Below are 48,911 nucleotides of genomic sequence, written 5' to 3'. Positions count from 1 at the left end.
TACTGCAACCGGGAGGTTGTGGGAGAGTAAGTCACCGCCGACACCAAACAACAAAACACAACAAAATACAGAAACAAAAAAGAAGGAGACGGTAAACCACCGTCTCCTTCATTTCACGTTTTACGGGTAGTAGCCTATACGCGGCGGAACTCGTGGCGAGCTGCATGCCCCGTTCTTTCTTCGTCGCGGAAGTTTATAGGCATTAGGCGCCCTAGGAGAACACTTCAGGTGGATGGTTTTGTCCCCGCAAATAGCTATGCTTATTGCCAGGGATCTACGAACTAGGAATGGCTCGGTGATTTTCCCTTGTTCACTCGCAGATAGCCCGCTTTGGTTCTAGGTTTCGCCACGTGACATTATCACGGTCTACACAATTAGACGGCTAGGTGTGATCGATTAGGCGGTGCGTGTAGAGAGGAAGGGCGGACTCGAATTCTCGGTATTTTCCGCTAAGCGGGTCAGTGAATTCGATGTGAGTAGCTGTTAGATGCATTGGGATTCGCATATCCTCCGCGTCTTCTGGGAAGATTTCTGGATAGACAGGATCACCCAAGATTGGTATTCCAGCTTGCCACATGTGGAGACGCAATTGATGGGTCTTTCCCGTGGTGGGTTTAAGCGTGTATTTGCCTAATTGTGGCAGTTCACCGTGGATTTTTTCATACGGGGCGTTATCTATTAGTTCTACTGCAGCCAGAGTAGTAAATGCGTTGGGGCTGCCATCGCCTACGCGGCCCTGGATTTCGCCGGGGGTTTTGGTGAGGTGGGAGGCCCACTGTAGGGGCGTCGGAAAGCGGCGGTATTCGGCGATCGCCTGATAGGTCTTTTGTACCTGCTTTTCCGCAAAGAGGGTTTGGTAGGCGCCGCGAACATCGCGATGTTTGGTGAATAACAAAATGCCAGAGGTAAGCCTGTCTAGGCGGTGCGCCGGTGCGAGCTCGTCGTTTCCTGTCATTCGTCGGAGCTGGACTGTAGCTGTCTGTACGATGTGGCGTGCGCGTGGCATGGTTGCCATAAACGGCGGCTTATCGGCGACGAGGATATGTTCATCCTCGAAGAGAATGGGGACGTCGTAAGGCACCGGTGTTTCGGGTGCCGGAATGCGGTAGAAAAAGACGTCCTCGTCCTGGCTCAATATCGAGTCCGGTCGGAGCTTGGTTTGATTGCGTAGGACAACCTCGCCAGAGTCGAAGCGCGCCTGGAGCGCCGAGGCGTCGTCGTCGGGGTGTCGATGGCGTTGTGCCGAAATTACTGCACTAAGAAAATCCCAGGCCGTTATGCCTGCCTCGGAGGTGCGCACGCGGGTTGGATTCAAGCCGTCTTTAATCGGCAAAGGCGTGAAACCTTTTCGGCGATGTATTAATGTTTTGTCCATGGATTTTAACTCTCTCATTGAACCGGTTGTTGCCTTTTTCTCTGAAGGTATTGGTGCCGTAATTCGCACCGTCCTGGAGTTTGTGTACACCGTTATGTTCCCGTCGAATTCCGAGGCTGCAACCGTCAACCCTCAAGCCTAATCCGTACTACAATTAAGGTATAACCACCGAAAGGACACATCATGGCTAAGGAAGACATCGTAGTCGTTGCCGTTGACGGTTCGGATGCATCGAAGAATGCAGTTCGTTGGGCCGCAAATACGGCTATGAAGCGCGGGATTCCACTGCGAATCGCATCTAGCTACACCATGCCACAGTTCCTGTACGCAGAAGGCATGGTTCCGCCTAAGGAGCTTTTCGACGACTTGCAGGCCGAGACCCTCGAGAAGATCGAGGAAGCTCGCGCCATCGCTCATGAGGTAGCCCCAGAATTGAAGATTGGCCACACCGTGGCCGAGGGCTCCCCGATCGACATGCTGCTGGAAATGTCGCATGATGTCACCATGATTGTCATGGGCTCCCGTGGCATGGGTGGCCTATCCGGCATGGTGATGGGTTCCGTCTCCGCTTCGGTTGTATCCCACGCCTCTTGCCCGGTGGTCGTCGTTCGCGAGGATAATCATGTTACGGACTCCACCAAGTACGGCCCGGTCGTTGTTGGCGTGGATGGTTCCGAAGTGTCGCAGAAGGCCACGGCTTACGCCTTCCGCGAGGCACAGGCCCGCGGTGCTGCTTTGATTGCCGTGCATACTTGGATGGATATGCAGGTGCAGGCTTCCTTGGCGGGTCTGTCGGCCGCCCAGTCCGAGTGGGCTGATATTGAAAAGGAACAGAGCGAGCTTCTGACTGAGAATCTGAAGGAGCCACGCGAGGAGTATCCGGAGGTTGAGGTAAAGAAGCTCATCACCCGCGATCGTCCAGTAAGCGCTTTGACCGAGGCTGCAGAAGGCGCGCAGCTTTTGGTTGTTGGTTCGCACGGCCGCGGTGGCTTTAAAGGTATGCTCCTGGGCTCGACCTCTCGCGCACTGTTGCAGTCCGCACCGTGCCCGATGATGGTTGTCCGTCCGGATGAGGAAAGCTAAAAGCTGCTGTTCATAGAGCGCTTCGCCCACAAGGGCGGGGCGCTCTTGTTGTTGTGGAGCCGCCTTAGGTAGTGTGCGCTCGTGTACGCTAAGGTATACCCGCTATTTTAGGAGGATTGCATGAATTTGGGACTGGGGCTTTTTAGCTCGATTGTTATTGGTATTATTGCCGGCTGGCTGGCAGAGAAGATTATGAAGCGCGACCACGGCCTGCTGACCAACCTTATTGTTGGTGTGCTGGGTGGCATCATCGGTGGCATGATTATCCACTTCCTGAACATTGAGGAAGGTGGATGGATCTTCTCCTTGATTGCCGCTACGGGTGGTGCTTGTATCCTGTTGTGGATCGTGGGGCTCATTAAGAAGTAGCCCGAATTTAATTCGCGTACAAACCGGTTTGTCTATAAAGTATAGATGAACCGGCTTTGTCGTTTTAGAGAGGAACCCATGGCAGAGAAGAAGTCGCGCCGTAATCGGCCCAGCCCGCGCAGCCGGCTGCTGGAATCGGCGACCAAGCTTTTTACCACCGAAGGCATTCGTGTCATCGGAATCGACCGCATCCTGCGTGAGGCGGATGTAGCTAAGGCTTCTTTGTACTCCTTATTTGGTTCCAAGGATGCACTCGTTATCGCCTATGTGGAAGCTTTGGACGAGAATTTCCGCCAAGATTGGGAGCAGCGCACTGCGGAGATGGCGGATCCGGATCAAAAGATCCTGGCCTTTTTTGATAAAGCGATTGAGGAAGAACCCAAACAGGATTTCCGCGGATCCCACTTTTTGAACGCTGCCGGAGAGTATCCTCGTCCGGAAACTGAGGCAGAACATGGCATCGTGGCCGCCTGCGTCGAACACCGCAACTGGGTGCATTCCACCTTGACGGCCTTGCTAACCGAGCGCAATGGTTACCCATCGTCCTCGCAGGCGAGCCAGCTGTTGATTTTCTTGGATGGCGGCCGTGCGGGTGCTCGGCTCACCAAGGAGATTGGGCCGCTGCAGACGGCCCGCGACCTAGCTACTCAGATGCTCTCTGCTCCCCCTGCTGATTATTCGATTTAAGGTACTTTCGCGCCTCCATACGTAGCTGGCTGACCCGCTTCTTCTCTTCCTTGGAGAGGGCGGGTTCTTTTTCGCGCTTGCGCCAGCGGCGAATGCTTTCGCGGCGCATAGCGTGGACATCCTCAGTAAGCGGGTAGTCGCGGTGCAAAATGATCTCAAAGATAGCGGTTTGGATCAGCATGAAGAGATATGCGCATCCCCAGTAAAGGATGATTGCTACCGGGATAGGTCCGGTTTGGGCCAGGTGCCACAGGAAGAAGGGGATTACCAGTAGCAAAAAGCCCATGAGAATGAAGACGCGGCGGTTGACCTTCTGATCAAATTGGGTGGTACGGAAACTGCGTACCAAGGAAATGACGGAATTAGCCATGGTAAAGGCAATAGCGGCAATGAGGATGGGATTGATGAGGTCGCCGTGTTCGCGGGCGAAATCCGTCAGCGGAGCGCCGTAGAAGGTGGTTTCGCGGAAGGCCGAGACATCGGAAGCATTCAGCATGCCCACGGTGGTGGAGCCGCGCTCAATATTGGACATGCGCAGGAGTACTTGATAGAGGCCGATGAAGGCCGGAATCATGATGAGCGGGGGAACACAACCAGCTGCGGGGTTGTAGTTATAGCTCTTCATGAGGTTCTTTTCCTCTTGCATGAGCTCCGCCATCTCCTCGGTGGTGGTGGCGTTATTCATCTGCTTTTTGATGCGGTTATTCTCCGGGCGGATGAGTGCGCCGATGCGGGCGGAGCGTACGGATATCCAGTTCAGGGGAACAACGACGCCGCGCACGGTGATAACCAGCAGGATGATGGAAATCAGCCAGGCCGTAGATTCACCGACGAAGCTGCTGATGAGCCAGTGCCAGAATTTCATGATTCCGGAAACTGGGTACATGAAGACTTCGTACATGCTTAACCTTTCATGGGCAGTATGGTTTAAGGCATGACTAAAGTTCTTGGGGAACTCATGCTAACCATTGGCGTGGTTCTTTTACTCTTTGCATTCTATGAAGCCTATTGGACAAATGTAGAATCCGGTCAGCTGCAGGAGGAGGCGAGCGCCCACCTCGAAGAGCAATGGCGCAATCCGCGGCAGAAGTTGGAGCCGGAGTTGGGTGAGGCGTTCGCGCAGCTCTACATACCCACGTTCGGTTCTGACTACCGCTTCGCCATCATTGAGGGCACCAATGAAGATGACCTGCTGCGCGGCCCGGGCCGCTACGTGGATTCCCAGATGCCGGGAGAGATGGGCAACTTTGCGGTTGCGGGCCACCGCGTGGGCAAGGGGGCTCCCTTTAATGACTTGGGCAAGCTAGAGACCTGCGATGACATCGTGGTGGAGACGCAGAAGGAGCGAATTACCTATCGCGTATTGCCCATCGATGGCGAGCAGGCGGACTGTTTCAATGGAATTCCGCCGGAGTATTCCCATGTGGCTGGGCGGCATATTACGACGCCTGGCGACGTCTCGGTGACCAACCCCGTGCCAGAGTCGGACGCCGATCCGAGCCGCGAGATCTTGACCTTGACCACGTGTCACCCGCAGTTTTCCAACGCGGAGCGCATGATTGTGCACGCTATGGAAGTAGAAAAAGAGGAGAAATAATGTATCGCGCTTTGTGGAATCTCTTGCCAGGGCCGACGCCGGTGAAGGCCATCTTGGCCATTGCTATTGCGGTGGGAGTCTTCTTCTTACTTATGGAGGTTGTATTCCCGTGGCTGTCGCCGATGATGCCGTATAACGACGTCGCGGTTTAAAGTCCCAAATTGGCAATCGCTTCGTGGGCGATTTGCTCTGACTTAACGGTTTGTTGCTGGTTGCTCCACACCAGCACCGCGTGCGTGTCCTTTTGTACCGCGTACACGGCGTGCTCATCGACTACGCCCCGGCCGCCTTCCCAGCCGTCGAAGGAGGCGGGTTCGGTGGCGTCGATAGGCGCGGCCCAATCCACTGCGGCGCGGGCGTCCTCGACCGTGGGCATATCGCGCACGATGACGGTGGCCTGTGGCTCGTCTTGGTAGGACCAAAAGACGCAGGCCGGGGTGGGAAAGTGCGTGTCGATGCCCTGCTTGGTCAGGCGCTGGCCGTTGGTTTCTTCGAGCCAGCCGGGGCCGATGTAGGGGCAATCGCTCCAGTCATTGACTTCCGCGGTTTGGGCGACGTTAACCTCCGGTGCTTCCGAAGCCTCCGGAGTCACCGTGGTGGTGGGCGCAGGGGTGGGTGCGGATGAATCGCAGCCGGCGATCCCAAAGGTGGCTAGGGCGAGTAGGGGAAGTAGGCTTTTGCGCATGAGCTCCACAATAGACCGGGATACCGACGCGCTGCGCACCGGCATCCATATCCTGACCGCTGGCCTGCTGGTGGTGGGCATTTTTACCTCCGCGCGGATGCCGCTTTCGCAAGCGATCATCAACCTGTTGCTTTTGGTGGGCTTTGCGGCCGTGTATTTCGCTGGCTCGGTATACGGGGAATATTGGGCAAGGCCGGTGCGCTACCTGTGGCTGTGCATCCTCTCGGTGCTGTGGGTGGCGGATCTGTTCGTGGCCCCAGCGGCAATCTATTTGGTTTTCGCGATGTTCTTTTTGTACCTCACGGTGCTGGACATGGCGGCGGGCATCGCGTGCGTCATCGTTGCCTCGATCATCACCGTGGTGGTGCAGATTCCGCAGGGTCTGACGTTTGGCGGTGTCATGGGACCGGCGGTCTCGGCGCTGGTGACGATAGCGATCACCTACGCCTTCCGGTCGCTGTCGCGGATGAATAAAGAGTTGATTGAAACCCGTTCGCAGCTGGCAGCCACGGAGCGCGATGCCGGCATGGTGGCTGAACGTCAGCGCATTGCGCACGAGATTCATGACACCCTTGCCCAGGGACTGTCTTCCATTCAAATGCTCCTGCATTCGGCGGACCGTGATCTGGATAAGCAGGACGCGAGCAAAGCGCGAGAGCGCATCGAGCTGGCCCGCAGGACGGCCGCGGATAACTTGCACGAAGCACGGGCAATGATTGCCGCTTTGCAGCCGCCGACGCTCAATGAGGCATCCCTTGAGGCCGCGTTGACCCGTATGGCGGAAAATTTCGGCACTACCGGAGATATCCACGTCGAGGTGGAATCCGAAGGAGAGGTACAGCAGCTGCCCATGAAGATAGAAGCGGCGCTGCTGCGGATTGCGCAGGGCGCTGTGGGGAACGTCGTTAAGCATGCAGAGGCAAGCCGCGCCCGGATCACGGTGACCTATGAGGGCGATGAGGTGCGCCTGGATGTGGTGGATAACGGCAAGGGCTTTGATCCGGCCGCGGTGGAAAGTACCCCGGCTGGACTGGGGCATATTGGGCTGGCCGCAATTAGGCGCCGCGCACAAGAGCTAGGTGGGGAGGTCATTATTGAATCCGCGCCGGGGGAGGGCACTGCCGTGTCAGCTAGTATGCCCTTAGGCAACCGGGTAGATTAAACTTTTGGTTGACAATGACATCGATAGGAGGAATGTCGTGATTCGGGTCCTATTGGCAGATGACCACGAAATCGTCCGGCTAGGCCTGCGGTCCGTGCTCGAGGGCGCAGAGGATATCGACGTCGTAGGGGAGGTCGCTACGGCCGAAGCTGCGGTGTCGGCAGCGCAGGCGGGCGGCATCGATGTCATTTTGATGGACCTGCGTTTCGGCGCGGGTGTGGAAGGGACCCGCGTTATGGGCGGCGCGGAGGCAACCGCGCAGATTCGCTCCGCGATGGTCACCCCGCCCAAGGTCCTCGTGGTTACTAACTATGACACTGATGCGGATATCCTCGGCGCGATCGAAGCCGGTGCCGTGGGGTATTTGCTCAAGGATGCTCCTCCGCAGGAGCTGCTTGCCGCAGTGCGCTCGACTGCGGAGGGTGATTCGGCGCTATCTCCCATCGTGGCCGATAGGCTGATGACTCGCGTGCGTACGCCACGCACCTCGCTCACGCCGCGTGAGCTCGAGGTCTTGCAGCTGGTAGCAGCGGGGGCGTCGAACCGGCAGATTGGCCAGGACCTCATGCTGTCTGAGGCCACGGTAAAGTCCCACCTTGTGCACATTTATGACAAATTGGGCGTGCGCTCGCGCACCTCTGCTGTGGCGGCAGCGCGCGAGCAGGGCGTGCTTTAATTAGCGGCGTTATACGCCTCGATAACGTCCTGCGGGATCTTTCCGCGGTGCGCCACTGGCAGGCCTTGGGTGCGGGCCCATTCGCGGATGTGGCTGGGGCTTGCCCGCTGCGCATCGAGCGCGGGGGCTATGCGGGCGGCGTCCACGTAGGGGGGGCGAGCAGATTATGGAAATGCCGCGCGTTATCCGTGAAGAGATCGATAAGGTAATTTTGACCGTTTACGCTGAAGCGAACGACTTCTAGCTGGTCTTCAGGGATTAGGGTGTGGTCCAAATCGTCGTAAAATTGGGTCACTTCACGGCGGGACGTATTTCCTCCAATTTTAAAAATTGCACCAAGTACAGAGAGCATAAACGGTGTTAAAGGGGTAGGGCGGTGAGAAGATTATCAGCAACTTTTTCTGGCCGAAAATACTTTTCCCGAAAAATCCCGGATCTTTATAGAAAAAATTAAACGCCACCACCGAATAGGAGGCGGTGGCGGCGTGTATCTCTTTTACTGGGCCAGGCGCTGCTGAATTTCCGCAGTAATGGAGTCAATTTCCGAGCTAATGGTCTTGTGAGCGCGGCGGCGCTGCTGTTCGGTCATGAACTCGGCATTATCGATGGCGGAGTCTACTTCTTGCAGACGGTCACGCACATCGCGTTTGAAGCCAGCCGGAACGTCCGTGTTATCGAGGGAGTTGCGGATGCCGGCGGTGCGGGCCTTGAGCGGCGCACCGTAGCCGGAGAAGGAAGCCATCTGATCCGAGCTCACGCCCGCCTTAGCGGCCTTGCGCTTTTCGCCCTCGGTCTTCAGGCCCACGTAACCGCGGTAGAGGAGCGGCAGCAGCAGGGGTGCGGCGGTGCGCAGTGCACCGGCATAGCGCTTGATGTTATCGGAGTTAAAGCGGCCGGCTTTGAGCTTGGCTAGCTCATTCTTGGCCATCTTCTCCTCGTGCTTGCGGCGTTTCTTAAGGCCCTTTTCCTCCGACTTAATGAGGTGCTTTTCCTGCTTGGCCAGGAGCTTTTGCTGGCGGCGGCGGTCCTTAGACTGGGCCTTTACCTCTGCCTTGGCGCGGGTCTTGGCGGCCTTTGCCTGTGCGCGTGCTTCTTGGCGGGCCTTTTTAACTTTCTTCAGAATGCTCATTAAATTTCCCTCACGTTTGATCGAGTCTGGATTCAACTTTACCTTGCCGTTCTATTAAGCTCACCCGGTGTGGAGGATGTGGTTGTTGCTTCGGATCTTGTGGGGTGCCGCTACCGCTTAGTGCAGCGGCGCGCGCACCCCGAGATGCCGCGTACCCATGCCTCGATTGCCCGGGCGGAACGCCACGCGGCCGCAGCGGAGGCCGTCATGCAGATGTTTCCCCGCAAGGGCTCTGGCAGGTTTCGCCGCATAGATCTGGAAGGTGATGAGTGGGAGCGCTCCATGCGCACCCTTGAGGCCTTAGCTTCCGGGTATACGCACATCACCAACGCGGTCTTCGCCACCGAGGAGTGGATGGTGCGCATAGATTTGCTGCTGCGCGAGGGTGATAAGTACACCCCAATTATCGTGTCTAATCACCGTGTGGCCCGCAAGAATGACACCAAGACGACACCGGCGGTGCCTACCCATCGCTTGGGCCTGAGTGAGCCGCTTGAGGCGCCGTATAAGCTGCGCCATCATGCGGTAGATGGTTACCGCTTAGCGTTTGCCGCCCGTGCTTTGCGGGATCTCGGACTCGATTCCGGCCGGGGCGGGGCCATCGGGCAGGACCGCACGCGGGCATTTTTTACGGAAACAGCGAAGTTTGATCTGGAACGCGCCTGGAATCAGCCGCTTCCTACCGCGCCGGTGCGGGTTAAGGAGTGCGCGAGCTGCCGCTTTTGGTCTTTGTGCGAGCAGGAGCTGGTGGCAGCGGATGATATTTCGCTTTTCCTATCCGGCGATCGTGCTAAGCCTTACCGCGAGCGCGGGATTACTACCGTGCAGGCGCTTATCGACGCCGACCTGGGCGAACCTTCCCGCCTTGCTGCTGCCTGGCGCGCCGGGGAGGTGTTGCTGCGCCGCGGCGACGTGCACGCTCCGCGCGCAGACGTGGAGGTGGACGTGGATATGGAAGCTTACCTGGACCAGGGCGCGTACCTATGGGGAGCCTGGCACGACGGTAACTACGTCCCGTTCGTTACGTGGGAGCCGTTGGGCGGGCGCGCCGAGGCAGAGAACTTTGCGGCGTTCTGGCGCTGGTTGATGGATGTGCGTGCTAAGGCCCATGCGGAGGGCAAAACATTTGCTGCATATTGCTACTCGTCTCACGGTGAGAACCATTGGATGCGCATGTCCGCGCAGCGTTTCCGCGAGGTGGATGAGCGGGAAGTAGAAGAGTTTATCTCCTCACCGGAGTGGGTGGATATGTTCGCCCACGTCAAAAGATCCTTCGCCGGTCCCTTCGGCCTAGGCCTAAAGGTAGTCGCCCCAGAAGCGGGGTTTACCTGGCCAGAAGAAGACTTCGACGGCGAAGAATCCGTGAACGCGCGTCGCGAGGCGCTAGCCGGTGACCTCGTGGCGCGGCAGCGCTTGCTGGACTATAACTCCGGCGATGTCCAGGCCACCCGCGCGGTTCGCGAGTGGATGGATGCCGGCGCGCCGGGTACTACAGCGCTGTAAATATGGCGTAGATGACCGCGAGGATCGCTATGCCCGCATAGACCTGGTTCCATTCTGGCCCCGGCTTCGGATCCGGACCCTCCGCCTTCTTCATCAAGACCTGCTTTTGGGCCTTGACCGCCCGGGCGATGAGCACGGGGTAGACCGCCAGGGACAGGATGCATAAGAGGGAGGCGACCACCTTAAGCAGGGAAATATCGGTGCCGATCCAGATGAGCAGCCCGCCGTTGACGAAGGTGGCGCGCAGGAGGCCGAGTTTGTCCAGTTGCTGCAAGCCCGCCCGGACGGCAGCGGGGCCGCCACCCATGGTGCTGGGCAAGAGGTAGCTCATCACGCCGATGAGCAGTTGACCGGCAAACCCCACCAGCAAGGCGAGGGTGGGCAGCGCCGGCTCGGGCATAAAGAAATGCTGCACCGTGTAATACACCAAAGACAGCACCAGCCATAGCGAGGCCATGAGCACGGAGACCGAGGCAAAGGTGATGCGATCGCGCGGGTCCTTAGCCACCGTCAGCACATTAGCGAGCCACTGCTGCAAGCTCAGCGCCCAACCGCAGCAGTAGGCGATAAGTCCCAACTCGGGGAAGCCGAGGAAAGCGCCCCCGATGGTGGCAACCACACCGACTGCGAGCAGTGCAAAGGAGGAGTGCATGTGGCGATTAATACCTTGGGTCCGCCAGATGGAGGGGAAAAGGATGGTGAGAGAACCGGCCGCGGCCAAGCCGATGAATCCTCCGATATTGGCAGCTATATGGGCAAGCAGGAGTGTGGGATGTCCGGGATAAACGGCCAGCAGCCCGCCAAAGATGGCACCCACCGGCAGGCACAGGGCGGAAAGTACATAGGCGCCCACTACGGGGCGGAAGCGCTTATCTTTGGCACCGCGCCATTGCTGGAAGAGCGATACCGCATGCCAGAGCATTATCAGTGCAATGAGCGTGGCGCCCACCTGGGTGACAATCCAGTGTTGGGACCAGAACTCCATGAGGATTTGGCCGATTAACACGAGGATGATTCCGGCATTGAGGCCGTAGATGCGGGCTAATTGGGTAGGGCGGGCAGACTCGGGGAGGCGCTGTTGGGTGAATTTCTCCGTGAGGTGCTGGGACCACACGATGATGCTATTGCTTACCAGTCCGAGGGTGAAGAGGTGGATGAGTACCCACCGGTAGTTCGGGACCAAGGTATGCGTTGCACCCACGAGGATGAAAACCATCATCCATAGGGATACGGGACGGGAGGCCTTGCGGTGCCATGTCCGCGCCGACCACTTATTCTCAGGCATAAAACCGATTTTAGCCGGATTTAATCTTGGTCCAAGTCAGCGCAGTAAGGGCGAGGGCTACGGCGGTGAAGAAGGCAATGAAAAGGGGCCACGATAGGGCGTCGAAAAGCAAGCCGGCACACGCGCCCACCACAGAAGAGCCAAAGTAATAGCAGAACACGTACATCGAGGAGGCCTCCGCGCGGTCATGGGTGGCGATCTGGCCCACCCACCCGGAGGCGGTGGAGTGTACGGCGAAAAAGCCCACGGTAAAGGCGATCATTCCGAGAAGCGTCAGCGGAAGGTTACCGGCGCAGAACGCGATGCCCACAGTAAAAAGTGCAGCCGAGCCGCACAGGGTTTTCCCGTGGCCGATTCGCGCCACCAGCGCTCCAGCCCGAGCCGAGGACCAGGTGCCAGAAAGGTAGAACAGGAAAGCCAAGCCGGCTAGCGAAGGGGCCAGACCAAAATCATCGATGAGCCGGAAGGTTAAGAAGTTATACATGGAGACAAACGTGCCCATGGACAGGAATGCGGTGAGAAAGAGCAAGGTCAAATCCCGGTTGGCCCAATGGCCCAAGAGCGCCCGGCTTTCGGTCTTGAGATGGATGGATTTAGACCGGAAATTGCGTTGGGCGGGAAGCAGTAACCAAGACGTAATGGCGAAGGCGAGTGAAACCAGCGCCGAGCCGAAGAGCGCCCAGCGCCAGGTGGAAATCTCCACCAGCCCGGTGGGAATGAGGCGGCCGGTAAGGCCACCGACGGAGGTGCCTGCAATGTAGAGGCCCATTGCGCGCGGCAGGGCTTTGTCATCGAGTTCTTCAGAAAGCCATGCCATTGCCGTGGCGGGGGCGCCGGACAGCAGCGCACCCTGCAGGCCGCGTACCACGATGAGCTGCCACCCCTCTTGGGCGGAGGGAACAATGAGCCCCACGCCGGTCGCGGCAACGGCCGAAATGAGCAGGATACGTCCGCGACCGAAACGCTCGGAGAGGATGGATGCGGGCACCACGCATAGGGCCAGCGCGCCCGTGGCGGCCGATACGGTCATGGCCGCCTCGGTGGAAGAAAGGCCCATGTTGTCTACCAGCGTGGGAAGAATGGCTTGGGTGGAATACAGGCTGGAGAAAATAGCCAAGCCCACCAGGAGCATGGCTACCGTAGCGCGCCGCGTTCGAGTCATGCTATTTAGCCTGCCTGGCCATGCAGCATGTGTAAAATGTGGAAAATTACGCTAATCGATGCGGAGTATGCATGAATGTGGAGGATGTTCGCGGCTTCCTCGCCGTGGTGGATCATGGTCGCGTGGGTGCTGCGGCCGATGAACTGGGGATCTCCCAATCCGCGCTGACCCGCCGCGTACAGCGCGTAGAAGCTAGTCTTGGCGCCCGCCTTTTCGAGCGCACTGGGCGCACCCTACACGTGAATTCGCGTGGGAGGGCTTTCGCTGCGGCTGGGCGGGAAATGCTCCGCGCCTACCAAGTAGGGCGGGACGATGTTGCCCGCCTCATGGATCCAGAACGCGGCACCGTGCGCCTAGATTTCATGCACTCGCTGGGAACCTGGTTGGTTCCGGACCTGCTCAAGAGCTATCGCGCGCAGCACCCGCACGTGGATATTCGCCTGCATCAAGGCGCGGCGCAGGAGCTGGTGAGCAGGGTGGAAAACGGCGAATCTGACCTTGCCCTCGTGGGCCCGCGGCCTGATGCAGCTCTGGGCTGGCACCAAATTAAGGTACAGCGACTAGGCCTTGCGGTGCCGGAGGGTCACTGGGCAGCGAACCGGCGGGAGGTGGAACTAGCGGAATTCGCTGCAGAACCGTTCATCGGCATGCTCCCAGGCTATGGCACGCGCATGCTTCTCGATGCCCTCGCGGACGACGCTGGCTTTAGCCCCCACCTCGTCTTCGAGTCGATGGAACTTACTACCGTTGCGGGGCTGGTAGCGGCAGGACTCGGGGTGGCACTTTTGCCGCTGGATGACCCTTATCTACAGGTGGGGAGCTTGATTCCCCTCACGCCGCCAGCGTACCGCGAGCTCGGTTTAGTGTGGCGCGCCGGGGACGACGCACCCCCAGTGCAGCAATTCCGGGAGTTTATCCGGGCATAGAAAAAGCCGCCCCGAAGGGGCGGCCGAAGTAACTAAAAGGAGTTACTTGGTGGCTGCAGCGAAGCGCTCAGCAACGTCATCCCAGTTGAAGACGTTCCATACGGCCTTAACGTAGTCAGCCTTAACGTTCTTGTACTGCAGGTAGAAAGCGTGCTCCCACATATCCAGCATCAGCAGCGGGGTGAAGTTGATGGAGGTATTACCCTGCTGGTCAGTCAGCTGCTCGATGATGAGGCGGCCAGCAATGTGGTCGTAGCCCAGAACGGCCCAGCCGGAGCCCTGCAGCGAGGTAGCAGCAGCGGAGAAGTGAGCCTTGAACTTCTCAAAGGAGCCGAAGTCGCGGTTGATGGCCTCTGCCAGCTCGCCGGTTGGCTCGCCGCCACCGTTCGGGGACAGGTTCTTCCAGAAGATGGAGTGGTTGGTGTGGCCACCCAGGTTAAATGCCAAGTTCTTGGAGAGGGCGCGGATGCGATCCGGGTTAGCCTCACCGTTGCGCTCTTCCTCGAGTGCCTCGAGTGCAGCGTTAGCGCCAGCAACGTAGGTTGCGTGGTGCTTATCGTGGTGGAGCTCCATGATCTCTGCGGAGATGTGTGGCTCCAGTGCGTCGAATGCGTATGGGAGGTCAGGAAGTTCGTAAACAGCCATTTGTTAAATCCTTTCTTCGGGTACGTGTCCGATGATAGGCACGGTGGAAAGATTTCGCCATGATTAATTCGAATTGTGGAACTAGCGCGAATATTAACTGGCCGCGGAATCGCTTTTCGCAGTACAAAGTTGGGAAGAAGGAATAAGGAAGGAGCTATACCTCATGTGGATGTTTAAGCCGGAGCCCAAGCTCGTGACTGCAGACGAGGCTCTGCCGGGTCGATCCGAGCCAATCCTAGCCCCCGCCCCGCACGCCGTTCTAGGAACACCGATTACCGGACCGTGGAAGGACGGGCAGCGGTCCATTCTTATTGCGTTGGGATGTTTCTGGGGCGCGGAGAAGATGTTTTGGGAGACCGAAGGCGTGGAGTCCACCTCGGTGGGCTATGCAGGCGGTACCACTCCGAATCCCACGTATTACGAGGTGTGCCGTGGGTTGACCAACCATGCCGAGGCGGTGGAGGTGGTCTATGACCCGCAGCGCATCAGCCTGCGCGATCTTGTCGTACAGGCCTTAGAAGCGCACGATCCCACTCAGGGTTTTCGCCAAGGCAATGATGTAGGAACGCAATACCGCTCTGCTTTCTACCCACGCACGGAGGAAGAGCGCGCAGAAATCCAGGGCATCGTGGATTCCTATGCAGAGAAACTCAAGGAATTCGGATTCGGGGATACCACCACGGAGGTCAAACTCCTCTCCGAAACTGATTCTGGGGAGTACTACCTGGCTGAGGATGAGCATCAGCAGTACCTATATAAGGTTCCTAATGGGTACTGTCCGCACCACAGTACTGGGGTGAAATGCGACTAAGCGTCGCGCCGGATAAAGCGGGCAATTTTCTTGGCCAACTTCGGCGTGAGCGATTGGCGGGATTGGGATCCTAAGACCTCATCCCAATACCAGAGCATTTCCTCAAAATAGTTGTGTCCGTGCCCGCCAGGGACGTTGAGGGAATTGATCTGGTCCAAGCCAATTTGCCACCAGGTAATGAACGGAACCCAATGCAGCTGCCGGAAGGTATCCGCGTGCAGCGATTCCGGCTGCGGTTCATGAATCCAGGTGGGCCTGCGCACGAGAAGGTTGAGATCCCACCACACGATGGCGTCGGAAGCGTGCTGGGCAATGAGCATGCGGGGGCGGCGCCAGGTGTGGGCGTAGTCATTGCCAAAGGCGTCGTGCAGCGTATGGTCAGGGGCCGCCGCGTAGCGCACATGCTTGCCGCCATCGATAACGGGCAGGCGTTCTAGGGAACCAATATCCCGGCGCAGGCGCTGGGTAAAGTGTGTCATGCGCGGAGGCCCAGAAAAGACCGCGCCATTGCACGCAGAAAGTAGGTCTTCCGCATTATGGTAGTTATCCATAATGGCGTAGGCGCCAAGCGATTCACCTGCGAAATAAAGCCGCGGACGGTTTTCTTTAGGCAGCCTATCTATTTCTTCTTGTACCACCCGAATCAATTCGCGGGCCGCTTGCTTCGGGGCATTCTTATCCACGAGGTAGGAAAAAACCGAAGGCAGGTAGGAATACTGCATTGTGACGGTGACGCAATCACCGCCGGTCAAAAACTCATAGGAGCACGCACCCCAGTTATTGATCCATCCCGAGCCGGCGGGCATTTGGATGACGATAGTTTCGCGCCGCAGGGCACCGGTGCGTTCGAGTTCGGCGCGGATCTTTTCCGCGGATTGTTGGAAAGAGCGCCCTGGTATGTATCCGGCGTAGATACGGATGGGTTCCTTTGCATCGGTTCCCGTCACTGTGCGGATATCGCGGGCGCGCGGGCCGTTGGAGACAAAGCGGCGTCCCTGTTGTCCCAACGCCGACCACGGCTCGAGCGACCATGGGCTGCCGGAGCGCTCCGGCTCCCAGGGTATGGAGGTGCCAGGGAAAATCTGCTTGTTTATTCGCTGCGCTTGGTGCGATAGCGAGCGTAGCCAACGTCGAAAGACCACGCGGTCAGAAAGTGCAAACGTCGTGAGGCTCAGTCCCGCGGTAACCACCGGCCAAGCAACGAGTGCAGGCACCCACCGGCCTAGCTGGCGTGACAGTTTAGTGACGGCAAGCTGCGTGGCCTCCCCGATGAGTAGGAGAGTGCCGTAGCCCGCGGTGCCCGCGGCCAAGCCGATGGCCGCCGTGGCGGGACCGCGCACGAGCTGCTTATTGACCAACTCCGCCTGCTTTTTCTGGTTGCGCAGCGAAAGCACGGCATTAAATGCAGTCCCGGCGCCAATAGCAAGGTGCATAATTTGTCGATGTTGTGGGCCGAGGCGGTCCTGCGGGCGCTTGCCAATGCTATTGAGCACGAAGCTTGTTGACGCCGCACCTAGATGCCCAATGCCCTGCCCGATTGCCACGTTGGCAGCGGTCACCCACCACGGGCGGGGAAGTAAGGAGGGCGAAACAGCAGCCCACGTAGCTAATTCCGCACCCAAAATTCCAGCCGACATATTGGGTGGTAAGGTTTGCCGGCTGGTCATACGGACGATGGGCGTGAGATCCGCGGCTACGCCAAGAGCGATTAGTGCAGCGCGGCGGAGTGCGCGTTTCATAATGCCCGATTATCCCAGATTTCGGTGGGATTTTCAGTGTGAGATTTAGCCCGTGCAAAAATCTTCAAAGAGTTGCACAATGGGGTCATGGCAAATCATGTAGGAAACAAAGTAGTTCTCATTGGTGCCGGCGATGTGGGAGTCGCTTACGCCTTCGCTCTCATCAACCAAAGCATCGTTGACCACTTGGCAATCATCGATATCGATGAAAAGAAGCTAGAGGGCAACGTCATGGACCTCAACCACGGTGTTGTCTGGGCCCCCACCCGCACCCGCGTCACCAAGGGCACCTACGCCGATTGCGCAGACGCCGATATGGTCGTCATTTGCGCCGGTGCCGCACAGAAGCCGGGTGAGACCCGCCTGGACCTGGTGGGCAAGAACGTCAAGATCATGAACAGCATCGTCTCCGATGTCATGGCGAATGACTTTGATGGCATCTTCTTGGTTGCCTCCAACCCAGTGGACATCCTGACCTACGCCGTGTGGAAGGCTTCCGGCCTAGACCACAAGCGTGTCATCGGCTCCGGCACTGTGCTGGACTCCGCTCGTTTCCGCTACATGCTGGGCGAGCTGGAAGATGTTGCACCGAAGTCCGTACACGCCTACATCGTGGGCGAGCACGGCGATTCCGAGCTGCCAGCCATCTCCACCGCGAATATCGCAGGTGTCCCGATGTCCAAGAAACTGGATACGGATCCGGAGTATGCAGAGCGCATCGAGAAGATCTTCGAAGACACCCGCGATGCCGCCTACTCCATCATTGACGCTAAGGGCTCCACTTCCTTCGGTATCGGCATGGGCCTGGCCCGTATCACCGCCGCCGTCATCCAGAACCAGGACGTGGCGCTGCCAGTATCTGCTTACCTGCAGGGGGAGTATGGTGTAGAGGATCTCTACATCGGTACCGCTGCCATCATCAACCGCTCCGGCATCGTGCGCGCGATTGAGCTGCAGCTCAATGAGCACGAAAAGGAGCGTTTCGATGCTTCTGCCAAGACCCTGAATGACATCAAGGAAGAGTTCTTCGGCTAGTGAAGATTGTCGCTCATAGGGGATACTCCGGAAAATATCCGGAGCTGTCCCCTCTAGCTTTTGAAAAAGCCCTAGATTTGCCAATTCACGGCGTCGAGTGCGATGTGCGCTTGACGCGCGATGGAAAAGTAGTGGTTCAGCATGATCCCACGTTGGACCGCACCGCGGGGCGCCTCGGCCGCATTTCCAAGATGGACTGGGAAGAATTGCGCGGCGTTGACATCGGTTCGGGCCAGCGCATGATGCTTCTCGACGAACTCTTGGAACTACTTCAGGGCACACCGCACCACCTTTATATCGAGACCAAGCACCCCTCCGGGCAAGGTGACATCCTGGAGGAGCAAACGGTGCTGCGCCTGCGTTATGCGGGGCTTTTCGACGACCCCCGGATCCACGTCATTTCCTTTTCCCACCACGCCATCCGCCGCATGCAGAACTTGGCGCCGCACATGGACCGGATTTATCTTCGTCGCGATTGGGAGCGCCATGTCAACCGTCCCGATGTAATGCTGTCCAAGCCCACCGCGCTCGGCGTATCGTTGCTGCGCGCGAAGCTGCGTCCAGCGATTATCGGAGCGCAGGGATTGCCTACCTACCTGTGGACCGTAGACAAGCCGGAGGATATGAAGTGGGCGTGGGCTAATGGAGTGGATATGCTTGCCACCAATCAACCCGAAGTGGCCCTACATGCCATTGAGCTCTAGTGAGCAGGTATCTTGGAGGCATGGCCAAGAAGAAAAAGAACAAGGAACAGCTGCCTGAGGGCATGTCCCGCCGCCAGGCAAAGCTCGCTGCCCGCGCCAAGGAGCGCGCCGCCCTGGAAAAGGACCCCCGCCCCTACGGCGGACTTGCTGCGGAGGCCTCCCTGGTCGCCATGCAGGAGTTCGTCCCCTCCGCTTTTGCCAAGCTTGACGTTACAGGCTGCGATAAGAACGTGTATGTAGCCACCGTCCTGCCGGGTGCTTCTGCTGCGCTTATTCGGGACACCGAATTTGGCGGCGATGCCTTCGTGGGCCTGCAGGTGCAGTCCCATACCCACAACCCGGGTCGCGACCTCGCCTTTGCCCTTAACTGGGTGAAGAATAATGAGCCGGGCGCCACCCTGGAATCCACCGCGGCTGACGGTTCGGAGCCGAAGTTGGAGGAGCTTATCGATTCCTCTGCTACCCTCGACGTGCAGGTTCACCAGGACTTCGAATGGTGGATTCCGGAGGGAGCACAGGTCACCCCGCAGATTGCACAGTCGCTACGCGCCGCTAATGATTCCGTCATTGAGTCCTATCAGGTGGGCGAGAACATTACCGGTGCGGCCTTTTGGGCAAATGCCGGCGGCGGCAAGGCCCACATCCGTTGGGTCCGCCCGAATGACGATGAATCCGCATTCCTGAACGCACTGGCGCGCGTCGCCGCCCGCGGCGAGCTGAACTTGGGCGAGGGCACCAAGTTCGCCGGTGTTTTCCGCACCCACGGTCTCATCGCTCCGGTTTTCGACTTGGATCCAGAGGTTGACCACGCTTCTTATGAGGACCACCTCACCCGCGTGGACAAGGCCTTGGAGGAAGAAATTTCTAATAATGCCCAGCTGAACGCCGATGAGCGCAAGCAGCTAGAAAACATCAAGTCCCGCCAGGTGACCCTGCGCTAAAGACAGGAAAATGGCCCTTCCCCCAGTAGAGGAAGGGCTATTTTTTGATCGCTATTTGAGAGAATCCCACAACCCGGCGGCTGCTTCATCGTCCCAGAGGACGACGTTGCCTACCTCGGTATCTTGGAAACCGCCGATGGGGACGGTCTCTGTGTCTACACCGGAGCCCATGGCTAGTGCTACGCGGGCGAGGTGCCAGACGTGGTCGCCCTCACCCACGATGAACGAGGAGGCGGTGTGGTTGACCAAGGAGAAGGCGCGGAATGGGTTAATCAGGGTGGCCGGGGAAGCAACCTTATCCAGCAATGCGGAGAAGAATTCGCGCTGTCGCTGCACGCGGTCAAGGTCACCCATGGCGGTGGCGCGGGTGCGCACGTAACCGAGGGCGTCGCGGCCCTTGAGCTTCTGGCAGCCATCTTGGAGATCAATGCCGGCCAGCGGGTCATTGATGGGTTCCTTCACGCATACGTCTACGCCGCCGACGGAGTCGACCACATTAGCTAGGCCACCCATACCGATCTCGGCATAGTGGTCGATGTGCAGACCGGTCGTGCCTTCGATGGTTTGGGTAAGCAGCTGCGGTCCACCGTAGGTAAAGGCGGCATTGATCTTGTCCATGCCAAAACCGGGGACTTCCACGTAGCTATCGCGTGGGATGGAAACGAGCTTGGCCTTGCCGGTACGAGGGATGTGCAGCAGCATGATGGTATCGGTGCGGCCCTCACCCACATCACCACCGGTGCCGAGCTCAGCCTGCTGCTCCTCGCTGAGGCCTTGGCGGGAATCGGAGCCGACGAGCAACCAATTGGTGCCGGCGGTATTAGACACTTGTTCTTCTGGCAGCGCCTCCACGCGGGTGAGGCGGGCATCGGTCCAGAACATGAAGACGAGGTTGAATACCAGTAGGACAACGAGCGCCAAGCCAACGCACCCGAGGGCGCGCTTGGCCGGATTGACCTTCTTGCGGCGGCTGTGTGGGCGCTGCCGGGGCGCCGGGCGCGGCTCGGTACGACGAGGCGGGCGCTGCTGCGCGCGGTACTGGCTGGGGTAGCGGCTCGGTGTTGGCGGCGGAGTGCGGCGCGGGGGCTGTTGCTGTGGCTGCGGAGCGCGGAAAGATTGTTGCTCGGGTTCCTCGCGCCGCGGCGTTGGGCGGGCGGAGGAACGGCGTCGAATGGGGCGGCCGTATCGATCCTTGAGGGGACGTCCATCGGCCCCAAGGACGAATTCAGTGGAGGAGTCGTCGCCGGCGCGGCGGGCCTCCCGATGCGGATCTCGTCCTGATTCAGTCATGCGCTATACCTTACAAGGAGCAGGGAGCAACGCCTGCTTCGCGACGTCCCCTACGGGCATTTTCACAGGAAGGAATAACCCACGAAAGCGATGGCGTCGATAAGAAAATGCGCTATGACCAAAGGCCATACCCGCCCCGTGCGGTGGTAGTAATAGCCGTAAATTAAACCCATGATGATATTGCCAAAGCCAGCGGAAACTCCCTGGTAGAGGTGGTAAGAACCGCGGAGAATGGAGCTGGCGGCCAGCGCTGCTGGCAGCGACCAGCGGGCCTGGCGCAAGCGCGTCATAAGCCACATCACTACCACGGTTTCCTCCGCGAAGGCGTTGGCAGCGGCCTTGAGGAGGGAAACGGGGATTTCCACCCAAGCATTGGCGAAGTCGCCGGGGAGGACCTCCTTGCTCCACCCCAATTGCACCGCCGCGACATACAGGGCGAGCCCCGGGATGCCAATGAGGGCGGCAAGCCCTGCGCCTTCTAGCCAGTCGCGGGCGCGGTGGGCACGGGGCACTATGCGGTCCTTGGCCAGCAGGAAAAGCGCTAAGGCTCCATAGGAAAAGAGCACGGCGGCCGAGCACAGCTGCAGTCCCATATCCACCCAGGCAAGGGAGGATTGGCTGGAGTTGAGTGTGACCGATTGCTCGTCGAGCCGCTGCGGTGCGGCCAGGGAATTGATGAGGTTCAACACCGCCCGCACCCCGGAAATGCCAAAGGTGAGGGTGAGGACGATGAGCAGCTCGGCGCGTAAGGACTTGGTCATGGGTGGAGGATGTGGGCGAGGCCGAGCAGGGCGGCGTCGGAAAGCGTAATGCCTCCTAGGTGCACGCCTACTGGCGGGTGATTGGGAACGGCCCATGGCACGGAAATGGCTGGCAGGCGGGCCATGTTGAAGAGGGAACCCCACGGAGACCACCGGGTCTGGGCCGCGAAATTCTCCGCATGGGGCAGGGACAGGAAAGAACCACTACGCGGCGGGTCCGTGGTGAGCATTGGGGTGAGGATGGCATCGACGCCCCATTCCTGGGCCAGCAAGCCAGGTAGCTGCCGGACATGCGCCCGCGCCGCGGCCAGCTCAGCGGCGCTCACGCGCCGGCCCTGTTGAGCAATCCACTCCGCATAGCCCGCCGCCGGGTTAAGCCCCGCCAGGCGGGAGGTAAAGGTCGTGCGGAAATGTGCAAAGGTAGCTCGGGCCTGCGGATACGGGGAAATGGGCACCACGGTGAAGCCGGCTGCCTGTAGGCGTTGGGCGGCCTCGCGGGCGGCGCGCAGGTGGTGGGCATCGACGTTGGCATCACAAAACAGCGGCTCTACCAGCAGACCAATGCGGGCGCGCGGGGTGATCATTCGGTGGCCATGCAGAAAGGCATTATCGGCCACGGTCCGGGTGATAAAGCCCTGCACACCCAGTTCATCACCTGCCGGTTTAAAGCCCACCACGCCGCAGGCCGCGGCCGGCACTCGGATGGAACCGCCGCCATCGCTGGCGTGCGCCGCGCGCAGCAACCCCCGCGCGACCTGTACCGCCGCACCGCCAGAGGAACCACCCGGAGTGCAGCCGGGATAGAGGGGATTATAGGGATGGGGCAGGCCTACTGGTTCCGTATCTACGCGCAGACCCAACTCCGGGGTGGAGGATTTACCGATGATGCGCGCACCCTGCTTCTCCAAGGCTTCAATAAAGGCATCGCTGCGCTCGGGGTAGTAGGTGCGATCGACATTTCCCAAGGTAGTAGGCATGCCGCGGACATCGCAGAGATCCTTAGCGGAGAGGACCCAGCCGGTCAGCCGGCCTCGGCCGGAGGGCTCGCGGTCTACATCCAGGTAGGTGAAACCGTGTTCCTCGGGGGCAAGACCGTGCAGATCCGCGCGGAGTTGTTCTACGGAAAAGTCCATGGGGCACCAGTCTAGTGGGCTAAGGTGACGTGCATGACTACCACCATCGCCTTCCTGGGGCCAGCCGGAACCTTCACGGAAGCCGCCGTGCATAAGTTTGCCGCGCACCTGCCGCAGGTAGAGACCATGCCGGTTGGCTCGCCTTCGGAGGCCGTGGCCGCCGTGCGCGCCGGGCACGCCGAGTACGCCTGTGTAGCCATTGAAAATTCCGTCGATGGTGCGGTCACCACCACCTTTGATGCGCTGGTTGAAGCCGAACCGGTGCAGATTTACCGCGAGGTGGATATCCCCGTGGCCTTTAGCATCATGACCCGGCAAGGCGCGGGTGACATTGCGCGGCTGAGCACCCACCCGGTGGCGTTCCAGCAAATCCGCGGTTGGGTAAAAGACAATCTGCCGGAGGCAGAGTTCGTGCCGGCCAGTTCCAATGCTGCGGCGGCCGAGGCTGTAGCCCGTGGGGAAGCGGATGCGGCCGCAGCGCCGGCGCGGGCCGCCGAGATCTTCGGCCTGGAGACCATCGCCCAGAGCGTGGCGGATGTTGAGGGTGCCGCAACGCGCTTTGTCCTGGTGGGGCGTCCGGGAAAACCCACTGCGCGAACGGGCCAGGACCGCACCAGCGTCATCTTCACCCTGCCAAATGAACCGGGCAGCCTGGTGGGGGCGTTGCAGGACTTTGCGCACCGCGGGGTGGACCTGTCCCGGATTGAGTCGCGCCCCACGCGGGAGGCCTTTGGTACGTACCGCTTCTACGTGGACCTCATCGGGCACATTGACGATCAACCGGTGGCAGAGGCGCTGCGGGCCTTGTGGTTGCGGGCAGAGGACTTGCTTTTCCTTGGCTCCTGGCCGGCGGCAACGCCCGCGGGCAAGCCACCGCGCGATCTGGCAGCGGCGGATGATTGGGTAGCGCGGGCACGCAGGGGCCAATAATCTAGAAGCATGCCCGGAAGAATTATCCTGCTGCGCCACGGCCAGACCTATTCCAATATTTCCCGCTTCCTCGATACCCGCCCGCCCGGGGCAGAGCTTACCGAGCGCGGGCGCGACCAAGCTACGGAGGTAGGCCGTGAGCTAGCGCAGTTGGTGGGCGAGCGCGAGGTGGAATTTAAATGCTCCATTGCCCTGCGCGCTCAGCAGACCGCGATGCTGGCGGCACGCGCCTTTGAGCAGGAGCGCGGCATGCCGGAATTTTCCCAGCGGGTTGACGTAATTGCCGGCGTGCACGAAATTTTCGCCGGTGACTGGGAGATGGACGGTAGCGAGGATGCCCATAGGTCGCACATGATGGCCATGCGTGGCTGGTGCGATGGCGAGCGCGGCGCCGGGATGGAAGGCGGCGAGACCTTGGATGATGTGCTGGCGCGCTACCAGCCGGTGCTGGAGGGCATTGCGGAGCAGCTTGCCGACGACCACGATGTCATCCTTGTCAGCCACGGCGCCGCCATCCGCGTGGTCACCAAACACGCCACGGGTGTTGACGCCGACTTTGCCTATACCGGCTACCTGGCCAATTGCCGCTTTATGGTGATGGAACCGCGCGGCAAGGACTTTGGTGAGTGGACGTTGACCCGGTGGGCGGATACGGAGCTCTAGCCCCAGCCCAAGCGGTGCAGCTCCTCTTCCTCGAGGCCAAAGTAATGGCCGAGTTCGTGGAATACGGTGACTTTGACCTGCTCTGCTAATTCTTCCTCGCTGCCGGACCAGCGCTGCAGCGTGTTGCGGTAAATGAAGATCGCATCGGGCAGGAAACCGGTGTGATCGAAGGTGCGGTGGGGCAGTGCCACGCCCTCGTAGAGCCCTAGCAACATAGGGTTATCGGGGTTTTCATCTTCGACCAAAATGACGAGGTTGCGCATGCGGCGCACGAATTCCTCGGGGACTTGATCCAGCGCCTCGTTGACCATCTCATCGAAGCGCTCTTCCGATACCTCCACCATTAGGGCGCTGGGGCCGGGGCGGGGGCGGCAGACTCGGGTGCCGGGCTCTTGTCCTTGTCCTCACGCAGTGGATTGCGCTCGGGGCGTTCCTCCGGCGGTTGGCCGTCGATAGTCAGCGCTTGGCGGCCACCGGTAGCGGAACCGGTGATGGCAGAGAAACCGCCGCCTTCGCGGGCATGCACAAGGGAGCAATTGACGGACTTGGTGCCGCCATTCCACGAGGCCTCGGTGATAGAGCCCCAGAATGGTTGCAGCGTGGACTGGTAGAGCTGCTCCTCGCCGCCAAGGTAGTCCTCGGTGGCAGCGGTACACGTATCGGATAGGAACTTGTCCATATCCTTGCCGTCCGGGTAGCCGTCAGGGAACTGCTTGCCCACATCGATGACGGAAACGGTCTCCATCTGGTGGGGCTTAGCGCAGTCAACGACGTGCGGAACCTGCTTGTCATCGATGGCCAAGCACTCGCCCGGCTTGGCGAGGTTTGCTTGCTCGGAGGCCTCGACGTTGCCGGTAGTAAGCTGTGGTACGCCGTGATCATCGGTGGTTTGCAGGCCGCACAGCAAGGTGCGATCGCCGCGATCCCAGGCGGACTGCGGCGGCAGAATGGACGCCACATCGTACTTACCATTCGGATCCCACTTACCGTGCAGGTAGCCCACAGTGGCGGATTCGCACAGCTCATCGCGCAATTGGTGTTGGCGGGTAAGCGCTGGGCGGTTGGCATCAGGGCCGAATTCGCTGGTGGGGTAGACGCTCAGGTCTTCGGTCTTGGAAACCTCGAAGCGGTGCTGTTCAGAGCACGGTACTTCCTTGAACCCAGTGGCGGAGCCATCCTGGGCGATGTCCCACGTCAAGCAAGCGCCGGCGGCCGCAGCGGTGAAGGGCTCCGGTTTAGGAGCGGCGGTTTCTGAAGTATCCCCGCTATTGTGCTGCTGGGCAGCGGTAGTGTCTTCGCCGCCCGATTTGTGGGAGCTGATAACGCCATAGATGCCCATGAAAACGGCCGCCGCGATTGCCGCAATCAAGACAATCTGGACGGCCACAGCGGAACGCCACGCAGGTGATTTCTTCATAAGGCCTTTAATCTTACCTGTTAAGCAGGGTGCTGGCTAGATACTGTTCTCCCTAGCCACCCGGGTAGTCAGCCGGTAGCGGTCGGTGCGGTAGACGGAGGAACACCACTCCACCGGCCTATCGCCCGAGCGGGAGTAGCGCACGATGTGTAGCAGTGGGGTGCCCACGGGGACGTCGAGAAGCGGAGCAGTGTCCGCATCGGCTGAAATCGCCGAGACCGTTTGATCCGCATCGGTGATGGGGACGTTAAAGACGGAGTCGAGGATGGCGTAGACCGAATTGTAGGTGTCATTTTCTAGCAGGCTGGGCGCATACGTGGAGTTATACCAGCCGTCATCAATGGAGTAGGGCTCGCCATCGCCCAAGCGCAGGCGGCGCAGGTGAATATGTTCGGTTTGGGCAGGAGTATCAAAAAAGAGGGCGGCATCCTCCGGGGCGCTGCTGCGTCCGCTGGTAAGGATTTTGGAGGAGGCGGTGACGTCTTGTGCGCCCATCTCATCCGAGAATGAGGCCAGGTGGAGCCGGGAGACCAAGGGATTGGGCGCTACGAAGGTGCCCTTACCGCGGACGCGGCGCAATTTTCCGGCCGCGACAAGATCCCCGATGGCGCGGCGGACCGTGATTCGTGACACGCCATAGGTTTCTTCAAGAAGCCTCTCGCCGGGCAGGATATCGCCGGGTTTGAGGGTCGTGCGGCACAATTCTTCGAGGATATCGTGCAATTGGGTGTGTTTTGGAACGGGACCGTCCGTAATTGTGCGGGCGGGGAGCTGAACGGCGGACATAAAGCCATCATAATTCGCTGGTTATTACCACCGCAAGGTGTTGCCAATACGCTAAACTTACATTCGTGATTGATCTCAAGCTACTCCGCGAAAACCCTGACGTTGTCCGTGCTTCCCAGGTGAACCGAGGTGAGGATCCCTCCCTCGTAGACCAGCTTTTGGAAGCTGATGAGCAGCGCCGCGCTGCTATCCAAAAGGCCGACGAACTGCGCTCCGAGCAGAAGGCTTTTGGCAAGAAGATTGGCCAAGCCTCCCCGGAGGAGCGTCCGGCACTGCTGGAGGGCTCTAATGAGCTGAAGGCCAAGGTCAAGGAGGCGGAAGAGGCACAGTCTGCCGCTGAAGCCAAGGTGGAAGAGCTGCAGTACAAGCTCGATAACGTGGTCGAAGGTGCCCCGGCCGGCGGTGAAGATGACTTCGTAGTGGTCGAAGAAGTCGGCCAGATTCCTGAGTTCGACTTCGAGCCAAAGGATCACCTTGAGTTGGGTGAGTCCCTCGGCCTTATCGACGTCAAGCGTGGCGCCAAGGTAGGCGGCGCTCGTTTCTACTACCTCACTGGCGATGGCGCCTTCCTGCAGCTGGGAATGCTGATGCTCGCGGCGCAGAAGGCGCGCGAAGCTGGCTTCAAGCTGATGATCCCGCCAGTTCTGGTTCGCCCAGACATTATGTCCGGCACTGGTTTCTTGGGCCAGCACTCCGATGAGATTTACTACCTGCCGGCCGACGATATGTACCTGGTCGGTACCTCTGAGGTGGCCCTTGCTGGTTACCACAAGGATGAGATCATCGACCTCTCCAATGGCCCGCTGCAGTATGCCGGCTGGTCCTCCTGCTTCCGCCGTGAGGCTGGCTCCCACGGTAAGGACACTCGCGGCATCCTGCGCGTCCACCAATTCGACAAGCTGGAGATGTTTGTCTACTGCAAGCCGGAGGACGCGGAAGAAATGCACCAGCGCCTTCTGTCCATGGAAAAGGACATGCTTGCAGCCATGGAACTGCCTTACCGCACCATCGATATTGCCGGTGGCGACCTCGGTTCTTCGGCGGCCCGTAAGTTCGACAATGAGGCTTGGGTTCCCACCCAAGGCACCTACCGTGAGCTGACCTCCACCTCGAACTGCACTACCTTCCAGGCTCGCCGCCTGTCCACCCGCTACCGCGACGAGAACGGCAAGACCCAGACCGCAGCTACCCTGAACGGCACGCTGGCGACTACCCGCTGGCTCGTCGCCATTCTGGAAAACCACCAGCAGGCCGACGGCTCCGTCGTTGTCCCTGAGGCCCTGCGCCCGTTCGTGGGCAAGGATGTCCTGACCCCGCAGTAAGTCCGCCGTCGTCCTGGAGAGTTATGAACGCTGCGACGAATTTCCTGTACCGCCAGATCACCCACATTGGCAGGGGGGTGACTCTGGCACAGGGGTTAAAAATGCGCCTTTCGGGGGAAGAAAATATCCCCGATAAGGGCGGCGCGGTGTTGGTCTGCAACCACACCGGCTACATGGATTTCCTTTTCGGCGCCTTTTTGGCCTATCGCAAGAAGCGTCTCGTACGTTTCCTGGCCAAAGCTGGAATCTTTAAAGCCCCAGTGGCAGGTCCGTTGTTAAAGGCCATGCACCATGTGCCAGTTGACCGTATCGATGGCAGCACCTCCTTCCGCCAGGCGGTACAGCTGGCCAAGGACGGCGAGCTCGTGGGCGTGTTTTCTGAAGGCACAATTTCCCGCAGCTTTGAAATCCGCAGCATGAAAAGTGGCGCCTCCCGCATTGCCTATGAGGCGGGGGTGCCAGTAATCCCACAGGTCATTTTTGGTTCGCAGCGCCTGTGGACCAAGGGGCACAAAAAGAACCTGGGACGGACCAAGACCCCTGTCTTTATTACCGCCCTCGAACCGTACTATCCCACCGGCGATGCGGAGGCTGACACCGCGGAGATTCGACGCCGCATGCAAGAGGCGTTGGAAGGGCTATGGGAGCAGTACGAAGCCGAATTTGGGCCCATGCCTGCCGGTGAATACTGGGTGCCCGCCCGTAAAGGTGGAGGGGCCCCTACCCTTGAAGAGGCAGAAGCCCGCGATGCTGAAGTGGAAACCGAACGCCACCGCGTACGCCGACTGCGCGACGATCTAGTGGGCCTCAAAGAACGCGTCTCCGTTACTACGGTTGACTTGGTGCGCAACCACATGGCCGCCGCCAAGGGAAAAGACGGGGAGGAGCCAAAGAATAAGGCGCGTACCGCTCCGGAGACCCTGGAGTGGATCAAGAACAACCTCAACGCCGTGGTAGAAGAGGCAACCCGCGGCTTGGATGAAGGTCGCGATAAGGTCGCGGATGTCATGGCGCAGCTGAAGTCGGAGGTCGCGCAAACCCAAGCGTCCATCGCGGCCAGCAGCAAGGAGATATGGGCCGGTTCCGTAGCAGAGCAGGGCCTTTTGGCGGCAGCTACCCAATCCCGGCTTATCGTCTCGCGCTTGCCGCACCGCGTGAAGGCGCAATTCTCTTCTATACCCCGCGTGGTGGTGGCGCAGAGCAGCGCGCTGAATTGGGAAGATGGCGCGCTGACTCCGCGATTGCACAAGGCTTTGGCAGATATTTACCCGGCGGCCGAAGTCCTGATTGTGATATCACCCGCCGGTGAGGTGGATGTTCCGCAAGCCGTGTGGAGCGTTGTCCTTGATGAGGGTGCTGTGCAGCCGCGTCTTGATACCGCTGCACTGTCCGTCACTGCCGCGACCGCGGTACAAGGCGTGGAGCGCATCCTCGAGGATCTGCAAGCTAAGCCGGAAGAAGTTTTGGTCTTTGCTAACGAGCAAGGGGATGAGGGTTTCCTCGACTGGATGTCGGTAGTGGCTTTGGAAACTGCCCCTATTGAGGTGGTTAAGGGTGCCCAGGCGGTCACTTATTCTGCCGAGAAAGCCGGAATGTCCGAAGTGCTTGAAGCAATGGCGCGGTTAGCGCAGAAATAGCGCGGGCTTTCCGTCCGCTTTACACCCCCGTGAGGGGGTGTTTTTCTTTTTGAATGTCTAAGTATTTTAGGAAAACTGACTGCTTACGAGCCTGAAACTTACGTGTGAGTAACCACATGTGTAACTCGCGCCCGTGACCCCTAACATAGATTTCAGGAGATAAAGTCTCTGCAGCCACGGTGCGAATCTTTCCACCGAAACCACAATTTAACTGCTTTTAGCTGTGCTTTTGCCATCTCATTCATGGATTTATGGCGCAGGCACATGCAAGCACCAAGGAAGGAGATGCGGTCAGCAATGACCCAGCAAAGCAACCAATCCTTTAACCCCGAATACTTTGAAAATCTATGGAATGGGTACGCGGATGAGGAATACGACGTAGTCATCATCGGCGGCGGTTCCGTAGGCGCCGGTGCGGCAGCGGACGCCGCTACCCGTGGCCTCAAGACCGCCGTCATTGAGGCGCGCGACTTCGCCGCAGGTACCTCTTCCCGTTCTTCCAAGATGTTCCACGGTGGCCTGCGCTACCTGGCCATGTTTGACTTCCGCCTAGTGGCAGAGTCCCTCAAGGAGCGCGAGCTGAACATGTCCACCCTGGCACCCCACCTGGTGAAGCCGCTGAAGTTTATCTTCCCGTTGACCCACCACGTATGGGAGCGCGTGATGATGTTCGGTGGCTTTACTCTTTATGACCTCATGGGTGGATCGAAGAGCGTCCCAATGCAGAAGCACCTCACCCGCAAGGGCGTGCTGAAGGTGACCCCGGGTCTGAAGGACGATGCCATTGTGGGCGGCGTGCGCTACTACGACACGTTGGTTGATGACGCCCGCCACACCATGACCGTGCTGCGTACCGCCGCCGAGTATGGCGCCGATGTACGTACCAATACCGAGGTCGTTGGCTTTGACAAGGACCGCGGCGGCCGCATCGTAGGCGCCAAGGTACGCGATACCGCCACCGGCCGCGAGACCACCGTGCGCGGCAAGGTCTTTATCAACGCCACCGGTGTGTGGAATGACAAGATTCAAGAGATGGCCGGCGTGGAGGGCAAGTTCACCGTTCACGCCTCCAAGGGCGTGCACATCGTCGTGCCGAAGGATGCGCTCGATGCAGAGGCAGCCCTGTGCTTCGTCACCGAAAAGTCCGTTCTCTTCGTTATCCCGTGGGGCGAGTACTGGATTATCGGTACCACCGATACCGATTGGGAAAAGGGCCTCTCCTTGCCAGATCCGGCACCAACCAAGTCCGATATTGACTACATCTTGGATCAGGTTAACCAGCGCGTGCGCCGCAAGATCACCCGCGATGACATCGTGGGCGTCTACTCCGGTCTGCGCCCGCTGTTGTCCGGCAAGTCCGATTCCACCACCAATCTTTCCCGTAACCACGCGGTTGCGCGCGTGGCCCCAGGTATGGTTTCTGTTGCCGGCGGTAAGTACACCACGTACCGCGTCATCGGTAAGGATGCCGTGGACCTGGCAGTGGAGGAGCTGGATACCAAGGTCCCGGAGTCTATCACCGAGCAAACCCCGATCCTGGGCGCCGCCGGCTACCACGCCTTGGCCAACCAGGTCCCATCCTTGGCTCGTCGCTACAACCTGAGCGAGAAGTTCATTGAGCACCTGCTCGGCCGCTATGGCTCCCTGCTGGGTGAGGTTTTGGCACCGGCAGTGGAGGACGCCTCCTTGCTCGAGCCAGTTCCTGGTGCCGAGTCCTACTTGTGGGCCGAGGTCCGCTACGCCGTCACCCACGAGGGTGCATTGCACTTGGAAGACATCCTGTCCCGCCGCCTGCGCATCGCCATCGAGTTCGGCGACCGCGGTGTGAACGCCGCCCCGGCCGTTGCTGATTTTGTGGCACCGCTGCTGGGCTGGAGCGACTCCGACAAGGAGCGCGAGGTATCCCAATTCAAGGCCCACACGCAGGCCGAACTTGAAGCAGAAGCTGCGGTAACTGACCGCGAAGCCAATGACATTTTGGTGCGCGCAGGATCCGCCCGACCCACCCAAAACGAGGTATAAGTTATGACCGGATTTGATGCATTCCTGTGGGAGTTTATCGGCACTGCGTTGCTGCTCCTTCTAGGCAACGGCGTATGTGCGCTGGTAAACCTGCGCACCTCTGGCGCACGCGGCTCCGATTGGATAGTTATTGCCTTGGGCTGGGGCATGGCGGTCTTCGTCGGCGCGAGCGTGGCCGATCCCACGGGCGGGCACCTTAACCCCGCCGTCACCGTAATGTTGGCCGTCAATGGCTCGCTCGAGTGGTCTCTGGTGCCGTACTACTTACTGGGCCAGATCCTTGGCGCTATCCTCGGTGCCATTCTGGCGTGGGCTGCCTTTAAGCAGCTTTTCGACGCCAATAATTACGACGACGCCGGAAACGTCACCGGCGCCAATAAGGACACCAACGGTATCTTCTTTACCAAGCCGGCACATCCTAAGAACGGCTGGAATGCGGTGACGGAGTTCATCGCCACCTGCGTGCTGTTGATGTTCATCGCCTTCGGCCCCACCGGCGGCGAGCTTGGCCCAATGAGCTACTTTGCTGTTGCTTTCGTTGTGGTGTCGGTCGGCCTGTCCCTGGGTACACCTACGGGTTATGCCATCAATCCGGTCCGTGACCTGGGCCCGCGAATTGCTTATGCATTCATCTTGCCCATCCAGGACAAAGGCAGCGCGAACTGGGGCTATGCTTGGGTCCCCATCGTAGCCCCATTGGTCGCGGCCGTAGCCGTTGGCCTGTTGTCCGTTGCGCTCTAATTTCATCTTCGTATAGGAGACTAGACACATGACTAACAAGAAATACGTCGCCGCTATCGACCAGGGAACCACGTCGACGCGCTGCATCATCTTTGACCACAACGGCGAGCAGGCTGCCGTTGGCCAGCTCGAGCACGAGCAGATCTTCCCGGAAAAGGGCTGGGTAGAACACGACCCAGAAGAAATCTGGAGCAATACCCGTCGCGCCGTCGGTGAGGCTCTTGCCAATGGCGATATCACCGTGGAAGACATTGACTCGGTAGGTATCACCAACCAGCGTGAGACCACCGTGGTGTGGGATAAGCACACTGGTAAGCCGGTCTACAACGCCATTGTCTGGCAAGATACCCGTACCACCGCCATCTGTAAGGAACTCTCGGGTGAGGAAGGACCGGAGAAGTGGCGCCGCCGCACCGGTCTCATCATCAACTCCTACCCGGCGGGACCGAAGGTAAAGTGGATCCTCGATAACGTCGAAGGCGCCCGCGAGCGTGCCGAGGCAGGCGACCTGCTCTTCGGCACCATCGATAGCTGGCTGCTGTGGAACCTCACCGGCGGCGCCGAGGGCGATGCCGGCCGCGAAGCGCTGCACGCCACCGACGTCACCAACGCCTCCCGCACCTTGCTTATGGACATCGAAAAGCTGGAGTGGGATGAGGAATTGTGTAAGGAAATGGGCATCCCGATGTCCATGCTGCCGGAGATTCGCCCGTCCCTGGGCGATTTCCGTACCGTGCGTGAGCGCGGCTCGCTTTCCGGCGTGCCTATCCGCGCCATCCTGGGTGACCAGCAGTCCGCGATGTTCGGCCAGGGTTGCTTCCGCGCAGGTTCCGCAAAGAATACCTACGGAACCGGTCTGTTCCTCCTGCTGAATACGGGTACCACCCCGAAGTTCTCCGAGAACGGCCTGCTGACCACCGTCTGCTTCCAGCGCGAGGGCGAGCGCCCCGTGTATGCCCTCGAGGGTTCTGTATCCATGGGCGGTTCCTTGGTGCAGTGGCTGCGCGATAACCTGCAGATCATCCCCAACGCTGCGTCCATCGAAAACCTCGCGCGCGAGGTTAAGGATAACGGCGGCGTTTATATCGTGCCGGCCTTCTCCGGACTCTTCGCTCCGTACTGGCGCCCAGATGCCCGTGGCGTCATCGTGGGCCTGACCCGCTTTGCTAACCGCAAACACTTGGCTCGCGCCGTGCTCGAATCCACCGCGTACCAGACGCGCGATGTTGCCGACGCCATGGTGGCGGACTCCGGCGTGGAGATTACCGAGCTGCGCGTGGATGGTGGCATGACCATGAATGAACTGCTGATGCAGTTCCAGTCCGATATCCTCGGCGTGGAAGTACACCGCCCGAAGAATATCGAGACCACCGCCACCGGTGCTGCCTTCGCGGCAGGCCTGGACCATGGCTTCTGGGATGACCTCAGCGTCTTGGGCAGCCAGGCCGGAGACATGAAGGTATTCAAGCCGAAGCGCGACAAGGAAGAGGTAGAAGGGCTCTACCGCGACTGGAAGCGCGCTATTAAGCGCTCCCTGGAGTGGGAGGATAACGAGGACGAGGATCTGAACTTCTAAGTCCTGACGTAAACTCGCGGGTATGGAGATTTTCCCAGCCCGCGCGCCTCGCCTCATCGCGAGCGATATTGACGGCACCCTGCTGGACCGCAACCACCGCGTCCCGCGTCGCAACCGTGACGCCGTGGCGCGGGCAGTCCAACAGGGTGCCTATTTTGCGCTTTCTACCGGTCGTCCGTTCCGCTGGATTGCCCCGGTGCTGGAGCAGCTGCCCGTGCGGCCGGTATGCGTGACCTCGAATGGTGCTGTCTTGTATGACTCCGCGGAGGATCGGGTGATGTCCGCCCATGAGCTTTCGCCTGCCGCGTTGGCGGAAGTGGTGGACGTGGCCCAGACCGTACTTGGCTCCGTGGGCTTTGGTGCGGAGCGGGCTGGGGGCTCGCTTGCCGACGCCGTCGAGGACCTCTTCGTAGTCGAGCGTCACTACTCCGAAAACGCCCTGTTTGAGGGCTTTGGCGTGGTCAGCATGGGCGAGCTAGTGGGGCAGCCGGCGGTGAAGTTCCTCATCCGCAACACGGACTACTCCGCCCCAGAGCTCTATGAGCTCATCGCGCCGCACATCGATCCGGAGCTCGCGCACCTGACCTATTCCATGCAGGAAGGAATCTTGGAGGTTGCCGCGCCCAATGTGACTAAGCGCCGCGGGGTGGAATGGCTGGCGGAGCACACCGGCGTCGCCCAGCAAGAGACTATTGCCTTTGGGGATATGCCCAACGATATAGAGATGCTGACGTGGGCCGGCTGTGGCGTGGCCATGGAAAACGCCCACCCGGAGGTTAAGGCTGCCGCGGATGCGGTCACCGTGGCTAACCACCAGGCGGGCGTCGCTAAGGTGCTAGAGCGCTGGTTCTAGTCGGTAAAGATGTCTACCTTTTCCGTTTCGGTGTTGTAGACAATCTCGCCGCCCTGGAACTTCACGCGGATTTCCTTGCCATTCTTTTCCTCGTTGGAGGTCGGCAGGCCGAGCTTGGAGGCATTATCGCCCTCGGACCACTTCTTAGCAATCTCACCCGTCAGGGCCTTGGTGCCGGACTCCTTGGAGGAGAGCACCACGCCATTCTGGAAGAGTTGGTAGAGGATCTTGCCGCCGTCGGTAGTATCCGGGCCGCCGACTGCCAAGCCTAGGACAGGGCCGAAAGCGTTGAGGACGGAGGTCCAGGATTCCTTCAGGCCTTCGTTGTTGGAGACTTGGACAACCTTGTTGACAATCTCCGGGATATCCCCGGTGGTCAAGTTGCCCGCCACCTTCTGATCGGTATCAGGCTTCTGCAGGCGGTCATTGGCGATGAGCACGCCGAAGACTGCGGCGGCGATGCCGGCAAGGGCGGTAATTGTGGAGACCGGGACCTCGACGTCGCCCAGCGAGGACATGATTTCCTCGCCCGCCTGCTGCGGGGTCTTGGGGGTATTTGGCTGTGGAGACTCTTGCCAGTTCAGGTCCGTGCTGTTCTTGCCGGACTTGATGGCATCCGCCTTGCGCTTGGTATTCTTTCGAATCTCGTCCCAGTGGCGCGTGGTGTACTGACCAGGGCAGGCCGTGTAGTGGAAATCATTATGGCCCGCGAACGCCGGCACGGTGGCCATGGTTCCTGCAGGGAACTTGGAGCCGTTGAATCCGCCGGAGTACAGGCTGGTCTTGCCCATTGGATCGATGCCAGAAATAGCGGCCTTCCAGCCAGCAATCTCGGCGACGGAGTTGAGCATCTCACGAGACGGCTCTGCTGTCTCGTAGTTGCCAATCATGGAAATGCCCCAGTTATTGGAGTTGAAGCCACCCACGTGGGCGCCCTGTACGGCCTTGTCCAGACCGCCGTAGCGGCCTTCGTAGATGGTGCCGAACTTATCCACGAGGACGTTATATCCGATATCGCACCAACCCAGGGTCTGCGCATGGTAGTCGTAGGCACCGCGTACCTGTGCCGCTGCCTGTGCGCGGGTGTAGTTATTCGTACCCGCGGTGTGGTGCAGGGTCATGGCTTTCAAGCCATCATCGTAGGTGGGCTGCTGGCAGCGCTTAGATTCGTCTGCGCCCCATCCGGCGCGGGTGACCACCTTGGGCATGCCCGCGGTTTCTGCGGTGGGCTCGATGGCTTCGCCTTCCTGGGCGTTGCCGTCGATAAACACGGCGTCGAGATCCGCAACCTGGGTGCGCTCATCGGCCACGGGGGAGATATCGCCGACGTTGTACGCAAGCGGCGCGGGGCGGTTGGCATCAGCGCCCTTGGCGGCCTTGTCTAGGAGGGAGTCTTCCTTCTTGTCGAGGTTGGAACCGGTCACGAGGTCAACGTTGGCCATAGAAACCTGCACATCGTTGGTATCGCCCACGAAGATGAGTTCGGTGCCGTTCTTGCCCTCGGTGTAATTCATTGCATCCATGGGCAGCCACTCGCTCCAGGAACCGTCCTGTTGCTTGGAGCGGACGAAGGAGTTGATATCTCGCTTGCCTTCCCAGGTGACGGCGAACATGTTAAAGGTTTCGTCGCGGTGGAACTGCTTGACCGCGCGGCGGCTTTCGCCGTCGCCCTGAGCGGCTACGGCTGGGTCATCGACGACGATGGATTCGCCGTCACTGAAGCTAGAGGAGGAATTTTTTACCTCAATGGGACCGCCGTTGCCGGAGTCTTGGGTCTTGAGAACTTGCTGTCCGCCGAATGCGGCCGTTACGGCGAGCGCGATGGAGGTGACCGCCGCGATGACGGGGGTGGACCACTTTGACCTGGTGGGTACTAGTCGACGTCGTTGTTGCACTGTTATCTCCCTAGGGTTGTGCAGCTGTAAAAACGGTTGCCAAAAGTTAAGAGTTGATAGTGATGGTACGTTTGTGACTTCTGTGAAATCTGTTGCGACACGCCGATGTGCCGTGTCAGCTGCCGTAGTGCAATAAAGTGGAGGCCATGACTTCTTATGACCTCATCGTTGTTGGCTCTGGATTTTTTGGCCTAACGGTTGCCGAGCGCGCCGCTAGCCAGCTGGATAAGAAGGTGCTCATTGTGGAGCGCCGCAATCACCTCGGCGGCAATGCCTACTCCGAGGCCGAACCCACCACCGGAATCGAGGTGCACAAGTACGGCGCGCACCTCTTCCACACCTCTAATAAGCGCGTGTGGGATTACTGCAATAAGTTCACCGATTTCACTGACTACCAGCACCGCGTGTTTGCCATGCACGATGGCACCGCCTACCAATTCCCGATGGGCCTGGGTCTTATCAACCAGTTCTTCGGCCGGTACTACTCACCTGATGAAGCGCGCCAGCTCATCAAGGACCAAGCCGGTGAGTTCTCCCCGGAAGAAGCGCAAAACCTGGAGGAAAAGGCCATCTCCCTCATTGGCCGTCCGTTGTATGAGGCCTTCATCCGCGATTACACCGCAAAGCAGTGGCAGACCGACCCGAAGGAGCTGCCGGCCGCGAATATCACTCGCCTGCCGGTGCGCTACACCTTCAACAATCGCTACTTCAATGACACCTATGAGGGCCTGCCTGTAGACGGCTATGCGGCATGGCTAGAAAACATGGCCGACCACGACAATATTGAGGTCCGCCTCGATACCGACTGGTTTGAAGTGCGCGAAGAGCTGCGCGCCGAGTCCCCAGATGCGCCCGTGGTCTACACCGGCCCACTGGATCGCTACTTTGATTTTGCCGAGGGCGAGCTGGGTTGGCGCACCCTCGACTTTGACTTGGAGGTGCTGGATACCGGCGACTTCCAGGGCACCCCGGTGATGAACTACAACGATGCGGACGTGGACTACACCCGCATCCATGAGTTCCGTCACTTCCACCCGGAGCGCAAGGATAAGTACCCGAAGGATAAGACGGTCATCATGAAGGAGTATTCGCGCTTTGCCGATAAGGGCGAGGAGCCGTACTACCCAATCAATACTCCAGAGGACCGCACCAAGCTGGAGGCCTACCGTAAGCTCGCAGCCCAGGAGTCGAAGGATAATAAGGTTCTCTTCGGCGGCCGCCTGGGCACCTACCAGTACCTGGATATGCACATGGCTATCGGTTCGGCGCTGTCTATGTTTGATAATAAGCTCGCGCCCTTCTGGAACGAGGGCAAGGCCATTGAGCAGGAGCGTGGCCACTAAGAGCTATGCTTAATCACCTCTGAGGAAAGGAGGTGACGGCATGGCTGACCGCCGCATGTGGAAAATGTCGCCGGAGCGGCTGCAGGAGCACCTGAAATTGCGTAGCCGCGCATCGCGCATTCCCGATAAAAAGAAGGAACAGTCCAAGAAGGCCTGCCGGAACTCCCGGCGGGCCTTTCCGCTTTTTGGTGCAGAAACTATTGGGTTATTCCCAACCGTTTGACTTAACCCAACGTTAACTGTTAAAGTTAACTATAGGTTAACAAATATCAAACGGGACAATAATCCGAGAAAGGGGTTAACAATGAACCAGTTTGAAACCCTGCGCCAGGATCTGCACGAGAACTACGGCCACGAGTACACGGCCGCGGAAATCGATGCCAAGCTCGATGAGGTTATTGCCAAGCACACCAAGAAGGCGGAGCTCGATGAATTCGTGCCGCTTTTGGTGGAGCGTGAGGTGCGCGACTACTTCGGTGCTCACCGCCTGCACGTTCGCTTTGCTGCCGGTACCAATAATGCGCTGGCTCAAGCCGCAGCGGAACTAACCCGCAAGCACGCCGGCGACGCCCTCTTTGTAGATACCGCCGTTGCTCACCCAGAAAACGAAGCGGAAGGCCACCTTGCCCACGTCATGAACGAGCGCGGCATGGGTGAGGCCCCGAATAAATACCTCGATGAGGTGCGCACGGTAGCGATGCCGGATTACATCGTGTTCTTGGGCCGCGAGATCGAGCGCGATGAGGCGGGCAAGGACATCAAGATTTGGGATATTCCTGCTGCGGATACCGTGGAGCAGGCACGTGAATTGGCTGATGACCTCGAAGCCCGCGTGCTCTACATGCTTAACAAGCTGGGCATTGATCCGGTAACCGAGCCGGTCAACGCCTAGAAGCGATACGGGTTGGGCAGCTGGGAGGAGACGTTATTATTAGCCACCCAGAAGCCCGCAAACCTATAGGGCATGTAGTGAGTGCCCATGCCGGGGCGCCATTCCGGCGTCCCCAGAAGCGGGGGAGTTTTGCGGTCGCGCTGCGGATATAGCCTTTCTGGCAGCGCGCCCACCATGGGGTGGTAGTCCTTGAGGACTCGAGCGAAGGCGGAGTCGAAGTCTTCCCGCGACAGATCCTGGGACAGGTCATTAATGCGCTGCGTTATCTGGCGCAAGCTGGCGTTGTCGGGCTGGCGGGAGAGCGCCGCTTGGGCGTCACCAAGCAGCCATTGCACCTCGCCTGCGCGCCCCGCGGTATCGCCGGCGCAGAAATTTTCCAGGGAATCTATCTGTGCTGCGGCCGTATTGATTTGCTTGAGCGCTTTGTAGGCCTCCTTGATGGAAGCAGCGTGCAGGGAATAGTCCTGGATGTTCTCCAGCGCCTTGAGCGTCGGCCGCGCATCAGTGTACTGATTGACCAGAGAGCGCCACTGTACCTTCAGATAGTCGCCCGCCAAGGGGGAATGCAGGGCGTCAATCCGTGCCTCCGTGCGCTTGATGAGTTCCTCAGCCCCGTCGCGAGCGCCCTTAATATAATCGAAGCGCTTACGCACTCGGGCGCGGCGGATGAACAAGTAAGTAATGAGGCCAACCGCGCCCAGAACCACGAGCATCACAGTGGCTGCGATGAACACGGACCACGTGGGCGCATCCTGCGTATCTTGCCGACGCACGGTGGTATCCGCGGCGGCGCGCGTTGCCAGGATCATGCCGACGGTATAGTCACCGTCCGCCAGCGCCGGCCGCATTTGGTCCAAAATGCCGTCTACGCGGCCCTCGTCATAAATTTTGATGTCCTGGCACACCTCTGTGCCACAGTGCACGGCCATACTATTGGGCTCAAAACCTACCGCGATGGCGAGCACATTTTTCTGTAGCCCACTTCCATTGATGAAATGCGGATGCTCGCGTTCCAAGTCATGGAATAGAGTCCGGGAAAAATCCTCGCCTGAATTCGGATACGTAGCGTAGAGAACCTCGTGCACGGAATCCGGCAAATGCATGGACTGTGCTTGCGATTTGATGGCGTCTTCGTCCGAATTGCTGAGGATTTGGGCGTTGTCCAGAAACTCCACCGCGGGCTTTTCCTCTGCGATAGCGGCGGGCGCGCTGGCTACAGTGAGAAGACCTACTGCTGCCGCGCAAGGAACCCATCTCATGATGTTCCATCATACGGGCTCCGCGTGTAAACCGTAGTACTTATGCAAAAGCAACTACGCTAAATCGCTGACTACTGTTTATACCGTTTGGAGAATCGAAGCTATCGTGACTGCCAACAACACCCAGGCCCATGAGCCCCTGCAGCGCATCCTGCTGCCTAAGCGCGGCGAGCCCTTTGATGTGCGGATGCTCTACCTCATCGAGGCCGAGCAAAACCGTGAACGCCTTAGCTGGTTTGACCGCACGTCCGTAACCATCCCTGCCGGCGAGGAAGCATCTTTTGAAACCTACTTCAACGCCTTCCCAGCCTCCTACTGGCGCCGCTGGTCCCAGCTGCGTTCCGTAATCCTCAGCCTAGACATTGAGGGCCAGGCAAATATTTCCCTCTACCGCTCCAAGCAGGATGGCCAGCGCATTTCCGTGTCCAACCACCTGGTAGGTACCGGCCACCACGAGTTTGAGCTGCCGCTTAAAAACTTCGAGGACGGCGGCTGGCTGTGGTTCGATATCACCGCCGAGCAGGAAACCACGCTTGCCGACGCCGCCTGGTGCTCCCCCCACGCCCCCGGCCCACAGCTGCTGCCGGACGGCACCGAGCAACCAGCGCAGGACAAGCGCGTGGCGGTTGGCATCCCCACCTTTAACCGCCCGACCGATGCCGTGGCAGCGCTCAAGGCACTGGCCGAGGACCCAGTAGTAGACGAGAGTATCGACTTCGTCCTCATGCCGGACCAAGGCAACCAGCACCCGGCCGATGAGCCGGGTTACGACGAGGCGGTGGCCCACTTTGGCGAGCGTTTCCGCGAATTCCGTCAGGGCAACCTGGGCGGCTCCGGCGGCTACTCCCGCATCATGTACGAGGCGCTGGAAAATACCGATTCGCCCTTCATCCTGTACATGGACGATGACATCGCCATCGAACCGGACTCCGTGCTGCGCGCGGTACAAGCGGCCCGCTACGCGGCCAAGCCCATTATCGTCGGCGGCCAGATGCTCAACCTACAGGAGCGCTCCCAGCTGCGCACTACCGGCGAGCAGGTTAACCGTGCCGATTTCATGTGGGGCGCGGCGCCGCACGCCGTTTACGACCACGACTTTGCCAAGTACCCGCTGCGCGCCATCGGTACCCGCGAAACCCACCTGGATCCGAAGAAGTATGATTCCCGCGCGCTGCACCGCCGCGTTGACGTGGAGTACAACGGCTGGTGGATGTGTCTCTTCCCGCGCATCGTGGCAGAAACCAACGGCCAGCCGCTGCCGCTGTTTATCAAGTGGGACGATACCGAGTACTCCCTGCGCGCTGCGCGCAACGGATTCCCCACGGTGACCTGGCCGGGCGCCGCTATCTGGCACATGGCCTGGGCCGACAAGGACGATGCCATTGACTGGCAGGCCTACTTCCACCTGCGCAACCGCCTCATCGTTGCCGCGATGTACCACGAGGGACCGGCCAAGGGCATTACCAAGTCCATCTTTAAGTCCACCCTCAAGCACACCATGTGCATGGAATACTCCACCATGGCCATCCAAATTGAGGCCATGCGGGACTTCCTGGCCGGGCCGGACCATCTCTTCGACATCCTGGAGTCTTCGCTGCCGCGCATCGCACAGATCCGCAAGAACTATTCCGATGCCGTCATCCTGGAATCCGCCGATGAGCTGCCGGCTCCCACCGGCGCGCCGAGCGTGCCCACCCGCAATATCGGCGGCCGTCTGGCCAAGATTAAGAAGATCCCGTGGGCCATCAAGGGCCTCAAGCACCTCGTCAGCAAGGAAGACGCTGCGCACCATGAGGCGCCGCAGCTCAACCTCACCCCGGACGAGGCCCGCTGGTTCACCTTGTCCCGCGTAGATTCGGCCACTGTGTCCACCGCGGGTGGCACCGGCGTGGCCTTCCGCAAGCGGGATCGCGATCTGGCCAAGGACCTCGTGACCCAGACCCGCGAACTGCTGAAGGAAATCGAGGAGAACTTCGACGACCTGCGCGCCGAATACCGCGCGGCACAGCCGGAGCTGACTTCGCGCGAGTCCTGGAAGAAGGTCTTCGATGCCCAATAAGCTTTCCGTAGCAGAATCGCGCGTCCTCGAATCCATCCAGGGTGCAGCCTTCGACGTGCCCGGCGTGCTGCCCACCGCCCGCGGGCTTAGCCACTGGGGCGAGCATGCCTTGGGCTGGATGGGCAGCGCTGCGGTAGGGGCGGGCATCGACAAGCGCCGCCGCGAAGTCTGGATCCGTGTTGGAGCCGCCGCCTTCCTCGCGCACGCCGCCAGCGTGGTGCTCAAGCGCATCGTGCGCCGCAAGCGCCCGGATTATCCGTACGTGCGCGTGGGGGTAAAGACCCCCTCCAAGTTGTCTTTCCCCAGCTCGCACGCGACTTCGACCACCGCATTCCTGGTGGCGGTAAGCCGCCTGACCGGCCGCAAGGCGCCCCTTTTCGGCGTGCCGGTAATGATGGCATCGCGTATGGTGCTCGGAGTGCACTACCCAACAGATACGGCCGTGGGTGCGGCCATCGGCGCTGCTACCGCGGAGGTCGTGATGAAAGGAATGAAGCATGAGTGATGATGGAAACCAGCACTTTTTCCATTCGGAACCGCACACCTCTGGCGTAGATACCGGCCGCAAGCGCAAGCCGCCGAAGAATCTTGTCGATGGCATGATTAAGGCCCTGCGCCCCAAGCAGTGGGTCAAAAACGTCCTGGTGCTGGCCGCCCCCGCCGCGGCCGGCGCCGATGCGCTGTTCCATGGCCGCGTGCTTCTCGACGTCCTCTTGGCCTTCGTCGTCTTTTGCCTCGGCGCTTCCTCCATCTACCTGATTAACGATGCGAAGGACTGGCGCGAGGACCAAGAGCATCCGACCAAGCGCTTCCGCCCGATTGCCTCGGGCGTGCTGCCGATTAAGCTCGCCTATGTCATGGCTGTGGTGCTCATCGGCCTGTCCATTGGCCTGTCTTTCCTTGCCACCGCCGGCCCGCAGCTGGCTATCGTGATGGCGATTTATATCGCGTTGCAGTTGGGCTATTGCTTTGGCTGGAAGCATATGCCGGTGATCGATATTGCGCTGGTGTCCTCCGGTTTCATGCTGCGCACTATGGCCGGTGGCGTAGCCGCAGGCATCGAGCTGTCCCAGTGGTTCTTGCTGGTGGCGGCCTTCGGTTCGCTGTTTATGGCCTCCGGCAAGCGCTACTCGGAGATCCTGTTGGTAGAACAGACCGGCGCGAAAATCCGCAAGTCTCTCGAGGGGTATACGCCCACCTACCTGCGCTTCGTGTGGACCCTAGCCGCCACCGCTGTGGTCATCTGCTACACCCTGTGGGGCTTCGAACTCGCAAATGACGCCCAGACCGGTGGCGTGTGGTACCAGATTTCCATGGTGCCGTTTACCATCGCCATCCTCCGCTACGCGGCCGATGTGGACCGCGGCCAGGGTGGTGCACCGGACGAGATTGCACTGGAGGACCGCACCTTACAGGTTCTCGCCTTGGCCTGGCTCTCCTGCATTGCCATGGCGGTTTATATTATGCCGTTGTTCTAGACACAGGTGAATTGATATAGAAATTTTCCGCGGGACTGATAAACTTTCTCCCCGTGCTTAACATCGATCACAAGAGTATCGCCCGCTGGAGTACTCCAGCGGTCGTTCTTGTGATCGGTGTTTTGTCTTTTTGGGGCGGCTTCGCGCGCCGCTGGATTTCCGATGATGGCCTCATCGTCCTGCGCACCGTGCGAAACCTCGAAGCCGGAAATGGACCCGTGTTCAATATGGGCGAACGCGTCGAGGCTAATACCTCCACGCTATGGCAGTACCTCATTTTCCTGGTGCGCTGGGCGACCCACGCAAACCTGGAAGGCATCGCCATTTACTTGGGGCTCATCCTGGCGGTAGTGGCAATGGTGGTCGGTACGGGGGCGTCGGCAAGCATGCGCTCTGGCGCTGTTCTTCCGGCCGGTGCGCTGGTGTATCTGGCCCTTCCCCCGGCCAGGGACTTCTTCACCTCGGGACTGGAGTGGGGCCTCTGCATTTTCTATCTAGCTGTGCTCTGGTCGCTGTTGCTGCGTTGGTCGCGGCCCGCTCGTCACTCCAGTAGTAATACCGATGCCTACTGGCTTGCCTTTTGGGCCGGATTGTCTTGGCTGGTGCGCCCAGAGCTCGCCCTGTACGGCGGGCTGATAGGTGTATTGCTGCTGGTATCCCATCGCTCGTGGAAGATTCTTGCCGCCGCGGTACCGCTGCCGTTGGCCTATGAGATTTTCCGCATGGGTTACTACGGGCTGCTGACCCCGCACACGGCCGTCGCCAAGTCTGCAGCTGGTTCCGAATGGGACAAGGGCTTTACCTACCTGGCAGATTTCGTCGGCCCGTATTGGCTCTTCCTGCCGCTCGCGGTGCTTGTTTTTGCAGGCCTATGGAAAGTGAACCTGCGGCCTACTGCAGTGCGCTCTACCACCACAGCGGTATATCTCTTTGTGGGTTCGGCCCTCATTCACACGCTGTATGTCCTGCGCGTGGGTGGAGACTTTATGCACGGCCGCATGTTACTGCTGCCACTTTTTGCGTTTCTGCTTCCGATTTTTGCCGTTAGCGTACGCATGTGGCTCGTCTCCGTTCTCTGCGCGGTGTGGGCGCTGGTTATCGTTCTACGCGGCCATCCGGTGGATCGCAGCATCTATGCGGATGAGATCTCCATTGTGGACGAACGTGATTTTTGGACCTACGCTACCCAGCGCCAGGATCCTCCCATGCGCGCCGAAGAGTTCCTTGGCGCCAAGTTCATGGAGGACTACCAGGAGGGCATCGATGAGCTAGAAGCCGGCGACGCCATGACCTTCCGCTATCTCAAGGGCGAAGATCAGTTCTCGTGGATGGCCACGCCTGCAGACGCTTCGCGCACCGATCCGCCGACCGTTTACTTGCTCAATTTGGGCCTGTCTTCCATGAATGCGCCGCTGGATATTCGCGTGCTGGACAATATTGGCCTCAGCAACCCCTTGGCCGCGCGCCAGCCGCGCATCGTGGGAGGACGCATTGGGCACGACAAGAGCCTGGAAATATCGTGGCAGGTGGCAGATTCCGCGGTCGATATCGATGAGACTCCGCCGTGGATTAATAAGCACGAGGCGGCCAAGGCTCGAGCTGCGCTTGCCGACGCCGATTTTCAGAAACTCTTCGCCACATACAGGGAACCCTTAACTTGGGACCGTTTCTGGAAAAATATTAAATTTTCCCTGACCGACGGCCGGACCCTCACTTTTTCTTCTAATCCCTCTGACTACCTGCATTAATCCATTCAAATGCAGGCTCTAGGGGAACCTAGGATACACTATTCTGTGACATTGTTATCGATCCGTGACGTTAACGGTATACAGGTTCCGGACGATAGAACTTAGTGACAATCACCGAGTAGTTTGAAGGAGAAAGATGACTGCTTCCATTAAGGGTCGCGTCCTTTCAGCCATCATGGCAGTTGCCGTAGCTTTGGGTCTAGCTGTCGTGGCGGGTTCCCAGCCAGCAGAGGCAGCCAACCGCGACTGGCTGCGCCGTGACGCCACTGGTACATGTGAGTGGGACAAGGTCGCCTGGTGGGTTCAGCGTTGCGACGTTTGGTCGCAAGCGATGGGTCGTAATATTCCCGTACAGATACAGCCGGCGAAGCGGGGTGGAAATGCGGCACTCTATCTGCTTGATGGTCTGCGCGCAACTAATCATACAAATGCGTGGGTAAACGATGTTAATGCGGCGAAGACCTATGAACCACACAACATCACACTTGCGATGCCAGTTGGCGGAGCCGCCTCTTTCTACGCGGACTGGCAGGGACCTGCGACCTACGACCTGTCAAATCCTGTTAATTATAAATGGGAAACTTTCCTAACCAGTGAATTACCAGGCTATTTGGAGCGCAACTTCGGCGTGGCACGTAATAATAACTCTATTGCAGGTTTGTCGATGGGGGCTGGTGCTGCGCTAACTCTCGCAGCGAAGCATCCTAATCAATTTCGTCAGGCGCTGTCCTTCTCTGGCTTCTTGACTACAACTGTCCCCGGTGCACAGACATTCATGCGTCTAGCCATGTTGGATGCAGGCGGCTTTAATATCAATGCAATGTACGGATCGCTATTTAATCCGAAGCGTTTCCAAAACGACCCACTGTTGTTAATTCCGCAGTTGCGAAACACCAATCTATATATTTCATCAGCCTCTGGTATTCCGGGGCCTGGCGACAGTCACTATTTGCCGGAGCATCAAGCTGCTGGCGCGGCTTTGGAGGTCGGATCTAATATAACCACTCACGTGTGGGAAGGTGCAGCTCGACTACAGGGCTTAAACCCGACTGTAAGTTATCCAGCCCAAGGGTTGCATAACTGGGAGCAGTTCGGCTATCAGCTCAATCGCTCTAAGCCACAGGTCTTGAATGTAATGAACGCGTGGTAGTGCAACTATTCAGCTAACTGAATTGATAGACTGAGGCAAAGCCAATGTGGGTTAATGCGTGGAAATTTTAGGTGCAGTCTACAACCTAAACTCGGCCACGTAATATTGAGCTGGCATGATCTCTGCAATTTCTTGAGAACTTGACCCGAATGACAAAAGGTTCAAGCCTACTACCCAATATATGTTCCAATGATGGATATATTGCTCGAGACGATAAGTTGCTGGCTGTGATCTCTGCCAGAGCCTATTTGAGCTCAAGATATTTTCTAAGACTATCGAGCCGCCTGGCTCGATAGCTTTAATATTTGAATGGAAATTTTACGGGTTGGGTCATGTCGCTCTGGTTAAATCGTAAAATGATAAAGATATCATAAGTGATCTCATATTGGCTGCGGTGTTTTTACTGGACTTTGGTGAAAAACTATTTGGGTGGGCCATTTTCGGGCAAAGTGTACTTTTGCAGAGTGGATGGAATGCACTTGCGGATGCACCCGTGAGACTTCTAGCTTGAGCAAATCAGATCGAAAGTTTATTACTTTAACTAATTAATGAGGCTAGTTGGTTGCTAGACCGCTTGAGGAAGGTTCGGAGTGCATATCCCGTGGATATCGGGCTTTCATTGGATTTATAAAGTTTGAGATGCTGCTAATTCCATGGAAAATGAAAATACCGACGCACCGTTGAATTCTCATTGTGGCAGCCACATTGGGCGCAGTAGCGGTCGCCCCGCTGTATTGTCCATACAACGTGTATCAAAGCCGACGTCATTGTCGCAGACATAGAGCGTCGTTGACCTATTCAAACCCTCCGCTTAACTATTTCGAGCCTAGCCCTTTGCGGACACTCATACAGCTACAGTTGGTTCGAAGTGTAGCTCGTAGGCGGGGCGGCTTTGTTCTCATCAAATAGAGTGGCTTCCTTAAAACTCTCGATTAGACGATCGTGAGAAATTCAAGCTAGCGGACGCAACTCATCGAACGTATGGCGCGCTTATTGAAGGTGTTTTGGCCGAGATATTGTAATCGGCACACGCAGCAAAAAGGCCTCTCTGGCAAGGATTGCCAGAGAGATTTTGACGATGAGTTGACCTCAAGGTTCAACACATCTAGAAAGTCGTTGTTGAGGTTTATGGTACTCCGCGAATCGCCGCAGAAGGCGCCGAGGGCTTTCGCATTTTGACGAATCCCAGGTTCTGCTACGTTTGAGTGGACGGGGAAAGTCCAGAACATGCCAAGAAAATTTGACTAGAATGCGACGAATCGTGTGGTCGGTCTTGTAGAGAACCGAGTCTTGGCAGAATAATTGTGGATGCAAGCTGCCCGCTGGGTAGTAGACCCAGAGCGTGGGGGGACTAAGGCGCAGGCTCGTTAATGGACTTTGGCTGGCCCGTCGCGCGGGAAACATTCCAAGACCCGTGCCTAGTTTTTGGTCGCCGAAAGGGCGAGGCTAAGCCGTGAAAATGAGCAGCTACGCGGCACCATTGAAATTTTAAAGGTAACCTCAGCTTCTTAGCGACGCAACTCGACCCAAAACGTCGCAACTGAACCGGTTCATCGGTGGATACAAGAGTAGCTCCTGCATTGAGTTCATCTGTACGACGTCGAAGGCGAGCCGATCTAATGAGTTCGTTACCTAGCGTGGGTATCACCACTCCGAAGCCCGCAGATTAAGTGCTCGTCGTCTTCGTAATGATGTGTAGGTTGAATGCTTTAATGTTATTCCTTGTGGTAATTGGGGTGTTAAAGGTCTGCGGAATATGTGGCGTGCTCTCCACCGCGGTGAAAGCGATATCGGCCGTGAATGAACCGTGCGGCTGATGCCTCTTGCCAGCGTTTCTGGCAAGGGTGATGGTCGCTTTCCCATAACTACTCGAACACCTCAATGGCCGGATTTACGCTCGTATTTGGTGGGGCGTGAGTTCAAAGCCCAGGGCCCGTACAAGCTGTGGGTGGCTGACATTGCGTATGTGCGCACGAAGAAAAGCTTTGTGGATGCCGCGTTTGTACGACATTTACTCCCGACGGATCGTTGGGTGGGCGCTATCAGACTCGATGCGCACCCAAGCGTTGCCGCTGCAAGCTCTCAACCAGGCGATCGTGTGTGATGAGGAAACAACAGGTCTCATTGACCATTCGGATCACGGCTCGCAGTACGTCAGCGTCGTCTACAACGAACGTCTTGCCCAGCACGGGATTGCCGCTTCTACTGGGACTGTTGGCGACTCCTATGACAATGCCCTGGTCGAAAAGGTTAATGATTCCTAAAAGAGCGATCTAATCCATACTCGAAGGTGAAATGACGTTGTTGAGGTAGAGATCGCGACGCTTAAATGGGTGTCGTGGTGGAACGAGATGGGGCTTGACCAGAGCTTGGGATACCGAACCCCAGTCGAAATGGAAACCGTATTTTGGAAGCAGATCCCGCCGCAAGTAATTATAGAAA

At 58.9% G+C, this 48,911-nt stretch carries 49 protein-coding genes; 31 read left to right on the top strand and 18 right to left on the bottom strand.

What is annotated here, in order from left to right; all coding sequences use genetic code 11:
• Positions 1 to 382 precede the first annotated feature (382 nt).
• Entirely contained in the window at positions 383 to 1,393 is a 1,011-nt protein-coding gene (locus tag QP915_RS10210; RefSeq protein ID WP_502869333.1) for a pseudouridine synthase, read from the bottom strand.
• Between QP915_RS10210 and QP915_RS10205 the strand changes: the two genes are divergently transcribed.
• From QP915_RS10205 to QP915_RS10190, 4 genes are all read left to right on the top strand, one after another.
• Positions 1,374 to 1,517 (top strand): hypothetical protein, encoded by a 144-nt coding sequence (locus QP915_RS10205; RefSeq protein WP_005325337.1) that lies wholly within the window; start codon positions 1,374 to 1,376, stop codon positions 1,515 to 1,517. The genes QP915_RS10210 and QP915_RS10205 overlap by 20 nt on opposite strands.
• A 41-nt stretch (positions 1,518 to 1,558) precedes the next feature.
• Positions 1,559 to 2,458, top strand: coding sequence for a universal stress protein (locus QP915_RS10200; protein ID WP_179387148.1), 900 nt, complete (start codon positions 1,559 to 1,561; stop codon positions 2,456 to 2,458).
• Between the two features lie 120 nt (positions 2,459 to 2,578).
• The gene (locus QP915_RS10195) at positions 2,579 to 2,827 is read left to right on the top strand and encodes a GlsB/YeaQ/YmgE family stress response membrane protein (RefSeq protein WP_005325340.1); all 249 of its coding nucleotides are present in this window, start codon (positions 2,579 to 2,581) and stop codon (positions 2,825 to 2,827) included.
• A gap of 78 nt (positions 2,828 to 2,905) precedes the next feature.
• The gene (locus tag QP915_RS10190) at positions 2,906 to 3,514 is read left to right on the top strand and encodes a TetR/AcrR family transcriptional regulator (RefSeq protein ID WP_284769257.1); all 609 of its coding nucleotides are present in this window, start codon (positions 2,906 to 2,908) and stop codon (positions 3,512 to 3,514) included.
• Here QP915_RS10190 and yidC read toward each other — a convergent pair.
• Complete coding sequence (gene yidC / locus QP915_RS10185) at positions 3,471 to 4,415, bottom strand: membrane protein insertase YidC (protein ID WP_284769256.1); 945 nt, start codon at positions 4,413 to 4,415, stop codon at positions 3,471 to 3,473. The genes QP915_RS10190 and yidC overlap by 44 nt on opposite strands.
• Before the next feature lie 33 nt (positions 4,416 to 4,448).
• Here yidC and QP915_RS10180 point away from each other — a divergent pair, with 33 nt between their 5' ends.
• Positions 4,449 to 5,111 (top strand): class E sortase, encoded by a 663-nt coding sequence (locus QP915_RS10180; RefSeq protein ID WP_284769255.1) that lies wholly within the window; start codon positions 4,449 to 4,451, stop codon positions 5,109 to 5,111.
• Positions 5,111 to 5,263 carry a hypothetical protein gene (locus QP915_RS10175; RefSeq protein WP_005325347.1) on the top strand — a complete coding sequence of 51 codons (153 nt, stop codon included), beginning with the start codon at positions 5,111 to 5,113 and terminating at the stop codon, positions 5,261 to 5,263. Before QP915_RS10180 ends, QP915_RS10175 begins: the two co-directional genes overlap by 1 nt.
• Here QP915_RS10175 and QP915_RS10170 read toward each other — a convergent pair.
• A complete protein-coding gene (locus tag QP915_RS10170; RefSeq protein ID WP_284769254.1) occupies positions 5,260 to 5,796 on the bottom strand; it encodes a DUF2020 domain-containing protein in 537 nt (178 codons plus the stop codon). The genes QP915_RS10175 and QP915_RS10170 overlap by 4 nt on opposite strands.
• On the opposite strand from QP915_RS10170, the gene QP915_RS10165 reads away from it, so the two are divergent.
• A complete protein-coding gene (locus QP915_RS10165) occupies positions 5,795 to 6,958 on the top strand; it encodes a sensor histidine kinase (RefSeq protein ID WP_284769253.1) in 1,164 nt (387 codons plus the stop codon). The genes QP915_RS10170 and QP915_RS10165 overlap by 2 nt on opposite strands.
• Before the next feature lie 37 nt (positions 6,959 to 6,995).
• Positions 6,996 to 7,634 carry a LuxR C-terminal-related transcriptional regulator gene (locus QP915_RS10160; protein WP_284767266.1) on the top strand — a complete coding sequence of 213 codons (639 nt, stop codon included), beginning with the start codon at positions 6,996 to 6,998 and terminating at the stop codon, positions 7,632 to 7,634.
• On the opposite strand, the gene QP915_RS11750 is transcribed toward QP915_RS10160, so the two are convergent.
• From QP915_RS11750 to QP915_RS10150, 3 genes are all read right to left on the bottom strand, one after another.
• The gene (locus QP915_RS11750; protein ID WP_350309427.1) at positions 7,631 to 7,780 is read right to left on the bottom strand and encodes an Lsr2 family DNA-binding protein; all 150 of its coding nucleotides are present in this window, start codon (positions 7,778 to 7,780) and stop codon (positions 7,631 to 7,633) included. The genes QP915_RS10160 and QP915_RS11750 overlap by 4 nt on opposite strands.
• Positions 7,762 to 7,986 carry an Lsr2 dimerization domain-containing protein gene (locus QP915_RS11745; protein WP_350309426.1) on the bottom strand — a complete coding sequence of 75 codons (225 nt, stop codon included), beginning with the start codon at positions 7,984 to 7,986 and terminating at the stop codon, positions 7,762 to 7,764. The genes QP915_RS11750 and QP915_RS11745 overlap by 19 nt, the downstream gene beginning before the upstream one ends.
• Before the next feature lie 144 nt (positions 7,987 to 8,130).
• Positions 8,131 to 8,763, bottom strand: a complete 633-nt coding sequence (locus tag QP915_RS10150; RefSeq protein ID WP_284767268.1) for a DUF6474 family protein — start codon at positions 8,761 to 8,763, stop codon at positions 8,131 to 8,133.
• A 69-nt stretch (positions 8,764 to 8,832) separates the two neighbouring features.
• Here QP915_RS10150 and QP915_RS10145 point away from each other — a divergent pair, with 69 nt between their 5' ends.
• Entirely contained in the window at positions 8,833 to 10,266 is a 1,434-nt protein-coding gene (locus QP915_RS10145) for a TM0106 family RecB-like putative nuclease (protein WP_284769252.1), read from the top strand.
• Here the strand turns inward: QP915_RS10145 and QP915_RS10140 are convergent.
• Together QP915_RS10140 and QP915_RS10135 are read right to left on the bottom strand one after the other, a co-directional pair.
• Positions 10,253 to 11,551, bottom strand: a complete 1,299-nt coding sequence (locus tag QP915_RS10140) for a copper oxidase (RefSeq protein WP_284767270.1) — start codon at positions 11,549 to 11,551, stop codon at positions 10,253 to 10,255. The two genes, QP915_RS10145 and QP915_RS10140, sit on opposite strands and share 14 nt — an antisense overlap.
• Before the next feature lie 10 nt (positions 11,552 to 11,561).
• Positions 11,562 to 12,713, bottom strand: a complete 1,152-nt coding sequence (locus QP915_RS10135) for an MFS transporter (protein WP_284769251.1) — start codon at positions 12,711 to 12,713, stop codon at positions 11,562 to 11,564.
• Between the two features lie 71 nt (positions 12,714 to 12,784).
• Between QP915_RS10135 and QP915_RS10130 the strand changes: the two genes are divergently transcribed.
• Positions 12,785 to 13,639, top strand: a complete 855-nt coding sequence (locus QP915_RS10130) for a LysR family transcriptional regulator (RefSeq protein WP_239278631.1) — start codon at positions 12,785 to 12,787, stop codon at positions 13,637 to 13,639.
• 42 nt (positions 13,640 to 13,681) lie between these two features.
• On the opposite strand, the gene QP915_RS10125 is transcribed toward QP915_RS10130, so the two are convergent.
• A complete protein-coding gene (locus QP915_RS10125) occupies positions 13,682 to 14,284 on the bottom strand; it encodes a superoxide dismutase (protein WP_005325362.1) in 603 nt (200 codons plus the stop codon).
• A gap of 163 nt (positions 14,285 to 14,447) precedes the next feature.
• Here QP915_RS10125 and msrA point away from each other — a divergent pair, with 163 nt between their 5' ends.
• Entirely contained in the window at positions 14,448 to 15,095 is a 648-nt protein-coding gene (gene msrA, locus QP915_RS10120; protein ID WP_179387157.1) for a peptide-methionine (S)-S-oxide reductase MsrA, read from the top strand.
• On the opposite strand, the gene QP915_RS10115 is transcribed toward msrA, so the two are convergent.
• Positions 15,092 to 16,834, bottom strand: coding sequence for an alpha/beta-hydrolase family protein (locus QP915_RS10115; RefSeq protein WP_284769250.1), 1,743 nt, complete (start codon positions 16,832 to 16,834; stop codon positions 15,092 to 15,094). The genes msrA and QP915_RS10115 overlap by 4 nt on opposite strands.
• An 87-nt stretch (positions 16,835 to 16,921) precedes the next feature.
• Between QP915_RS10115 and QP915_RS10110 the strand changes: the two genes are divergently transcribed.
• From QP915_RS10110 to QP915_RS10100, 3 genes are read left to right on the top strand one after another with little or no spacing between them, the layout of a single operon-like run.
• Positions 16,922 to 17,869, top strand: a complete 948-nt coding sequence (locus QP915_RS10110; RefSeq protein ID WP_225746279.1) for an L-lactate dehydrogenase — start codon at positions 16,922 to 16,924, stop codon at positions 17,867 to 17,869.
• Complete coding sequence (locus QP915_RS10105) at positions 17,869 to 18,573, top strand: glycerophosphodiester phosphodiesterase family protein (protein WP_284769249.1); 705 nt, start codon at positions 17,869 to 17,871, stop codon at positions 18,571 to 18,573. The genes QP915_RS10110 and QP915_RS10105 overlap by 1 nt, the downstream gene beginning before the upstream one ends.
• A gap of 20 nt (positions 18,574 to 18,593) precedes the next feature.
• A complete protein-coding gene (locus QP915_RS10100) occupies positions 18,594 to 19,514 on the top strand; it encodes a DUF5926 family protein (protein ID WP_284769248.1) in 921 nt (306 codons plus the stop codon).
• A gap of 51 nt (positions 19,515 to 19,565) precedes the next feature.
• On the opposite strand, the gene QP915_RS10095 is transcribed toward QP915_RS10100, so the two are convergent.
• From QP915_RS10095 to QP915_RS10085, 3 genes are all read right to left on the bottom strand, one after another.
• Positions 19,566 to 20,804: an LCP family protein gene (locus QP915_RS10095; RefSeq protein WP_284769247.1), complete on the bottom strand. Its 1,239-nt coding sequence runs from the start codon at positions 20,802 to 20,804 to the stop codon at positions 19,566 to 19,568.
• A 62-nt stretch (positions 20,805 to 20,866) separates the two neighbouring features.
• Complete coding sequence (locus tag QP915_RS10090) at positions 20,867 to 21,565, bottom strand: CPBP family intramembrane glutamic endopeptidase (RefSeq protein ID WP_284769246.1); 699 nt, start codon at positions 21,563 to 21,565, stop codon at positions 20,867 to 20,869.
• A complete protein-coding gene (locus QP915_RS10085) occupies positions 21,562 to 22,698 on the bottom strand; it encodes an amidase (RefSeq protein WP_284769245.1) in 1,137 nt (378 codons plus the stop codon). Before QP915_RS10085 ends, QP915_RS10090 begins: the two co-directional genes overlap by 4 nt.
• 33 nt (positions 22,699 to 22,731) lie before the next feature.
• On the opposite strand from QP915_RS10085, the gene pheA reads away from it, so the two are divergent.
• Both pheA and QP915_RS10075 read left to right on the top strand, forming a co-directional pair.
• Positions 22,732 to 23,628: a prephenate dehydratase gene (gene pheA, locus QP915_RS10080; protein WP_200435628.1), complete on the top strand. Its 897-nt coding sequence runs from the start codon at positions 22,732 to 22,734 to the stop codon at positions 23,626 to 23,628.
• A 9-nt stretch (positions 23,629 to 23,637) separates the two neighbouring features.
• Positions 23,638 to 24,291: a histidine phosphatase family protein gene (locus tag QP915_RS10075; protein WP_284769244.1), complete on the top strand. Its 654-nt coding sequence runs from the start codon at positions 23,638 to 23,640 to the stop codon at positions 24,289 to 24,291.
• On the opposite strand, the gene QP915_RS10070 is transcribed toward QP915_RS10075, so the two are convergent.
• The 3 genes from QP915_RS10070 to QP915_RS10060 are packed head-to-tail and all read right to left on the bottom strand — an operon-like array spanning position 24,288 to position 26,494.
• Positions 24,288 to 24,635 carry a metallopeptidase family protein gene (locus tag QP915_RS10070; RefSeq protein WP_049377520.1) on the bottom strand — a complete coding sequence of 116 codons (348 nt, stop codon included), beginning with the start codon at positions 24,633 to 24,635 and terminating at the stop codon, positions 24,288 to 24,290. The two genes, QP915_RS10075 and QP915_RS10070, sit on opposite strands and share 4 nt — an antisense overlap.
• Complete coding sequence (locus tag QP915_RS10065; protein WP_284769243.1) at positions 24,635 to 25,708, bottom strand: septum formation family protein; 1,074 nt, start codon at positions 25,706 to 25,708, stop codon at positions 24,635 to 24,637. The genes QP915_RS10070 and QP915_RS10065 overlap by 1 nt, the downstream gene beginning before the upstream one ends.
• 36 nt (positions 25,709 to 25,744) lie before the next feature.
• Positions 25,745 to 26,494: a GntR family transcriptional regulator gene (locus tag QP915_RS10060; RefSeq protein WP_005325388.1), complete on the bottom strand. Its 750-nt coding sequence runs from the start codon at positions 26,492 to 26,494 to the stop codon at positions 25,745 to 25,747.
• A 65-nt stretch (positions 26,495 to 26,559) separates the two neighbouring features.
• Between QP915_RS10060 and serS the strand changes: the two genes are divergently transcribed.
• From serS to QP915_RS10030, 6 genes are all read left to right on the top strand, one after another.
• A complete protein-coding gene (gene serS, locus QP915_RS10055) occupies positions 26,560 to 27,816 on the top strand; it encodes a serine--tRNA ligase (RefSeq protein ID WP_150850412.1) in 1,257 nt (418 codons plus the stop codon).
• Between the two features lie 23 nt (positions 27,817 to 27,839).
• Positions 27,840 to 29,453: a lysophospholipid acyltransferase family protein gene (locus tag QP915_RS10050; RefSeq protein ID WP_502869332.1), complete on the top strand. Its 1,614-nt coding sequence runs from the start codon at positions 27,840 to 27,842 to the stop codon at positions 29,451 to 29,453.
• Positions 29,454 to 29,750: 297 nt separating this feature from the next.
• Positions 29,751 to 31,475 carry a glycerol-3-phosphate dehydrogenase/oxidase gene (locus QP915_RS10045; protein WP_284769241.1) on the top strand — a complete coding sequence of 575 codons (1,725 nt, stop codon included), beginning with the start codon at positions 29,751 to 29,753 and terminating at the stop codon, positions 31,473 to 31,475.
• Between the two features lie 3 nt (positions 31,476 to 31,478).
• Positions 31,479 to 32,216, top strand: a complete 738-nt coding sequence (locus QP915_RS10040; RefSeq protein WP_284769240.1) for an MIP/aquaporin family protein — start codon at positions 31,479 to 31,481, stop codon at positions 32,214 to 32,216.
• Positions 32,217 to 32,244: 28 nt separating this feature from the next.
• On the top strand, positions 32,245 to 33,792 hold the full coding sequence (glpK, locus tag QP915_RS10035; protein ID WP_284769239.1) for a glycerol kinase GlpK: 1,548 nt from the start codon (positions 32,245 to 32,247) through the stop codon (positions 33,790 to 33,792).
• Positions 33,793 to 33,814: 22 nt separating this feature from the next.
• A complete protein-coding gene (locus tag QP915_RS10030) occupies positions 33,815 to 34,645 on the top strand; it encodes an HAD family hydrolase (protein ID WP_284769238.1) in 831 nt (276 codons plus the stop codon).
• Here the strand turns inward: QP915_RS10030 and QP915_RS10025 are convergent.
• The gene (locus QP915_RS10025; protein WP_284769237.1) at positions 34,642 to 36,540 is read right to left on the bottom strand and encodes an N-acetylmuramoyl-L-alanine amidase; all 1,899 of its coding nucleotides are present in this window, start codon (positions 36,538 to 36,540) and stop codon (positions 34,642 to 34,644) included. The two genes, QP915_RS10030 and QP915_RS10025, sit on opposite strands and share 4 nt — an antisense overlap.
• A gap of 146 nt (positions 36,541 to 36,686) precedes the next feature.
• On the opposite strand from QP915_RS10025, the gene glf reads away from it, so the two are divergent.
• From glf to QP915_RS10010, 3 genes are all read left to right on the top strand, one after another.
• Positions 36,687 to 37,883, top strand: coding sequence for a UDP-galactopyranose mutase (gene glf / locus QP915_RS10020; RefSeq protein ID WP_284769236.1), 1,197 nt, complete (start codon positions 36,687 to 36,689; stop codon positions 37,881 to 37,883).
• A 40-nt stretch (positions 37,884 to 37,923) separates the two neighbouring features.
• A complete protein-coding gene (locus tag QP915_RS10015) occupies positions 37,924 to 38,106 on the top strand; it encodes a DEAD/DEAH box helicase (RefSeq protein WP_239278600.1) in 183 nt (60 codons plus the stop codon).
• 81 nt (positions 38,107 to 38,187) lie between these two features.
• On the top strand, positions 38,188 to 38,775 hold the full coding sequence (locus QP915_RS10010; RefSeq protein ID WP_284769235.1) for a three-helix bundle dimerization domain-containing protein: 588 nt from the start codon (positions 38,188 to 38,190) through the stop codon (positions 38,773 to 38,775).
• Here QP915_RS10010 and QP915_RS10005 read toward each other — a convergent pair.
• The gene (locus QP915_RS10005) at positions 38,772 to 40,034 is read right to left on the bottom strand and encodes a TPM domain-containing protein (protein WP_284769234.1); all 1,263 of its coding nucleotides are present in this window, start codon (positions 40,032 to 40,034) and stop codon (positions 38,772 to 38,774) included. The two genes, QP915_RS10010 and QP915_RS10005, sit on opposite strands and share 4 nt — an antisense overlap.
• Positions 40,035 to 40,140: 106 nt before the next feature.
• On the opposite strand from QP915_RS10005, the gene QP915_RS10000 reads away from it, so the two are divergent.
• From QP915_RS10000 to QP915_RS09975, 6 genes are all read left to right on the top strand, one after another.
• The gene (locus QP915_RS10000) at positions 40,141 to 42,093 is read left to right on the top strand and encodes a glycosyltransferase (protein WP_284769233.1); all 1,953 of its coding nucleotides are present in this window, start codon (positions 40,141 to 40,143) and stop codon (positions 42,091 to 42,093) included.
• Positions 42,083 to 42,598 (top strand): phosphatase PAP2 family protein, encoded by a 516-nt coding sequence (locus tag QP915_RS09995; protein ID WP_284769232.1) that lies wholly within the window; start codon positions 42,083 to 42,085, stop codon positions 42,596 to 42,598. The genes QP915_RS10000 and QP915_RS09995 overlap by 11 nt, the downstream gene beginning before the upstream one ends.
• A complete protein-coding gene (locus QP915_RS09990; protein WP_284769231.1) occupies positions 42,591 to 43,571 on the top strand; it encodes a decaprenyl-phosphate phosphoribosyltransferase in 981 nt (326 codons plus the stop codon). Before QP915_RS09995 ends, QP915_RS09990 begins: the two co-directional genes overlap by 8 nt.
• Positions 43,572 to 43,624: 53 nt before the next feature.
• Positions 43,625 to 45,319: an arabinofuranosyltransferase AftB family protein gene (locus QP915_RS09985; RefSeq protein ID WP_284769230.1), complete on the top strand. Its 1,695-nt coding sequence runs from the start codon at positions 43,625 to 43,627 to the stop codon at positions 45,317 to 45,319.
• Positions 45,320 to 45,455: 136 nt separating this feature from the next.
• Complete coding sequence (locus QP915_RS09980; protein WP_284769229.1) at positions 45,456 to 46,469, top strand: alpha/beta hydrolase; 1,014 nt, start codon at positions 45,456 to 45,458, stop codon at positions 46,467 to 46,469.
• 1,964 nt (positions 46,470 to 48,433) lie between these two features.
• Positions 48,434 to 48,733, top strand: a complete 300-nt coding sequence (locus QP915_RS09975) for a DDE-type integrase/transposase/recombinase (protein WP_350309428.1) — start codon at positions 48,434 to 48,436, stop codon at positions 48,731 to 48,733.
• Positions 48,734 to 48,911 lie beyond the last annotated feature (178 nt).

Origin of the sequence: Corynebacterium sp. MSK158, from assembly GCF_030229085.1 — a bacterium.
Taxonomy (GTDB): Bacteria; Actinomycetota; Actinomycetes; order Mycobacteriales; family Mycobacteriaceae; genus Corynebacterium.
This window is presented reverse-complemented; position numbering and strand designations above follow the sequence as displayed.

What these genes read in the sequence shown, in the direction of transcription:
- QP915_RS10205 (WP_005325337.1), top strand. Translation starts at nt 1,374, where the DNA reads ATGGATTTTAACTCTCTCATTGAACCGGTTGTTGCCTTTTTCTCTGAA.
- QP915_RS10210 (WP_502869333.1), bottom strand. Translation starts at nt 1,393, where the DNA reads ATGAGAGAGTTAAAATCCATGGACAAAACATTAATACATCGCCGAAAA.
- QP915_RS10200 (WP_179387148.1), top strand. Translation starts at nt 1,559, where the DNA reads ATGGCTAAGGAAGACATCGTAGTCGTTGCCGTTGACGGTTCGGATGCA.
- QP915_RS10195 (WP_005325340.1), top strand. Translation starts at nt 2,579, where the DNA reads ATGAATTTGGGACTGGGGCTTTTTAGCTCGATTGTTATTGGTATTATT.
- QP915_RS10190 (WP_284769257.1), top strand. Translation starts at nt 2,906, where the DNA reads ATGGCAGAGAAGAAGTCGCGCCGTAATCGGCCCAGCCCGCGCAGCCGG.
- yidC (WP_284769256.1), bottom strand. Translation starts at nt 4,415, where the DNA reads ATGTACGAAGTCTTCATGTACCCAGTTTCCGGAATCATGAAATTCTGG.
- QP915_RS10180 (WP_284769255.1), top strand. Translation starts at nt 4,449, where the DNA reads ATGACTAAAGTTCTTGGGGAACTCATGCTAACCATTGGCGTGGTTCTT.
- QP915_RS10175 (WP_005325347.1), top strand. Translation starts at nt 5,111, where the DNA reads ATGTATCGCGCTTTGTGGAATCTCTTGCCAGGGCCGACGCCGGTGAAG.
- QP915_RS10165 (WP_284769253.1), top strand. Translation starts at nt 5,795, where the DNA reads ATGAGCTCCACAATAGACCGGGATACCGACGCGCTGCGCACCGGCATC.
- QP915_RS10170 (WP_284769254.1), bottom strand. Translation starts at nt 5,796, where the DNA reads ATGCGCAAAAGCCTACTTCCCCTACTCGCCCTAGCCACCTTTGGGATC.
- QP915_RS11745 (WP_350309426.1), bottom strand. Translation starts at nt 7,986, where the DNA reads ATGCTCTCTGTACTTGGTGCAATTTTTAAAATTGGAGGAAATACGTCC.
- QP915_RS10150 (WP_284767268.1), bottom strand. Translation starts at nt 8,763, where the DNA reads ATGAGCATTCTGAAGAAAGTTAAAAAGGCCCGCCAAGAAGCACGCGCA.
- QP915_RS10140 (WP_284767270.1), bottom strand. Translation starts at nt 11,551, where the DNA reads ATGCCTGAGAATAAGTGGTCGGCGCGGACATGGCACCGCAAGGCCTCC.
- QP915_RS10135 (WP_284769251.1), bottom strand. Translation starts at nt 12,713, where the DNA reads ATGACTCGAACGCGGCGCGCTACGGTAGCCATGCTCCTGGTGGGCTTG.
- QP915_RS10130 (WP_239278631.1), top strand. Translation starts at nt 12,785, where the DNA reads ATGAATGTGGAGGATGTTCGCGGCTTCCTCGCCGTGGTGGATCATGGT.
- QP915_RS10125 (WP_005325362.1), bottom strand. Translation starts at nt 14,284, where the DNA reads ATGGCTGTTTACGAACTTCCTGACCTCCCATACGCATTCGACGCACTG.
- msrA (WP_179387157.1), top strand. Translation starts at nt 14,448, where the DNA reads ATGTGGATGTTTAAGCCGGAGCCCAAGCTCGTGACTGCAGACGAGGCT.
- QP915_RS10115 (WP_284769250.1), bottom strand. Translation starts at nt 16,834, where the DNA reads ATGAAACGCGCACTCCGCCGCGCTGCACTAATCGCTCTTGGCGTAGCC.
- QP915_RS10110 (WP_225746279.1), top strand. Translation starts at nt 16,922, where the DNA reads ATGGCAAATCATGTAGGAAACAAAGTAGTTCTCATTGGTGCCGGCGAT.
- QP915_RS10100 (WP_284769248.1), top strand. Translation starts at nt 18,594, where the DNA reads ATGGCCAAGAAGAAAAAGAACAAGGAACAGCTGCCTGAGGGCATGTCC.
- QP915_RS10095 (WP_284769247.1), bottom strand. Translation starts at nt 20,804, where the DNA reads ATGACTGAATCAGGACGAGATCCGCATCGGGAGGCCCGCCGCGCCGGC.
- QP915_RS10090 (WP_284769246.1), bottom strand. Translation starts at nt 21,565, where the DNA reads ATGACCAAGTCCTTACGCGCCGAGCTGCTCATCGTCCTCACCCTCACC.
- QP915_RS10085 (WP_284769245.1), bottom strand. Translation starts at nt 22,698, where the DNA reads ATGGACTTTTCCGTAGAACAACTCCGCGCGGATCTGCACGGTCTTGCC.
- pheA (WP_200435628.1), top strand. Translation starts at nt 22,732, where the DNA reads ATGACTACCACCATCGCCTTCCTGGGGCCAGCCGGAACCTTCACGGAA.
- QP915_RS10075 (WP_284769244.1), top strand. Translation starts at nt 23,638, where the DNA reads ATGCCCGGAAGAATTATCCTGCTGCGCCACGGCCAGACCTATTCCAAT.
- QP915_RS10070 (WP_049377520.1), bottom strand. Translation starts at nt 24,635, where the DNA reads ATGGTGGAGGTATCGGAAGAGCGCTTCGATGAGATGGTCAACGAGGCG.
- QP915_RS10065 (WP_284769243.1), bottom strand. Translation starts at nt 25,708, where the DNA reads ATGAAGAAATCACCTGCGTGGCGTTCCGCTGTGGCCGTCCAGATTGTC.
- QP915_RS10060 (WP_005325388.1), bottom strand. Translation starts at nt 26,494, where the DNA reads ATGTCCGCCGTTCAGCTCCCCGCCCGCACAATTACGGACGGTCCCGTT.
- QP915_RS10050 (WP_502869332.1), top strand. Translation starts at nt 27,840, where the DNA reads ATGAACGCTGCGACGAATTTCCTGTACCGCCAGATCACCCACATTGGC.
- QP915_RS10045 (WP_284769241.1), top strand. Translation starts at nt 29,751, where the DNA reads ATGACCCAGCAAAGCAACCAATCCTTTAACCCCGAATACTTTGAAAAT.
- QP915_RS10040 (WP_284769240.1), top strand. Translation starts at nt 31,479, where the DNA reads ATGACCGGATTTGATGCATTCCTGTGGGAGTTTATCGGCACTGCGTTG.
- glpK (WP_284769239.1), top strand. Translation starts at nt 32,245, where the DNA reads ATGACTAACAAGAAATACGTCGCCGCTATCGACCAGGGAACCACGTCG.
- QP915_RS10030 (WP_284769238.1), top strand. Translation starts at nt 33,815, where the DNA reads ATGGAGATTTTCCCAGCCCGCGCGCCTCGCCTCATCGCGAGCGATATT.
- glf (WP_284769236.1), top strand. Translation starts at nt 36,687, where the DNA reads ATGACTTCTTATGACCTCATCGTTGTTGGCTCTGGATTTTTTGGCCTA.
- QP915_RS10015 (WP_239278600.1), top strand. Translation starts at nt 37,924, where the DNA reads ATGGCTGACCGCCGCATGTGGAAAATGTCGCCGGAGCGGCTGCAGGAG.
- QP915_RS10010 (WP_284769235.1), top strand. Translation starts at nt 38,188, where the DNA reads ATGAACCAGTTTGAAACCCTGCGCCAGGATCTGCACGAGAACTACGGC.
- QP915_RS10005 (WP_284769234.1), bottom strand. Translation starts at nt 40,034, where the DNA reads ATGAGATGGGTTCCTTGCGCGGCAGCAGTAGGTCTTCTCACTGTAGCC.
- QP915_RS09995 (WP_284769232.1), top strand. Translation starts at nt 42,083, where the DNA reads ATGCCCAATAAGCTTTCCGTAGCAGAATCGCGCGTCCTCGAATCCATC.
- QP915_RS09990 (WP_284769231.1), top strand. Translation starts at nt 42,591, where the DNA reads ATGAGTGATGATGGAAACCAGCACTTTTTCCATTCGGAACCGCACACC.
- QP915_RS09980 (WP_284769229.1), top strand. Translation starts at nt 45,456, where the DNA reads ATGACTGCTTCCATTAAGGGTCGCGTCCTTTCAGCCATCATGGCAGTT.
- QP915_RS09975 (WP_350309428.1), top strand. Translation starts at nt 48,434, where the DNA reads ATGTGCGCACGAAGAAAAGCTTTGTGGATGCCGCGTTTGTACGACATT.